Source organism: Rhodococcus sp. D-6 (genome assembly GCF_040256695.1).
GTDB classification, from domain to species: domain Bacteria; phylum Actinomycetota; class Actinomycetes; order Mycobacteriales; family Mycobacteriaceae; genus Rhodococcus; species Rhodococcus pyridinivorans.
Genome location: NZ_CP132970.1, coordinates 2,466,918 through 2,523,376, shown reverse-complemented (window position 1 = coordinate 2,523,376; position 56,459 = coordinate 2,466,918). Strand labels below are relative to the sequence as shown.

Annotated in this window: 58 protein-coding genes and 1 pseudogene (2 of these 59 cut by a window edge); 28 read left to right on the top strand and 31 right to left on the bottom strand. The window is 67.7% G+C overall.

Annotated elements, in window-relative coordinates; all coding sequences use genetic code 11:
* A protein-coding gene (locus tag RBB84_RS11920; protein WP_006553276.1) for an Nramp family divalent metal transporter crosses the window boundary here: on the top strand, positions 1-631 show its 3' portion. The gene continues 605 nt to the left of window position 1, outside the view; the window shows 631 of its 1,236 coding nt (coding positions 606-1,236); the start codon falls outside the window, past its left edge; it ends in the stop codon at positions 629-631.
* Positions 632-665: 34 nt separating this feature from the next.
* Here RBB84_RS11920 and RBB84_RS11915 read toward each other — a convergent pair whose 3' ends face one another.
* The 10 genes from RBB84_RS11915 to RBB84_RS11870 form a co-directional block, all read right to left on the bottom strand.
* On the bottom strand, positions 666-938 hold the full coding sequence (locus RBB84_RS11915; protein WP_006553277.1) for a DUF4229 domain-containing protein: 273 nt from the start codon (positions 936-938) through the stop codon (positions 666-668).
* Between the two features lie 60 nt (positions 939-998).
* Complete coding sequence (locus tag RBB84_RS11910; RefSeq protein ID WP_033098562.1) at positions 999-1,736, bottom strand: DUF305 domain-containing protein; 738 nt, start codon at positions 1,734-1,736, stop codon at positions 999-1,001.
* On the bottom strand, positions 1,729-2,436 hold the full coding sequence (locus tag RBB84_RS11905; protein ID WP_033098563.1) for a DUF3105 domain-containing protein: 708 nt from the start codon (positions 2,434-2,436) through the stop codon (positions 1,729-1,731). The genes RBB84_RS11910 and RBB84_RS11905 overlap by 8 nt, the downstream gene beginning before the upstream one ends.
* 202 nt (positions 2,437-2,638) lie before the next feature.
* A complete protein-coding gene (locus RBB84_RS11900) occupies positions 2,639-3,478 on the bottom strand; it encodes a M23 family metallopeptidase (protein ID WP_033098564.1) in 840 nt (279 codons plus the stop codon).
* An 84-nt stretch (positions 3,479-3,562) separates the two neighbouring features.
* A complete protein-coding gene (gene lnt, locus RBB84_RS11895) occupies positions 3,563-5,035 on the bottom strand; it encodes an apolipoprotein N-acyltransferase (protein ID WP_226950135.1) in 1,473 nt (490 codons plus the stop codon).
* Positions 5,036-5,209: 174 nt separating this feature from the next.
* Complete coding sequence (gene ccsB, locus RBB84_RS11890; protein WP_006554179.1) at positions 5,210-6,187, bottom strand: c-type cytochrome biogenesis protein CcsB; 978 nt, start codon at positions 6,185-6,187, stop codon at positions 5,210-5,212.
* 3 nt (positions 6,188-6,190) lie between these two features.
* Positions 6,191-7,807: a cytochrome c biogenesis protein ResB gene (locus RBB84_RS11885; RefSeq protein ID WP_006554180.1), complete on the bottom strand. Its 1,617-nt coding sequence runs from the start codon at positions 7,805-7,807 to the stop codon at positions 6,191-6,193.
* The gene (locus RBB84_RS11880) at positions 7,804-8,619 is read right to left on the bottom strand and encodes a cytochrome c biogenesis CcdA family protein (RefSeq protein ID WP_033098587.1); all 816 of its coding nucleotides are present in this window, start codon (positions 8,617-8,619) and stop codon (positions 7,804-7,806) included. Before RBB84_RS11880 ends, RBB84_RS11885 begins: the two co-directional genes overlap by 4 nt.
* 2 nt (positions 8,620-8,621) lie before the next feature.
* The gene (locus RBB84_RS11875) at positions 8,622-9,245 is read right to left on the bottom strand and encodes a TlpA disulfide reductase family protein (protein ID WP_051121670.1); all 624 of its coding nucleotides are present in this window, start codon (positions 9,243-9,245) and stop codon (positions 8,622-8,624) included.
* On the bottom strand, positions 9,242-9,874 hold the full coding sequence (locus RBB84_RS11870) for a TlpA disulfide reductase family protein (RefSeq protein WP_006554183.1): 633 nt from the start codon (positions 9,872-9,874) through the stop codon (positions 9,242-9,244). Before RBB84_RS11870 ends, RBB84_RS11875 begins: the two co-directional genes overlap by 4 nt.
* A 571-nt stretch (positions 9,875-10,445) precedes the next feature.
* Between RBB84_RS11870 and RBB84_RS11865 the strand changes: the two genes are divergently transcribed.
* The 9 genes from RBB84_RS11865 to RBB84_RS11825 all read left to right on the top strand — a co-directional run bounded on the left by RBB84_RS11865 (position 10,446) and on the right by RBB84_RS11825 (position 16,264).
* A complete protein-coding gene (locus RBB84_RS11865) occupies positions 10,446-10,631 on the top strand; it encodes an iron dependent repressor, metal binding and dimerization domain protein (RefSeq protein WP_231912143.1) in 186 nt (61 codons plus the stop codon).
* A gap of 69 nt (positions 10,632-10,700) precedes the next feature.
* Positions 10,701-10,862, top strand: coding sequence for a hypothetical protein (locus RBB84_RS11860; RefSeq protein WP_153811628.1), 162 nt, complete (start codon positions 10,701-10,703; stop codon positions 10,860-10,862).
* Between the two features lie 88 nt (positions 10,863-10,950).
* Entirely contained in the window at positions 10,951-11,328 is a 378-nt protein-coding gene (locus RBB84_RS11855) for a BlaI/MecI/CopY family transcriptional regulator (protein ID WP_033098566.1), read from the top strand.
* A 266-nt stretch (positions 11,329-11,594) separates the two neighbouring features.
* Entirely contained in the window at positions 11,595-12,356 is a 762-nt protein-coding gene (locus RBB84_RS11850) for a M48 family metalloprotease (RefSeq protein ID WP_350247658.1), read from the top strand.
* A 76-nt stretch (positions 12,357-12,432) separates the two neighbouring features.
* Entirely contained in the window at positions 12,433-13,032 is a 600-nt protein-coding gene (locus RBB84_RS11845; protein ID WP_039586125.1) for a cadmium resistance transporter, read from the top strand.
* Between the two features lie 58 nt (positions 13,033-13,090).
* Positions 13,091-13,453 (top strand): metalloregulator ArsR/SmtB family transcription factor, encoded by a 363-nt coding sequence (locus tag RBB84_RS11840; RefSeq protein ID WP_081263498.1) that lies wholly within the window; start codon positions 13,091-13,093, stop codon positions 13,451-13,453.
* A complete protein-coding gene (locus RBB84_RS11835; RefSeq protein WP_350247502.1) occupies positions 13,450-15,408 on the top strand; it encodes a cation-translocating P-type ATPase in 1,959 nt (652 codons plus the stop codon). The genes RBB84_RS11840 and RBB84_RS11835 overlap by 4 nt, the downstream gene beginning before the upstream one ends.
* A complete protein-coding gene (gene lspA, locus RBB84_RS11830; protein WP_051121673.1) occupies positions 15,405-15,920 on the top strand; it encodes a signal peptidase II in 516 nt (171 codons plus the stop codon). Before RBB84_RS11835 ends, lspA begins: the two co-directional genes overlap by 4 nt.
* On the top strand, positions 15,917-16,264 hold the full coding sequence (locus RBB84_RS11825) for a DUF3703 domain-containing protein (protein ID WP_033098568.1): 348 nt from the start codon (positions 15,917-15,919) through the stop codon (positions 16,262-16,264). The genes lspA and RBB84_RS11825 overlap by 4 nt, the downstream gene beginning before the upstream one ends.
* A 447-nt stretch (positions 16,265-16,711) precedes the next feature.
* Here RBB84_RS11825 and RBB84_RS11820 read toward each other — a convergent pair whose 3' ends face one another.
* The 6 genes from RBB84_RS11820 to RBB84_RS11795 all read right to left on the bottom strand — a co-directional run bounded on the left by RBB84_RS11820 (position 16,712) and on the right by RBB84_RS11795 (position 21,916).
* On the bottom strand, positions 16,712-17,524 hold the full coding sequence (locus RBB84_RS11820) for an SURF1 family protein (RefSeq protein ID WP_039958570.1): 813 nt from the start codon (positions 17,522-17,524) through the stop codon (positions 16,712-16,714).
* A complete protein-coding gene (locus RBB84_RS11815) occupies positions 17,512-18,066 on the bottom strand; it encodes a DUF6308 family protein (protein ID WP_350247500.1) in 555 nt (184 codons plus the stop codon). Before RBB84_RS11815 ends, RBB84_RS11820 begins: the two co-directional genes overlap by 13 nt.
* The gene (locus RBB84_RS11810) at positions 18,063-19,115 is read right to left on the bottom strand and encodes a hypothetical protein (protein ID WP_006554194.1); all 1,053 of its coding nucleotides are present in this window, start codon (positions 19,113-19,115) and stop codon (positions 18,063-18,065) included. Before RBB84_RS11810 ends, RBB84_RS11815 begins: the two co-directional genes overlap by 4 nt.
* 162 nt (positions 19,116-19,277) lie before the next feature.
* Positions 19,278-21,074, bottom strand: a complete 1,797-nt coding sequence (gene arsA, locus RBB84_RS11805) for an arsenical pump-driving ATPase (RefSeq protein WP_006554195.1) — start codon at positions 21,072-21,074, stop codon at positions 19,278-19,280.
* Positions 21,075-21,128: 54 nt separating this feature from the next.
* Positions 21,129-21,524, bottom strand: a complete 396-nt coding sequence (arsD, locus tag RBB84_RS11800; RefSeq protein WP_006554196.1) for an arsenite efflux transporter metallochaperone ArsD — start codon at positions 21,522-21,524, stop codon at positions 21,129-21,131.
* A gap of 29 nt (positions 21,525-21,553) precedes the next feature.
* Complete coding sequence (locus RBB84_RS11795) at positions 21,554-21,916, bottom strand: low molecular weight phosphatase family protein (RefSeq protein ID WP_231414144.1); 363 nt, start codon at positions 21,914-21,916, stop codon at positions 21,554-21,556.
* A 118-nt stretch (positions 21,917-22,034) separates the two neighbouring features.
* On the opposite strand from RBB84_RS11795, the gene RBB84_RS11790 reads away from it, so the two are divergent.
* Genes RBB84_RS11790 through RBB84_RS11775 form a run of 4 tightly spaced genes read left to right on the top strand, consistent with a single transcriptional unit; the run spans position 22,035 to position 24,695 of the window.
* A complete protein-coding gene (locus RBB84_RS11790; protein WP_006554198.1) occupies positions 22,035-22,442 on the top strand; it encodes a metalloregulator ArsR/SmtB family transcription factor in 408 nt (135 codons plus the stop codon).
* 35 nt (positions 22,443-22,477) lie between these two features.
* Positions 22,478-23,518: an ACR3 family arsenite efflux transporter gene (arsB, locus tag RBB84_RS11785; protein WP_006554199.1), complete on the top strand. Its 1,041-nt coding sequence runs from the start codon at positions 22,478-22,480 to the stop codon at positions 23,516-23,518.
* Between the two features lie 25 nt (positions 23,519-23,543).
* On the top strand, positions 23,544-24,194 hold the full coding sequence (locus RBB84_RS11780) for an arsenate reductase ArsC (protein ID WP_006554200.1): 651 nt from the start codon (positions 23,544-23,546) through the stop codon (positions 24,192-24,194).
* A 45-nt stretch (positions 24,195-24,239) separates the two neighbouring features.
* Complete coding sequence (locus RBB84_RS11775) at positions 24,240-24,695, top strand: arsenate reductase ArsC (RefSeq protein ID WP_033098575.1); 456 nt, start codon at positions 24,240-24,242, stop codon at positions 24,693-24,695.
* 28 nt (positions 24,696-24,723) lie between these two features.
* On the opposite strand, the gene RBB84_RS11770 is transcribed toward RBB84_RS11775, so the two are convergent.
* From RBB84_RS11770 to RBB84_RS11755, 4 genes are all read right to left on the bottom strand, one after another.
* The gene (locus RBB84_RS11770; RefSeq protein ID WP_064061720.1) at positions 24,724-25,701 is read right to left on the bottom strand and encodes a bile acid:sodium symporter; all 978 of its coding nucleotides are present in this window, start codon (positions 25,699-25,701) and stop codon (positions 24,724-24,726) included.
* 83 nt (positions 25,702-25,784) lie between these two features.
* Positions 25,785-26,552 carry a MerR family transcriptional regulator gene (locus tag RBB84_RS11765; RefSeq protein ID WP_039586197.1) on the bottom strand — a complete coding sequence of 256 codons (768 nt, stop codon included), beginning with the start codon at positions 26,550-26,552 and terminating at the stop codon, positions 25,785-25,787.
* Positions 26,553-26,612: 60 nt separating this feature from the next.
* The gene (locus RBB84_RS11760) at positions 26,613-26,930 is read right to left on the bottom strand and encodes a hypothetical protein (RefSeq protein ID WP_006554203.1); all 318 of its coding nucleotides are present in this window, start codon (positions 26,928-26,930) and stop codon (positions 26,613-26,615) included.
* Positions 26,931-26,948: 18 nt separating this feature from the next.
* Positions 26,949-27,836, bottom strand: coding sequence for a metalloregulator ArsR/SmtB family transcription factor (locus RBB84_RS11755; protein WP_064061719.1), 888 nt, complete (start codon positions 27,834-27,836; stop codon positions 26,949-26,951).
* A 100-nt stretch (positions 27,837-27,936) separates the two neighbouring features.
* Between RBB84_RS11755 and RBB84_RS11750 the strand changes: the two are divergent.
* Positions 27,937-29,150, top strand: a pseudogene (locus tag RBB84_RS11750) (NAD(P)-binding domain-containing protein).
* Between the two features lie 176 nt (positions 29,151-29,326).
* The gene (locus RBB84_RS11745) at positions 29,327-29,710 is read left to right on the top strand and encodes a hypothetical protein (RefSeq protein WP_065996612.1); all 384 of its coding nucleotides are present in this window, start codon (positions 29,327-29,329) and stop codon (positions 29,708-29,710) included.
* A gap of 920 nt (positions 29,711-30,630) precedes the next feature.
* Here the strand turns inward: RBB84_RS11745 and RBB84_RS11740 are convergent.
* The 8 genes from RBB84_RS11740 to RBB84_RS11705 form a co-directional block, all read right to left on the bottom strand.
* Positions 30,631-31,608, bottom strand: a complete 978-nt coding sequence (locus tag RBB84_RS11740) for a hypothetical protein (protein WP_052040179.1) — start codon at positions 31,606-31,608, stop codon at positions 30,631-30,633.
* On the bottom strand, positions 31,605-32,594 hold the full coding sequence (locus RBB84_RS11735; RefSeq protein ID WP_006554208.1) for a hypothetical protein: 990 nt from the start codon (positions 32,592-32,594) through the stop codon (positions 31,605-31,607). The genes RBB84_RS11740 and RBB84_RS11735 overlap by 4 nt, the downstream gene beginning before the upstream one ends.
* A 911-nt stretch (positions 32,595-33,505) precedes the next feature.
* Positions 33,506-34,591, bottom strand: a complete 1,086-nt coding sequence (locus RBB84_RS11730; protein WP_268966357.1) for a hypothetical protein — start codon at positions 34,589-34,591, stop codon at positions 33,506-33,508.
* 371 nt (positions 34,592-34,962) lie between these two features.
* Complete coding sequence (locus tag RBB84_RS11725) at positions 34,963-35,307, bottom strand: helix-turn-helix transcriptional regulator (RefSeq protein WP_039583914.1); 345 nt, start codon at positions 35,305-35,307, stop codon at positions 34,963-34,965.
* Complete coding sequence (locus RBB84_RS11720) at positions 35,291-36,442, bottom strand: tyrosine-type recombinase/integrase (protein WP_037217518.1); 1,152 nt, start codon at positions 36,440-36,442, stop codon at positions 35,291-35,293. Before RBB84_RS11720 ends, RBB84_RS11725 begins: the two co-directional genes overlap by 17 nt.
* A 1,022-nt stretch (positions 36,443-37,464) precedes the next feature.
* Positions 37,465-39,264 (bottom strand): acetyl/propionyl/methylcrotonyl-CoA carboxylase subunit alpha, encoded by a 1,800-nt coding sequence (locus tag RBB84_RS11715; RefSeq protein ID WP_350247497.1) that lies wholly within the window; start codon positions 39,262-39,264, stop codon positions 37,465-37,467.
* Positions 39,265-39,274: 10 nt separating this feature from the next.
* Complete coding sequence (locus tag RBB84_RS11710) at positions 39,275-39,550, bottom strand: acyl-CoA carboxylase epsilon subunit (RefSeq protein WP_350247496.1); 276 nt, start codon at positions 39,548-39,550, stop codon at positions 39,275-39,277.
* Positions 39,547-41,187: an acyl-CoA carboxylase subunit beta gene (locus RBB84_RS11705; RefSeq protein ID WP_019288520.1), complete on the bottom strand. Its 1,641-nt coding sequence runs from the start codon at positions 41,185-41,187 to the stop codon at positions 39,547-39,549. Before RBB84_RS11705 ends, RBB84_RS11710 begins: the two co-directional genes overlap by 4 nt.
* A gap of 116 nt (positions 41,188-41,303) precedes the next feature.
* Here RBB84_RS11705 and RBB84_RS11700 point away from each other — a divergent pair, with 116 nt between their 5' ends.
* The 4 genes from RBB84_RS11700 (at position 41,304) to RBB84_RS11685 (ending at position 44,893) form a co-directional block, all read left to right on the top strand.
* On the top strand, positions 41,304-42,149 hold the full coding sequence (locus RBB84_RS11700; RefSeq protein ID WP_033097197.1) for a biotin--[acetyl-CoA-carboxylase] ligase: 846 nt from the start codon (positions 41,304-41,306) through the stop codon (positions 42,147-42,149).
* A 55-nt stretch (positions 42,150-42,204) separates the two neighbouring features.
* Complete coding sequence (locus tag RBB84_RS11695) at positions 42,205-42,774, top strand: PH domain-containing protein (protein ID WP_033097086.1); 570 nt, start codon at positions 42,205-42,207, stop codon at positions 42,772-42,774.
* Positions 42,775-42,891: 117 nt separating this feature from the next.
* Positions 42,892-43,575, top strand: coding sequence for a response regulator transcription factor (locus RBB84_RS11690; RefSeq protein WP_024101522.1), 684 nt, complete (start codon positions 42,892-42,894; stop codon positions 43,573-43,575).
* Positions 43,576-43,585: 10 nt separating this feature from the next.
* A complete protein-coding gene (locus RBB84_RS11685; protein ID WP_006550186.1) occupies positions 43,586-44,893 on the top strand; it encodes a HAMP domain-containing sensor histidine kinase in 1,308 nt (435 codons plus the stop codon).
* A gap of 12 nt (positions 44,894-44,905) precedes the next feature.
* Here RBB84_RS11685 and RBB84_RS11680 read toward each other — a convergent pair whose 3' ends face one another.
* Positions 44,906-45,439, bottom strand: a complete 534-nt coding sequence (locus tag RBB84_RS11680; RefSeq protein ID WP_024101520.1) for a GtrA family protein — start codon at positions 45,437-45,439, stop codon at positions 44,906-44,908.
* A gap of 156 nt (positions 45,440-45,595) precedes the next feature.
* Between RBB84_RS11680 and RBB84_RS11675 the strand changes: the two genes are divergently transcribed.
* The 7 genes from RBB84_RS11675 (at position 45,596) to RBB84_RS11645 (ending at position 53,255) form a co-directional block, all read left to right on the top strand.
* Positions 45,596-46,870 (top strand): 5-(carboxyamino)imidazole ribonucleotide synthase, encoded by a 1,275-nt coding sequence (locus RBB84_RS11675; RefSeq protein ID WP_033097087.1) that lies wholly within the window; start codon positions 45,596-45,598, stop codon positions 46,868-46,870.
* Positions 46,871-46,901: 31 nt separating this feature from the next.
* Positions 46,902-47,375, top strand: a complete 474-nt coding sequence (gene purE / locus RBB84_RS11670; protein WP_050993434.1) for a 5-(carboxyamino)imidazole ribonucleotide mutase — start codon at positions 46,902-46,904, stop codon at positions 47,373-47,375.
* Positions 47,376-47,387: 12 nt separating this feature from the next.
* Complete coding sequence (locus RBB84_RS11665) at positions 47,388-48,578, top strand: histidine kinase (RefSeq protein WP_350247493.1); 1,191 nt, start codon at positions 47,388-47,390, stop codon at positions 48,576-48,578.
* Between the two features lie 100 nt (positions 48,579-48,678).
* Positions 48,679-49,308, top strand: coding sequence for a response regulator transcription factor (locus tag RBB84_RS11660; RefSeq protein ID WP_231911951.1), 630 nt, complete (start codon positions 48,679-48,681; stop codon positions 49,306-49,308).
* A 112-nt stretch (positions 49,309-49,420) separates the two neighbouring features.
* Entirely contained in the window at positions 49,421-50,206 is a 786-nt protein-coding gene (locus RBB84_RS11655; protein WP_019288512.1) for an ABC transporter ATP-binding protein, read from the top strand.
* Entirely contained in the window at positions 50,203-52,647 is a 2,445-nt protein-coding gene (locus RBB84_RS11650; RefSeq protein ID WP_033097088.1) for an FtsX-like permease family protein, read from the top strand. Before RBB84_RS11655 ends, RBB84_RS11650 begins: the two co-directional genes overlap by 4 nt.
* A 194-nt stretch (positions 52,648-52,841) precedes the next feature.
* The gene (locus tag RBB84_RS11645) at positions 52,842-53,255 is read left to right on the top strand and encodes a hypothetical protein (protein WP_228044581.1); all 414 of its coding nucleotides are present in this window, start codon (positions 52,842-52,844) and stop codon (positions 53,253-53,255) included.
* On the opposite strand, the gene RBB84_RS11640 is transcribed toward RBB84_RS11645, so the two are convergent.
* Positions 53,233-53,943, bottom strand: coding sequence for a TIGR03089 family protein (locus tag RBB84_RS11640; protein ID WP_006550195.1), 711 nt, complete (start codon positions 53,941-53,943; stop codon positions 53,233-53,235). The genes RBB84_RS11645 and RBB84_RS11640 overlap by 23 nt on opposite strands.
* Positions 53,944-53,994: 51 nt before the next feature.
* The gene (locus RBB84_RS11635) at positions 53,995-55,488 is read right to left on the bottom strand and encodes an LCP family protein (protein ID WP_006550196.1); all 1,494 of its coding nucleotides are present in this window, start codon (positions 55,486-55,488) and stop codon (positions 53,995-53,997) included.
* Positions 55,489-55,784: 296 nt separating this feature from the next.
* Here RBB84_RS11635 and rfbD point away from each other — a divergent pair, with 296 nt between their 5' ends.
* Positions 55,785-56,459 carry the 5' portion of a dTDP-4-dehydrorhamnose reductase gene (gene rfbD, locus RBB84_RS11630; protein ID WP_006550197.1) on the top strand. The gene runs 195 nt beyond the window's last position, so the window shows 675 of its 870 coding nt (coding positions 1-675); it begins with the start codon at positions 55,785-55,787; its stop codon lies beyond the right edge, outside the window.

Below are 56,459 nucleotides of genomic sequence, written 5' to 3'. Positions count from 1 at the left end.
TGCGACCGTGATGCCGCATGCGGTGTACCTGCACTCGGGACTGGTCCGGGATCGTCACGGTCATCCCGAGCCCGGTCCGCGACGGGCCGTGCTGCTGCGGGTCACACGCTGGGATGTCGGACTGGCCATGGTGGTGGCGGGCACGGTGAATCTGGCCATGTTGCTCACGGCCGCGACAACGTTGCAGGGCCGGGAGGGGGTCGATTCGATCGAGGAGGCGCACACGGCGCTGGGCCTAGAACTCGGCTCGACGGTAGCGCTGCTGTTCGCGCTGGGCCTGTTGGCCTCCGGGTTCGCGTCGACCTCGGTGGGTGCCTACGCTGGGTCCTTGATCATGGACGGGCTGCTGCGCAGACGGATACCGCTGCTGGCGCGGCGCTTGATCACCCTGGTGCCGGCGTTGGTGGTGGTCGCGCTCGGGACGGATCCGACCCGGGCCCTGGTGCTCTCGCAGGTGGTGCTGTCGTTCGGTATTCCTTTTGCGTTGATCCCTCTGGTGCGTCTGACCAGCGATCGGGCGCTGATGGGCATCGACGTCAACCATCGGCTCACCACCATGGTGGCGTGGGTTATTGCTGCCACGATCACGGCGCTCAATTTGGTGTTGATCTATTTGACGGCGCGGCCTTGACTGCGTCCGTTCCGAAACATCGGATTGATGAGGATCAGGGCCGGGGCCGTTTCGGTGGGTATTTTCGCTGGTTATCGATGATGCGGATCTCGTCGTTGATCCGGGTGCGCAGCCGATGCAGGGCTACCAGCGACACTGCTATCCCGGCGAGTACACCGACAAGGAGCGTCCACGTCAGCGACACCTCGAGTCCGAGAAGGTGGACGCCGGCCACCGCGGCGCCGGCGCAGCCGGCGACCACCGCCAGACGGACTGCGGTGTAGAGGAACACCAGGCGGGACACCCGCATGGTCGACGACTGTTTCATGATCGCTCCTGAGCGCCCGACCCGGGACGGTGCCGGTCCGGGTCCTGGCAGTTTCGCCGGTCAGTTCATCGGTAAGGGTGCGGCGCCGTGGGCCGTAAGTAGTTGCTGCATCGTCGTCGATTCGGCTTGCTGGGTGTCGGCGATCTGTCGGGCCAGCGTCGTGACCACTTGTTCGGTGGCGTTGGCCGCGGCGTAGCGTGCCATCGGCAGGCCGCCTTGATGGTGCCGAAGCAGCAGTTGCAGGTACAGGGTGTCGAATGCGGGGCCGGTGGTGCGTCGTAGCGTGTCGAGTTCGGAGGTGGTGGCCATCCCGGGCATCCGTGGTCCTTGGATGGCCGATCCGGGCGGCATCGCCGCGTGCTCGGTCATACCTGCCGCCGTCCCGGCGCTGTCCTCGGTAGCGCGCATCCAGGTCATCGGTTCCCCGGCCGCCTGCAGCGGTCGGTCCCATACGGCCAACCAGCCCTGCATCGTGCCCCATTGGCCCTGCTGGGTGGTGAGCACGTCGTAGGCGAGGGTGCGGACCGCCGGGTCGGTCGCGTTGGTCAGCGCCATGGCCGACATTTCTACCGCCTGGCTGTGGTGCACCGACATGTCCTGGGCGAAGCCAACCTCGACCGAGTCCTGTGCAGGTGGCTCGGGATGACCGCCTCTCAGTCCCGAGGCACCGATACCCAGATAGAGACCGACGACGAGCGCGAACACACCCACGGCGAGCGTGCGGCCGAGCCTGGCCCATCCACCGGCAGCGGGAGCGGCGGGGGCAGTGAGGACGGGAGTGTCGTCGGACTCAGCCATTGCCGGGTCCGAGGTTCGAGCCTGTCGCCGGGGCGGCGGGGGCAGACTGCTGGCCCACGGTCATGGGGACGGCGTCCGGCCCCGGCGCGGACGCATCGAACGGCGGCGGAGCGCTCGGATCGAAACTGCCTGGAGTGGTGGAGCAGGTGGCACCTGCCTCGGGGTGGGTGTTGGGGTTTCGGCGCAAGGCAGTGATGAACTGGGCGAGTCGATCGTCTTCGGAGTCATCGAGCGCGAGGCGGTGGCCCCAGGACTGCACCGAGATCGGGGATGGCAAGCCCGGATAGGGCGACATCAGGGTGTAGGGCTGGCCGTCGACCTTCGCCTCCAATGTTGACACCTCGTCCCCGGTGACCTTCTGCGGGTCGTACGTAATCCACACCGCGCCGTGTTCGAGCGAATGCACCGCGTTCTCGCTGCGGATCGGTTCGGAATAAACCGTGCCGGTACAGGTGGCCCAGTACTGATCGTGTGGGCCCCCCATCGGGGGAGTCTGGTCGTAGGCCACCCGTTGCGGTGCCTGCACATGCGTTCCGGCCGGGTAGTCGATCTTCTCCACCCCGTCGATCACCGCAGACGGATCGGGGTTGTCCGCACTGGGCACGTACTTCTGGGCCTCGGTGCGTTCGGAGATCTTCGGGACGAGGTTGTACGCGATGGCCCCGATCAGGGCGATGATCACCACGGCAGCGCCGATCATCGGCCACGGCACCCGGTGCGAGTCGGCTAGGAGGAGCGGTCCCGGTCGCTTTCGGGGCGTCTGCGACTTCGGTTTGTCTGAGCTGTTCACCGCGTTTGCCTTCCTCGGCACCGATAGGCCGTCGCCCTACCGTAAATACTATAAATCATAGTTTTCCACGTGGGGGCCGTCGGAGGCTGCCATCGCCGAGCCGACGCGGCGGCTATGCCATCCGCGACAGGTCTGTCGGGGGTACACCCCGTTGCTGCAGCCACTGGGTCGGATCTACCTTCGTACCGGCCGGATCGGTGGTTTCGAAGTGCAGGTGCGGACCGGTGGACTGACCACGATTGCCGACGGTGGCGATCTGCTCACCGGCTTGCACACGCTGATCTACCTCAACCAGCGTTTCGTTGATGTGGCCATAGGTGCTGGTGGACCCGTCATCGTGCCGGACCTGGACCCACAGACCGAACCCGGAGGCCGGGCCGGAGTCGATCACGGTGCCCGAGGCGGCAGCATAGACCGGGGTGCCGATGCTGTTGGCGATGTCCAGACCGGCGTGGGACGAACCCCATCGCGGTCCGAACGCGGAGGTCAAGGTGCCCGAGACCGGAGCGACGGCGAGGGGCTGCAGTGTCGGTGTCGCCCAGGAGGCTGCGTTTGTCGGCACCGCTGAGCTCGACGGCAGGGCCGGAACAGTGGCGGCAGGGGACACTACCGCGGGAAAACCCGGAACCGCGGCGAGTTGGTCGAGCGCCGCCTCGACCTCCGGCAGAGCGGCCAGTGCTGCGAGTTCGGCTGGCAACGGGACCGGTGCAGGCGCGGCGGCATGCACACCACCCGAGGTCGGCTGGGCAGCCGCGGTGCCCGGAGCGAGAATCTGAGATCCCACGATCAGCAGTGCGCCGGTCGCGACCGACGATGCACATGCCCCGGTCGTGGCGCGGTTCGTCGGCGCCCGGTGCCGCCCCCGGCGTCCTTCGGATCCTGGCGCGGAACCCGGTTCTATATCGGTAAGGTAACGGATTTGGTTCCGGGTTGATGCATGGTGCCGTCCCACAATAACGCTCCTGACATGCTCTTTCGATGTAGATCCGCCGTTGCCGCGACGGGTAAGATAACGAAACGATATACTAAGAAGGCGCTAAAAACTACCTGTCTTAGTAATTGGGTGGGTGTGGGCCTTCTGGCGACCGATGAGCAGGATCCACATCACGGCCGCGGCGGCGAGCACCTCAGGGCCCGAACCGAGCCGGGTCGCCCAGGTCAGTCGGGTACCCAGGGGCAGCTCACCGACGAGGACGTCGGCGGTGAACATCGCACTGCGGTTGGTGACCGCGCCGTCGGGAGTGATCAGAGCGCTGACGCCGCTGGTAGCCGCGACCACCACGGACCGCCCGTGCTCTACCGCCCGTAGCCGAGACATGGCCAGCTGCTGGTAGGTCATCTCGGTGCGGCCGAAGGTCGCGTTGTTGGTGGGCACTACCAGCAACTGGGCGCCTGCCCGCACCGACTCGGCAACCGCATCGTCGAAGGCAACCTCGTAACAGGTCGCCACCCCCACCGGTACGCCGTTGAGCTCGACCCGGCCGGTACCGTCTCCGGGGATGAACCGGCCTGCCTGCGCGGCCGCCGGCCACAGGCGCTCGATCACCGGGCGCAGCGGCAGATATTCCCCGAATGGCACCAGGCGCCGCTTGAGGTGCCGGGCCCCGGGACCTGTCACCGGATCCCACACCAGCGCACTGTTACCGCTGGTGCCGTCCCCGTTGTCGAGCACGGCACCGACGAGGATGGGCACGCCGATGGCGGCAGCGGCCTCATCGAGCTCGGCGTGGGCATCGGCCTGACGCAGCGGATCGATGTCCGAGGAGTTCTCCGGCCACACCACCAGCTGCGGCCGGGGCGCGCGACCCGACGCCACGTCGACGGCAAGTCGTTCGGTCGCCGCGACGTGATTGTCGAGCACGGCCCGACGCTGGGCGTTGAAATCGAGCCCCATTCGCGGCACGTTGCCTTGCACGGCCGCGACCGTGACCGTCGATGCCGGGAAGCGGGCGGAGTCGCGCATCCCGACGAGCGGTGCCGCCGCAAATGCGACCGCTGCCAGCAGCATCGAACCCATCGCGACCGCAGGCCGCCGCTCGCGCGCAGCGATCACGGTTGTGACCACCGCGGTGCCGATCACCGCGACGGCGAAGCCCACACCGGCAGGCCCAGCAAGGGAAGCCAGCTGCAGAAGTGGCCCCTCGGCTTGCCCGAAGGCCAGCCGTCCCCACGGAAATCCTCCGAACGGAATCCGTGCGCGTATTGCTTCGGTGACCACCCAGGCGGCGGCAATCGATACCGGGGCCGCCGGGCGGCGGCTGAGCGCCGCGGCCAGGGCGCCGAATATCCCGACCGCGAGCGCCTCGATCGCTGCAAGCGCCAACCAGGGCACTGGTCCGACGTAGACACCGACCCAGGGCAGCAAGGGCAGAAAGAACCCCAACCCGGCCAGGTAGCCGTAGCCGAAGCCGGCGCGCCTGCGTCGGCCGTGCAGTACGGCGGTGAGCACGGCAATGGCGAGCGGGGCCAACCACCATCCCGTGCGGGGTGGGAAACTGGCATAGAGCATCAGCCCGGCCAGAATCGATGCCGCACTACGCACCGGCACCGACAACTCCGGTCCGCGGCGGCGCACCGAGGTAGGGAGCGCCACGGTGGTGGCCCCCTCACTCATCGACGAGTTCCCTCCTATTAGGCGGACGCGCAGACCCCTGTACACACAGGTACACATGCCCAGGGTGTGTCAGTTCAGTCCGGCATAGGAGTGCAGCCCCGAGACCACCATGTTGATGATGAACAGGTTGAACAGCATAGATACGAACCCGGCAATGTTGATCCAGGCCGCGCGGGTTTCCCGCCAGCCGGCGGTGGCCCGGGCGTGCAGGTAGGCGGCGTAGATCACCCATGCGATGAACGAGACGGTTTCTTTCGGGTCCCAGCCCCAGAACCGGCCCCAGGCGGCTTCGGCCCAGATCGCGCCGAGGACGACCCCGGCACCGAACAAGGGGAACGCGAAGATCGTCGTGCGGTAGGCGAGACGGTCGAGGGCGCGGGCGTCGGGGAGCCGTTGCATGAGTCGGGCCAGCCGGGTATCCGGGCGTTTTTCGGCGTTCAACGCCAGCAGAAACAGCGTGCTGGCCACCCCGGAGACGAGGAAAACTCCGCTCGAGACGGACACGACCGAGACGTGGATCGGCAGCCAGAAAGACTGTAGCGCCGGCACCACCGGGGCGGCATCGGCGTAGAGCACGGTGCCAGCGACGAACAGCAGGATCAGCACCGGGATCAGCGCGAATGCCCACAGCACGCGCAGCGCCGGGCGGCGCAGCACGATCAGCCCGGCAAGTACGCCCACCGCGCAGGTGACGGTGACGAACTCGTACATGTTGCCCCAGGGGAAACGCGCGGTGGCCAGCCCGCGCAGCACCATCGAACCAACGTGCAAGATCAGGGCGATCACGAGGACGCTGACGCCCATGCGGCCGAGCCGGTCCGAAAGGTCCCGCCGGGGTGGCTCGGCGACCCGGCCCGGCCTGTCGGCGGGGACCGCAGAGGTGGTAGAAGTGGCAGAGGTGGTGGCGGCCGCGAGGATGGGTGCGGTACGGCGCACCCGCACGGCCGCGAATTCGGCGATGAACAGCACCAGCGCCAGTAAGTAGATGGCGAAGGCTGTTTCGAAGCTCAGGTCGGAGTAGCGGGCGAGGGTGTCGTCAATCGGCATACGCTATCGGTCTTCCTTCGGAGCAGAGGGCACATCGGGTAGCAGGCGCTGACAGATGTCGGTGAACTCCGAACCCCACCCGGCCTGGTCGGTACGGGCCAATCCCCCCAGTTCGAGGGCGGTGCCGGCGCCGTCAGGGCGCAACCGCACCCAGATCCGGCGGCGCTTGATCACCAGCGAGGCCAGAAGTCCGCCCATCATGGTGATTGCGAAGACCAGCACCCAGTTCTGCGCGGGATCATGAGAGACCTGCAGGTAGGCGAATTCCTCGGCGCCGTCGAACCGTACCGCGGTACCGTCGGCCAGGGTCGTGGACTCGCCGGGCTTCAGGTTGACGCGGTCCTGTTTGACCAACCGGCCCTGATTGATCATTTCGGAGTTCAGCTTGAAGATCGACTGCGGAATGCCGGTATCCAGGCCGGTATCGCCCTTGTAGATGTCGATGGCCACGGCCGGATCCAACATGTCGGGGAACACCGAGGTCAGCAAGGTGCCGTCGAACGCTGCGGTGGGCGCGAACAGCCCTTCGAGCGCGATCTGGTTGCGGCGGCGCTCGTCCGGATCCGGGTAGGTGCCGCCGGGCGGATCGAAACGCAGGGCGCCGCTGCTGAGGAACGTGGTGGCGTCCTCGGGGGCGAACTGCAATGTTTCGGTGCGCGATTGTCCGTCGGGGAAGGTCACGGTGAACCGGGGCGCGTAGCCGTGGCCGGTGAGGTAGACCCGTTCGTTGCCCAGGCGCAGCGGTTCGTTGACCCGCAGTCGGTGCTGCTGCCAGCGGTCGGTGCCCAAGTCCTCTCCGTTTTGGTAGGAGATGTTCGAGGTGAACATCTTCGCTTGGCCGTTGTCGAGGTAGTCGGCGGAAAAGTCCTCGACCCTGACGCAGAAGGGCTCGAGTCCGGTGCCGTCGGTGGCGGTACCGGCTCGGAACGAGTCGTACACCGCCGGGGAGGTGTTGCAGAACCCGGGACCGCCGTCGGCGATGACGATCACCGCGCCCTCGTACCCGAACAACCGGCCGGTGGCCACCGCCACCAACAACCCCACCAGGGAGAAGTGGAAGACCAGGTTGCCGGCCTCGCGCAGGTAGCCCTTTTCGGCGGAGATCGACCGGTGCCCGTCGTCGCCGGTGCGGGTGACCGTTCGCCACCGGCGCAGCACGGTCTGTACCTGCTCGAGAGTGTCGTCGATGGGAGTGTCGAGTTTTCCCTGGTGGTGGTGCGGCAGCCGGGACAGATTGCGCGGTACCGCGACCGGCTCACTGCGCAGCGCCCGCAGATGCTCGCGCAGGCGCGGGAGCAGACATCCGATGAGCGAGATCATCAGCAGCGCGTAAATGGCGGTGAACCAGAAGCTGGCGAACACGTCGAACATTTCGAGTCGGTCCAGGAGCGGGCCGAGAACCGGGCGGGCGGCGATGTACTCGTCGACCTTGCCGACGTTGAGGTTGCGTTGCGGGAGCAGCGCCCCGGGGATCGCGGCGACCGCGAGCAGGAACAGCAGCACCAGGGCGGTGCGCATCGAGGTGAGCTGACGCCACAGGTTCCGGGCCTGGGCGAGGGCGCGGCGCCACGGAGGAGGACTCGGTAGCGGTGGTGCCGGATTCCGGTCGGTGAGGGTCATATCGGTAGCACCACGCTGGTGACGAACTCATCCCGGATCCACGCGATGAACAACTCCCATGCCCCGGTCAGCAGAGCGATGCCGACCGCGAGGAGCATCACGCCGCCGACGATTTGAATGGTGCGAGAGTGGCGGCGCAGCCATCCGACACCGCGCAGGGCCGAGGACGAACCGAACGCCAAGGCGATGAACGGCAGTCCCAGTCCCAGGCAGTACGCGACGATCAACAGCACTCCGCGGGCGGCGGTGGTGCCTTCGGTGCCGGCCGCCACAGACAGCACCCCGGCCAACGTCGGGCCCAGGCACGGTGTCCACCCCAGCGCGAAGACCCCACCGAGCAGCGGGGCGCCGGCGAGTGAGGAGATGCGCCGGGGCGCAAAACGGGTGTCCTTCTGCAATGCCGGAATCAGGCCGATGAAGGCCAGGCCCATCACGATGGTGATCACCCCGCCGAGGCGTTGGAGCAGTTCCTGGTTGATCCGCAGTGCCCCGATCACCCCGAATACCGAGGCGGTGGCCAGCACGAACACCACGGTGAAACCGGCGACGAACAGGCCGGCGGCGCCGGTGACCCGCCACCGGCCCGTGGTGTGTACCCCGGCGGTGCCTACACCGGCAGGGGTCAGGGCCGGTGCTTCGGCGCCGGAGACGCCGGCCAGATACGACAGGTAGCCGGGCACCAAGGGCACCACGCACGGAGAGGCGAACGAGATCAACCCGGCCAACAGACAGGCGCCCACCGCCAACAGCAGCGGCCCGGACGCGGCCGCGGTCTGGAAACTCGCCCCGATTCCCTGCGCGAGCACAGTCACGGTCACTGTTCGGCCGCCACGCGTTCGATGACCGGTTGCAGGTCCTCGGTCAGCAGGGCCCGCAGGAACACCGCCGCGACGCGATGCTGCCGGTCGAGGACGAGCGTGGACGGGATGACGCTGGTGGGAAAGGCGCCACCGAGGGCGGTCAAGGTCGCCATCGGCGGGTCGTAGATCGATGGGTAGGACACATTGTTGTCGATCACGAAGTCCTGGGCCTTGTCGCGCTGGGGATCGCGGACGTTGATACCGAGAAACTGCACTCCCAGATCCTGGGTGGCTGCGTAGGCGCGCTCGAGATCGTCGGCTTCGCTGCGGCACGGGGCGCACCACTGTCCCCACAGGTTGAGCACGACCACCTGGTCGGCGTAATCGGCCAGGTCGACGGTGACGCCGTCGGTCATCAGGTCCGGGCCGGAGAGCGCGCCGAGGGTGCCGCGGTCGGCCGGCGGATCGTAGAAAATGTCGGTCTGTCCACCGGGGGCGACGAAATCGAAGGTGCCACCCTGGGCGACGGCGTCGGAGCCGGTGCCGCAGCCGCTCACCCCCACCAGCACCACCACGGCCAGGACCACTCGGCCCAGCAGTCGAGACGGCCGGCCGCCTGTCGGCTTTACGCCGGTCATCGCAGCAGCCCGTTCACCGCGGCACGGACCTGGTCCGGGCCTGTGAACACCGCGGGCTCGGCGATCCGGTCCACCGAACCGTCGCGCTGCAGAAGGAAGGTCAGCGGCAACACGGGTGGGCCGGCCAGTGCCTGCTGTGCCCGGTCGTCGGTGTCGACGAACGAGGGGTAGCCGATGCGCAGGTCGGTCATCAGCGTCGCGGCGGAGCCCGCGGTGTCCTGCACGTTGATCCCGATCACCCGCACCGCGCCGGGCTCGCGGGCGTAGGCATCGAGCACGGGCATTTCTTCCCGGCACGGTCCGCACCACGAGGCCCACACGTTGAGCAGGGCCGGTTCCCCGGCCAGGGCGCCGCCGAGATCGACGGGGCGGTCCGAACCCAGGCACCGCACCGTCACCTCCGCCAGGGGACCTGCAGCCCCGATGCCCGTGCCGGTCGGGCAGGGCGGGGTCGCGCCCGGGTCGGGCAGAGCGTTGCGTGCCGGGGCGGGGCGGGCGGATACCGCGGTCGGCTGTAGCCCGGAATCGGCTGGGGTCACGGTGTCGTCCTCCCGTTGGGGCCACAGCGCCACCACGAACGCGACGATCACGAATAGACACGTGATCGACCATGCAGCTCTGGTAGACATGTGGCCCCTCTCCGTTGTCGTCCGACCGAAATACTACGCGAGATAGTATTTCGATCGGACGACCGGTCGGGATCAGCAGCACATCATCGACGCACACATCTGGCATGCGCCGCTGAGCATCATCACGTGGCAGTCCCACAGCGCCTGCAAATTCGCAATCATTTCCTGCATGTTTCACCTCCTCCTCGATCGCGATGCGCCACTTTCACGCATCTACTATCTCCGTACGTAGATAGTAGATGTAGACGGGAACGCTGGTCCTGGACTCGTCCAGCAAGGAAGCGTTCACGCCGAAAACGACCGGTTCACCTCCGCTGCGGCGCCCGTGGCGGGTTCACCACCTCGAGGCGGTGGAGGACTACCTTGCGAGCCTCTACCGCCGGAGCGGTCGCCGCGAAGAAACCTCGACCACGGCGCGGGCAGCCCGTCTGGGCTGGAGGCTGTCAGCAGTGTCAACCATGCACCGACGCCAGGGGCCGCCGATCTGATCCTCCGCCCCACGGCGCACCGAGCGGAGTTGACCGGCCACGGCCGACAACACGCGAGAAACGTGGTGCGGCGGAACTGCCCGGTGAAGACCTTCAGGGCACCGGAGTTGTCCCTGCCGCGGATCGAACTCCCGGGAGAGGCCGACCGGCTCGAGCATGTCGTCGGCATACTGTTCGAGGTCCGACTCGTCCGAGTCCTGGGATATCCGCGGTCGAACCCGTTCGGCAGTCCCATCCCGCTCCCGACCGAAGACCGCGCCGAGTCGTGACCCGATCTTCTGACCGCCGTCCTGCCCTGTCGACGATTCACCGTTCGGCGCATCGCCGATCACGACTCGGTGGCGCTCGGACTGCTGACCGGAGTCCACATCGGCCTGCACACCGTCCTGACCGACGTGGTGCTCGATCCGGTCACCGACCTGGTGCACTTCGACACCGCCGGCCACCGGCACATCCATCCGCTCGGTTGCGCTCAGCAGGTGCACGGTCGATCCGGGTGATCGGAAGAGTCAACGGCGGTGACCGGCCGCGGACGCATCCGGCCCGCCTTACCCTGGGAGAACGGCAGACACGAAAGCGGAGGCAACGGTGCGGGTGAAGGGGTTCGGTGAACTCGAGGCCGTGGTGATGGACCGGATCTGGGAGCGCGAGGGCACCACCACGGTCCGGCAGATCTTCGACGCTCTCGCCGCGCACCGCGACATCGCCTACACCACGGTGATGTCGACGATGGACAACCTGTACCGCAAAGGGTGGCTGGCACGGGTCCGCACCGGCAAGGCATTCACCTACTGGCCGACACTGAGCCGGGAACAACACACGGCTCGGCTGATGCGCGAAGTGTTCGACGCGGGTGGACAGACCGATCTGGTCTTGACCCACTTCGTCGAGCAGATGAGCGCGGAGGAATCGGCGAGCCTGCGCCAAGCACTGCGTCGACTGTCCGGCGGCGAGGACACCGCGTGATCCCCGTCCTTTGCCTGCTGCTCTACGCAGCCGCCGTCGCGGTGTTCGGTCCCGTGGTCCTGGCACGGCTGACCGCCGCCGGGATCGCCCCGCGCCTGGGCGTGGCCGCCTGGCTGAGCGCAATCACAGGTGTGTCCGTCGCCGCAACCGCTGCCGTGGCGATTGCCCTCGTCGACGTGCTCGGCAGAGGTGGTGACGCCGCTCGATGGATCGTCGACTGTGTCGGCGCGCTCTCGACAAGCGTCGGCGAGCACTCCGGCGCAGACATGCGTCTGCTGTCGGGAATCGTATTGTCCGGGGGAGCGGCCGTGGGGGTCGTCAGGGCGTGGCGGATCTGCCGGGGTGTGCAGCGCCGCCGAGCCCGCACCCATGAGCACGCCCACCTGGCCCGGATGGTCGGACGTCGCATCCCCGATCTCGACGCAGTGGTGATCGACTCCGAGGAACGAGTGGCGTACTGCATAGCCGGACGCGAAAGATCGGTGGTGATCACCCGTGGCGCGTTGGCGGTGCTCGATCCCCGGCAGCTCGCCGCCGTCCTCGCGCACGAGCGAGCCCACCTCGGCGGCCGCCTACTCGCTGGTGCTCGATGTCGTCCACAGTGTGGCAGCGGCACTGCCCGGGGTTTCCCTGTTCCGGGTCGGCGCCACCGAGATCGGGCGTCTGTTCGAGATGTGCGCCGACGACGTGTCGGTCCGCGGACAGGGAAGGCGGGCCCTCCTCGGCGGTTTGCTCGCCTTGGGTGGGCATCCGGCCCCGGAAGGTACCCTCGGCGGCGGCGGTGGGCTCACCGCCCGCGCCGCGCGGCTGGTCAGCCCGCCTCCGCCGCTCGTTCGTCTCGGCGTCACCGTCCTGCTCGGGGCCGTCATCGTCACTGTCCTTGCGGGGCCGTTGATGTGCACCTTGATGGATTGAGGCGTTGGGCGGCACCCGAGGTCCCGGGGGCCGGCGTGGCCGAGGGCGATCCCACCAGGGCGGCGACTCTGTCATCGTCGAAACCCGATATAATCCCCTTCAATCGATTATAGGTGTGCGCCGAAGCATTGCTGCCTTCCCGGATCGCTCGTAAGCGGACGGGTTCGGGCGCCGGGTCGAAAGGTGCTCATGAATCTGCTCGCGTCCGTCCTGCAGGCGGTCGGCCTGTTTCTCGTGACCAATATCGACGACATCATCGTGCTGTCGCTGTTCTTCGCTCGAGGAGCCGGGGTTGGGGGCACCACCACAGCGATTTTGGTGGGACAGTATCTGGGATTCGGCGCCATCCTCGCCGCCTCCGTTCTGGTCGCAGTGGGGGCGACGACCTTCTTGCCGGAGGAGGCGATCGCCTACTTCGGTCTGATCCCTCTGCTTCTGGGTGCGTACGCCGCATGGCGGGCATGGCGGGGGCGAGGGGAGGACGACGAACAGAAAACCGCCGGTAAGAAGGTCGCGGTAGGGACGGTCGCCGCGGTTACGTTCGCCAATGGAGGCGACAACATCGGGGTCTACGTCCCGGTGTTCGTCACTGTCGGAGCCCCCGCGGTGGTGGCCTACTCGATCGTCTTTTTGGCCTTGGTTGCAGTTCTGGTCATCGCGGCGCGCTACCTCGCCACCCGCAAGCCGATCGCCGAGGTTCTCGAGCGCTGGGAACACGTGCTGTTTCCGATCGTGTTGATCGGTCTCGGCGTGTTCATTCTCGCCGAGGGTGATGCATTCGGGCTGTGAGGATGCCCGCCGGTGACCCGACCTATTCATATCGTTGAGTGCCGGTTATTATCGTCATATGACGATCAATGATGTGGGTTGCCACGCCCGCGAATCCGTGGATTCGGCAGTGGCGTTGTTCCACAGCCTCTCCGACGGCACCCGCCTAGCCATCGTGCGCCGGCTCGCCGGCGGTGAAGCCCGCGTGGCGGATCTGGTCGGCGCGCTCGACTTGGCGCAGTCGACGATTTCCGCGCATGTGGCGTGCCTGCGGGACTGCGGTCTGGTGCAGGGCCGACCCGAGGGCCGGCAGGTGTTCTACTCGCTGACCCGACCGGAACTGCTCGATCTGCTCGCCGCGGCCGAAACCCTCTTGGCCGCGACGGGCAACGCCGTCGCGCTGTGCCCGAACTACAGCACCGACACCGGGGAGAAGTCGTGAGTGACGCGTGCGGTTGCGGCCACGACGAACCCCGCGTCGAGGGTGAGGAAGAGCACGAGCCCGACAAGTGGTGGCAGGTCACCGAGATTCGGGCGGCCGCCGTCGCCGGGCTGCTGCTGGTTGCCGCCCTGGTCGTGGGGTGGACCGACGGCCCCCACCCGGTGAAGCTGACCCTCGAAGCCCTGGCGCTGATCGTCGCCGGCTACACCTTCGTCCCCTCCACGCTCACACGCCTGGCCCGCGGCAAGATCGGGGTCGGCACTCTGATGACGATCGCCGCCGTCGGCGCCGTGCTGCTCGGCGAGGTCGGCGAGGCCGCGATGCTCGCCTTTCTGTTCGCCATCAGCGAGGGCCTCGAAGAATATGCGGTCACCCGCACCCGCCGCGGCCTACGCGCCCTGCTGAATCTGGTGCCGGACACCGCCACCGTCCTGCGTGGCGGTCGTGAACAGACCGTCGCCCCCGCAGAGTTGGTGCTCGGGGAGATCATGATCGTCAAACCCGGGGAGCGGCTCGCCACCGACGGCACCATCCGCACCGGCCGCACCGCCCTGGACACCTCCGCGATCACCGGCGAATCCGTCCCGGTCGAGGCCGCACCGGGCTCCGAGGTGTTCGCCGGCTCGATCAACGGCACCGGCGTTCTCGAGGTCGAGGTCACCGCCGGTGCGCAAGACAACTCGCTGGCCAAGATCGTGCGGATCGTCGAGGCCGAGCAGTCCCGCAAGGGCGAGGCCCAGCGTCTGGCCGACAAGATCGCCAAGCCCCTGGTTCCGGGAGTGATGGTTGCCGCGGCGCTGATCGCCGCGATCGGCAGCGTGTTCGGCGATCCGCTGGTGTGGATCGAACGCGCCCTGGTGGTGCTGGTCGCCGCGTCCCCGTGCGCGCTGGCCATCGCGATCCCGGTCACGGTGGTCGCCGCGATCGGCGCCGCTTCCAAGCTCGGTGTCTTGGTCAAGGGCGGTGCCGCCCTCGAAGCGTTGGGCCGGATCCGCACCGTCGCGCTGGACAAGACCGGCACCCTGACCCGCAACCGCCCCGAGGTCATCGACGTCGCCACCACCGGCGGCGCCACCCGCGGCGACGTCCTGAACGTCGCCGCCGCCCTCGAGGCCCGCAGCGAACACCCCCTCGCCGCAGCGATCCTCGCCGCCGTCGACGACTACACCCCGGCCGAGAACGTCGATGCGGTCCCCGGGGCCGGACTGATCGGACACGTCGGCGGCATCCCCGCCCGGCTCGGCCGGCCCGGCTGGATCGATCCTGGCCCCCTGGCCGCGAATATCGAGTGGATGCAGCACGCCGGAGCCACCGCGGTGCTCATCGAACGCGACGGCGCCCTGATCGGCGCGGTCGCGGTGCGCGACGAACTGCGCCCCGAAGCCCGCGACGTCGTCGCTGGGCTGCGCCGCGACGGCTACACCGTGGCGATGCTCACCGGCGACAACGAGCGCACCGCACGAGCGTTGGCCGCCGCCGTCGGCATCGACGAGGTCCACGCCGATCTGCGTCCGGAGGACAAGGCCCGCATCATCGACACTCTCCGCGGTACGCGGCCGACGGCGATGGTCGGCGACGGCGTCAACGACGCCCCGGCCCTGGCCACCGCCGACCTCGGGATCGCGATGGGCGCGATGGGCACCGACGTCGCCATCGAAACCGCCGATGTCGCCCTGATGGGTGAGGACTTGCGGCACCTACCCCAAGCCCTGCAGCACGCCCGACGCTCCCGGACGATCATGTTGCAGAACGTCGGCCTCTCGCTCGCGATCATCACCGTCCTGATGCCCCTGGCCCTGTTCGGGATACTCGGGCTGGCCGCCGTCGTCCTGGTCCACGAGATCGCCGAGATCATTGTGATCGCCAACGGGGTGCGCGCCGGACGCGCCCGGAGCCTGACCGCGACAACAGAATCGACAAAGTCATCCGTGCCGGTCGCCGGAGCTCGGTCATGACAGATAAGGACAACTCCGTGTCGTCCGTAGTGCCCGTGGGCAGGCGGCGTTGTGGCCGAGGTATTCTCGTCGTGCTGGTGGGTGCCCTGGCTGCGGTCGCGTTGGCCCTCGATCCGGTGGCGCGCGACGCGCTGTCCGGTGGGCGGGCAATCGATTTCGGGTTGTTGCAACTACGGTTGGCCTACAACACCGGGGTCGCGTTCAGTCTCGGTGACCAGCTCCCCCCTACCGTCGTTCTTGCCGTCACCGCTGCCCTCACCGTGACGATCGGCGTGTTCGCCTGGCGCACTGCACTCGACAGTCCACTGATCCAGACCATCGGCCTGGCCGCGATCGTCGCCGGCGCCACCGCCAACGTCGTCGACCGCTTCCTTGACGGCAAAGTCACCGATTATTTCCACACCGGGTGGTGGCCCACCTTCAACCTCGCCGACACCTACATCACCTGCGGTGTTGTCCTCGTCGTCGGCGCCCTGCTTCTCGCAACCTCCAACAGGGACCACATCTCATGAGTCGAATGCCCGAACAGCTGCGCACCCTCTACACCGCGGAGATGACCGCCGCTCGACATAGCAGCGACGATGTCAGGCGCTGGCGCCACCTCGAACGCGCCCACATCTTGTCCCAGCCCTACCCGTGGCCGCACACCCGCAACCACCTCGCCATGTTCACCTTGGCGCTGCGCCAGCGTGATCGCCGCGAGGCTGTGGGCCAGGTCGTGCGGATTCTGCTCGCCGCTCCCGGCTCGGCGCTGGGCCGCTACCCTCAAGGCAACACCGGGCGTACTTCGGCGGGGCTGATGACCCCGATGCAGGTCCCGGAGGATCTGGTTTCGATGCTCACTCGACCCACCTGACACCGCGCCTCTCGCTGCGATTGAGTCAGACGGAACAACAAGTCCGGTAGTGCACCGTCTTCCTCATCTACTACTTGCTGTCCGAGTTCGAAAGGGGCCAGTCAGGGGCCACCCGCACGTTGTGCTGCGCAGACACGGATTATGTTGAGGGCCGGGCAATCATGTGGCGGCCAGAATCGCAGGACTCGACTTGCCCTCATACCGTCGAACCGAGGTGAACGAGTCCTGCGACCTGACTCTCCCTTCCCTCAGAAGGGAAGAAAACCTTCCGTCTCATTCTACAGCGCAGATCCCGAAACCGGCACGGCACTTTGTGTGCTGGACCTTTTTTGCTCGAAGCATGAGGAACCGCTGGGCGTTGATGCTGAAATGTGCGCGGTCCAAAGATGGCCGTCGCTGCCCGCGTAGCTCGTGGACTGTCGAATCGGAGCACAACGTTGGGCTCGGTTACCGCGGCCGGCCGTACCGGGCGGCGAGACTCTCGCTCGCGGAGAGCGGCGTCTCGTCGTCGGTTCGGGTGGCCTTCACCTTGCGGCGTTCCCTCAACTCCGCCCACACGAAATACCCCAGTCCCATTGGGGCCATGATCCCGAACGCGAGCCACTGCAGCCCGTACGACAGATACGGACCCGCATCAAGTTGGGGAAGTGGGATGACTCCGAGCCCGCCCGGCTGGTGAGCATCGAGTTGTAGGTAGACGTCTTCGAGTTCGAGACCCGTCACAGCCGCGACCTGCGGCGCGTCGATAAAATACACTTGCTGATAGCCCGCGTCAGTGAAGGGCTCCTTGCCGTCCATTGTGCCTTGGGACTTGCGGATCCGAGCATCGAGCGAGACATTTCCGCCCGGTGCGGCGGGGATTGCGGGGACCTCGCTACCGCGTACCGGACGCACATAACCTCGATTGACGAGAATCGTCCGACCATTACCCAGCGCAAACGGCGTGAGCACTTCGTACGCGGGTTGGGATTCGACGCTGCGCAACCGGACGAGCACATCAGAGTCGGGCAGATACGAGCCCTGCGCGACGACCCGCCTCCACTCGTCGTCGATCGTCGCACTGTCACCGCCGAGCAGCTCGGCGACAGGGACCGGGTCCTGCGCCATCGATGCCGAGATCCGCGCATTCCGATCCTCGGTGCTCGTGTTCTTGCTCAGCTGCCACGGGGCGAGCAGGGTGAAGCACCCATACGCGAAACCGACTACCACCACGGCCAGAATGAACCAGCTCGGACGGAGAAGAAACATCACACGGCGCACTTGTTCACGGTAGACCCCAGAGTGGACTCTTCTGCCATCGCATCCCCTCTCGACGCGCTCAACGCCCAGCTGCTGCGGCGCCTCCACCTCGACCTCACCCACCTGACCTTCGAGTCGAGGATGGGGAACAATCCGGGGCGTTTGAGGTGGAGCACCTTGCTGATCTTGGCGACCCCCACGTGCCGGGGCGCGGCGGTGCGGAAATGGTCGTAGAGGGCTTCAGCATGGTCGTAGAGCTCGCCGCTGATGTTCGGATCGGCATCGATCAGTTGTGCTTCGATCGGCGCCGCCGCCCACGGGGCGTCGACGGCGCTGCGGATGAACCAGTCGAGTTGGGCGTGGCTGATGCGGGAGCGCACCTTGTGGGTGCGGGCGATCTCGTCGGCGGTGATCTCCTTGAGTGCTCCGGGTCCGGGCAGGTCGTAGCGGGCCACGGTCACCGCCGGATAGCCGTGGGCCTTGGCGGTCGCGGTGTCGATGTCGATGCTGCGTCCGGCGATCACCAACACGGTGGCCCCGTCCTCGCCGCGGGTGCGGTTCATGGCTTCTGCCGCCCGGCCGGGTCCGGGTCGGTGTCGTTGATGCCTCCCAGATCGGTGTATGGAGTCGCAGCGGACGTGTCTGCGGTCGTCGCAGCGGCGATTTCCGTCGGGTCCGGCCGGCTCGAGATGCGGATCGTGCGAGCGAGTGCCCGCAGGTCCTGGAGCGAGCGGATTCCGTCCGGGACGCTGTCGTCACCGGGTGACCGTAAGGCGTTCGAGTTCAGCGGGTTGGTGGCATGCCGCTCTTCTCCATCCTCGTCCGCGTACGGAGAACGGTCTCCGAGCATCTGGCGGCTCAATTCGCGCATCTGGCGACATTCCTCGATCTTTTCGACGGCCTGCTGTGCTCGGATCTTTTCGGGCTTGAGGTACTCCTCGATCCGTCCGATGTCCGTGGCGAGGTGCGCCATCGCGGGGGCGATCTTCTCCAATGCCTGTATTGAGCGTTTCTGCAGGGAGTGCAGTGAGTCCGAGTGCGTCGAGAATGTTCCCCACCTATGAACGCTCATGTCGAGCACGAACGTGTCGCTGTAGGTATCACGCTCGTTGGGGGCAGATCCGTAGGTGATGGTCACGGTGACTCGATCGGGGATCTGTTCATCGTTGCGGATGGACCGGTCGGGGTCGTCCGGGTCCTCTTTGCCGATGAAATAGATGTTGAACAGTTCGTTACCGGGCATGAAGGTGGGGATGGGGTCGGCGTAGCGCTTGAGGAGGAATGCGATGATGCTCGGCTGGCCGCTGTGGGTAGGTTGCTCAGCCAGTGGTGGGTCGAATTCAACCTTGACGTTGTACGCCACCGAGGGTCCGAAGTTGCGTACGACCAGAGACGCCGTCCGAGCAGATAGTTGAGGATCGATCACCAATTCAGCACCGACCATCGGCCGTGATCGGTCCCGACTGTCACGCTTCGTCGCCCGCAACGTGCGAACAGCCACGAAAGCTGCGGCGACCGCCGCCGCTGCGGCCACGACCGTCGCACCACCACCGACAGCCGCACCCACCGCGGACACAAGATCGGTGGTGTCGGACGCAAGGACAGTCGGCACAGTTCTTCTCCACGGGTATTCAGGCGGCAGGGTGGGCGATAATGTCCGATACATCGTCGCAGCATCGAGTTTCAATACTCGAGCGGCGAGTAGCTCCCGATTCTGGGTAGACCTGTGGACGGACTTCCGCGGGAGAAGTTCCGCTGAATCCTCTACAGGTAGCTACTGCACCGGCGACGGTTCCGGACGCAGTTCGGCCAAGGATCCCACCGCGGTGATTCCGACGGGTTCGGTGGTGGATAGCGGAATCACCGCGTACCGGTCGGCAAGCTCACCCCGGACCTTGTCGATCTGCTCGAGTTCGGCTACGGCCCGCCGGCGGAGCAGCGGTGCGGTGGGCTCCGCTGCGGCAAGAGAGTTGTTGACCACCCACGCCCACGGCTCGATACCGGCGCGTCGCAAATCGCCCTGCAGACCGGCGGCCTCGAGCACCGGAGTGGTCTCGGCGAGCGTGACCAGCACAATCTTGGTCTGTGCCGGGTCCTGCAGCCGCATCAAAGGAGTGGTGAAGCGTCCGCCGTCGCCCATCTGCCGGGCGATCTCACGGTGATACGAGCCGGTCGCATCGAGCAACAGCAAGGTGTGACCCGTGGGGGCGGTGTCGACGACGACAAACTTGCGGCGTGATTCGTGGATGACCTTCGAAAACGCCTGGAACACCGCGACTTCTTCGGTGCAGGGGGACCGCAGATCTTCGGCGAGGGTGGCGCGGCCGGCGTCGTCGAGCCCGGCGCCCTTGGCGGCCAGCACCCGGTTACGGTAGGCCTGACTGGCCTCATGGGGGTCGATGCGGGAGACCTCAAGATGGTCGAGTTCCCCGGCGAGAGTGTCGGTCAGGTGCGCGGCAGGGTCGGTGGTGGTCAGGTGCACGTCATGGCCACGGCGGGCCAGTGCCACCGCGATCGCGGCGGCGACGGTGGTCTTACCGACCCCGCCCTTGCCCATGCACATCACCAAACCGTGCCCGTCGGACTCGATCTCATCGACCAGATCCGCCAGGGAAGCATCGGTGACCGCCGCGACGTCCGGATCGACGCCGACGGCACTCGAGGCCGTGGTGATGTCGAACAGGGTGGCCAGAGCGTCGAGACCGACCATGTTCACCGGCTTGAGGGCGACCAGATCCGTGGGCAGCGCCGCGATCGCGGCGGGAACCGCGGCGAGCGCCGCCTGTTCGCGGTGATGCACGGCGGTGGCCAGCTGATCGGTGTCGTCGACGGGGGCGGGCAGCACGCCGTTGACGACCACATGCTGTCTCGTCATGCCGATCGCGGCGAGTTCGTCGTGGGTGCGGGCGATTTCGGTCAGCGCAGAGCGGTTGGCGCGGGCGACGAGCACCAGGCGGGTGCGACCGGGATCCGACAGCGCCTCGACCGCGCCGGCGTACATGGCCTTCTGCTTGTCGAGGCCGGCGAGCGGCCCGAGGCAGGACGCGTCGCCCTTGCCGTTATCGAGGAATTCGGTCCAGTTGCCGGGCAGCTGCAGCAGCCGGATGGTGTGGCCGGTGGGGGCGGTGTCGAACAGCACGTGATCGAACCCGGCGACCCGGTCGTCGGGATCGGTGAGCAGCGAGGTGAATTCGTCGAACGAGGCCACTTCGGTGGTGCACGAGCCGGACAACTGTTCGGTGATCGACGCGATCTCCGCGTCGGGCAGCAATCCGCGGACCGGGCCGACGATGCGTTCACGGTAGGCGGCGGCGGCCTGTTCGGGATCGATCTCGAGCGCCGACAACCCCGGCACCGCGGGGATCTCGGTGATCGTGTTGCCGATGCTCAGACCGAAGACCTGCCCGACGTTCGACGCGGGGTCGGTCGAGACCAGCAGCACCCTCTTGCCGGCTCGGGCCAGGCGCAGCGCCGACGCGCACGCGATGGAGGTCTTGCCGACCCCGCCTTTGCCGGTGAAGAACACGAACCTGGGTGGGTCGGTCAGGAACGTCGGGTCGGTGGCAGTCATGGCAGCAGATACTCCTCGTCGGACGGATCGGCGGGCGGGTGCGGATCTGGGTGGTCAGCAGCAGGTGGACTCGTCCGGTGTGCAGCACGAGTCGTTGTCGTCGGCGAGCCCGAGCATGGTCACCCCGGACGGCGCTGCGGCGGGAACATCGAGTCCGGCCCACGTGGCGAGCTCGGCGCGGGTCGGGTAACGCCCGGTGGCGACGGTGACGTCGTCGACGAGCACCAGCGGAAGACCGTCCGATCCGGCAAGTTCGAGGAACTTTGTGACGGTCTCGTTGTGCGCGAACGCGAGCGGGTCGTTGGCCAGATTGTGGCGGGTGATGGTGGCGCCCTGCCCGGTCAGCGCGGCCATGTCGGCGGTGAAGGTGACCAGGTTCTGGTCGAGGTCCTCGCCGCACACGCCGGTGTTGCAGCACAGGGCCGGTTCGAAGACTGCGATCGTGCTCATGGTGTTCTGCTCCTGGTTGGGGTAGGTGCTCAGCGGGTCGCGTCGAGTAGCCGGGTGGCGAGTTCGTCGACGCGGGTGGCGATGTCGCCGCGGACCAGACGCATCCGCTCGATACCGTCGACGCCGCGCTCGGACGGCTCGTCGATGTCCCAGTTCTCCACGACTACGCCGGCGGGCGCGTCGACGTGGGCTTCGCCGCCGAGGGTGACGACGAGGTCGACCTCGGACAGCAGCTGCGGATCGATCGGCTTGGGGTACTCGCCCGCGGTGGGTGCCCCGACTTCCTCGAGAACCTGCATCGACAGGGCGTTGAGCGACGAGCCGGGCGTGGTGCCGGCCGAATGGACAACGATCCGGTCGCTTGCGGTCTTGCGCATGAGGGCGGCAGCCATCTGGGATTTGCCGCCGTTTTTCACGCACACGAACAGCACCGAGGGTGTGGGCACGAGGGGTGGTCCTTTCCGACGGACTCGGGTTGACGATTGAATTGATAGAAGTCAATATAGACGTATGTCGAATCAGATGTCGAGCGAGGCCGAGCTGTGCTGCCCTCCACTCTCGCGTGAGCCCCTGACCTCCGATTGGGCCGGCGACCTGGCCCGCATGTTCAAGGCCCTCGGCGATCCGGTGCGCCTGCGCATGCTCAGCATGATCGCCAGCCACCAGGGCGGCGAGAGTTGCGTGTGCGACATCAGTCCCGCCTTCGACCTGTCCCAGCCCACCATCTCGCACCACCTCAAGGTGCTGCGCGAAGCCGGACTGCTCGACTGCGAACGCCGCGGCACCTGGGTGTACTACCGGGTGATCCCTGCCGCGCTCGAGCAGTTGTCCGCAGTGCTGGCCACCGAATCGGGGGTGCTACCCGGATCGACCTGTGCGTGCACCCCGGCCGAACCTCATCAGGAGACCGTTTCGTGACCACCACCACCGAAAACCGTTCTGTGGCAGGAAAAATGTCGACCCTCGACCGCTTCCTGGCCGTGTGGATCGGCATCTCCATGGTCGTCGGCCTGCTGCTCGGCCGGATGATCCCCGGGCTCGGCGACGCTCTGAGCGTCCTCGAGATCGACAACATCTCGCTGCCGATCGCCCTCGGTCTGCTGATCATGATGTATCCGGTGCTCGCGAAGGTGCGCTACGACCGTCTCGACACCGTCACCGGCGACCGCAAACTGCTGATCTCGTCGTTGATTCTGAACTGGGTACTCGGCCCGGCGCTGATGTTCGCCCTTGCGTGGTTGCTGCTGCCGGATCTGCCCGAGTACCGTACGGGTCTGATCATCGTCGGCCTCGCACGCTGCATTGCGATGGTCATCATCTGGAACGACCTCGCGTGCGGCGACCGCGAAGCCGCCGCGGTGCTGGTCGCGATCAACTCGGTGTTCCAGGTGATCATGTTCGCCGTCCTCGGCTGGTTCTATCTCTCGGTGCTGCCGGGATGGCTCGGACTCGAGCAGACCGCTTTCGACGTCTCCCCGTGGCAGATCGCCAAATCGGTGTTGATCTTCCTCGGCATCCCGCTCGTCGCCGGTTTCCTGACCCGGCACTTCGGTGAAAAGGCCAAGGGCCGTGACTGGTACGAAGACACATTCCTGCCGAAGATCGGACCGTGGGCGCTGTACGGGTTGCTGTTCACGATCGTGCTCCTGTTCGCGCTCCAGGGCGAGCAGATCACGTCGCAGCCGTGGGACGTCGCGCGGATCGCGTTGCCGCTGCTCGCCTATTTCGTCCTCATGTGGGGCGGTGGGTTCCTGTTCGGCGCCGCGATCGGTCTGGGTTACGAGCGCACGACCACCTTGGCGTTCACCGCTGCGGGCAACAACTTCGAACTCGCTATTGCCGTGGCGATCGGCACCTTCGGTGTCACCTCGGGTCAAGCTCTGGCCGGTGTCGTCGGTCCGCTGATCGAAGTGCCGATCCTCGTCGCCCTCATCTATGTCTCGTTGGCGCTGCGCAAGCGTTTCAAGAGTTCAAATACCCCTGCTGTGCAGTAAAAGTCGATACGCCAGGAGGCGACCGATGTCTTCACACCCCGCACAACCGGAACTGCTCATGCCTCAGGCGGTGCTGCAGCGTTCCGCCGAGCACCTCGCCGACAAGTACGCCGGGGTGTTCTCCCCGCAGACCGTGGAACGGATGGTGTTCGAGTCGTACGCTGCGCTGCGCCGCACCGCCAAGATCCACACGCACCTGACCGCCCTGGCCACCCGGTTCGCCGGCGAACGCCTCACCGCGCTGGCACAAGCCGACGGTGCGATCACCAAGGACGTACCGGAGGTGCTGTTCGTGTGCGTGCGCAACAGCGGCCGCTCCCAGATGGCGGCGGCGTTGCTCGCCCACCACGGCGTCGGACGCGTGCATGTGCGCTCCGCCGGATCGGCGCCCGCATCGTCGATCCATCCCGTTGTCGTCGAGGCGATGGCCGAGATCGGGCTCGATCTCGGCGCCGAATACCCCAAACCGCTCACTGATGATGTGGTGGCGGCCGCGGACGTGGTGGTCACCATGGGCTGCGGTGACGCCTGCGCGGTGTATCCGGGCAAGCGCTACCTCGATTGGTCGCTGCTCGACCCGGAAGACGAGTCGCTCGAGGCGGTGCGCGGCATCCGCGACGACATCGATGCCCGGGTCCGTGTCCTGCTGACCGAGCTCGGCGCTGTCTCTGTCTGATCTTGTCTCTGCCTGACCTTCCTCTACGAAAGGACGTTCCACTTCATGACCACCCACTCCGCCACCGATCGCACGCCGTCGGTGCTGTTCGTGTGCGTGCACAACGCCGGCCGTTCCCAGATGGCCGCCGGGTTCCTCACCGCCCTGGCCGGGGATCGGATCGAGGTCCGCTCCGCCGGCTCCGCTCCGGCCGCGCAGGTCAACCCCGCTGCGGTCGAGGCGATGGCCGAGGTGGGGATCGATATCTCCACGCAGAATCCGAAGATCCTCACCGTCGACGCAGTGCAGGCCTCCGATGTGGTGATCACCATGGGGTGCGGCGACACCTGCCCGGCATTCCCGGGCAAGTCCTACCGGGACTGGGTGCTCGAGGACCCGGCCGGGCAAGGGGTCGAGGCGGTGCGGCCGATCCGCGACGAGATCAAGGCCCAGGTCGAGGCGCTGATCGCCGAGCTCGTTCCAAACGTCGCCCGCGCATCAGCGTCCCCGCACTGTCGATGACCTGATCATCGACAGTGCGAGCGATGCCTCACGGCAGAGATGCTGTCGGTGTGTCGGGAACCATGCGTGGCACGAGCCGGACGTAGAGGACCATGCCGACGAGCTCGACCAGGGTTTGCGTGACGACGATGACGGGGGTCAGGGCATAGCCGGCCGGTAAGGCGAGCGCGAGCGGAAGTACCACGAGCGAATTGCGGGTGGCACCACTGAAGATCAACGCACGTGAGCGGCCGACGTCGAACCGGAACACTCGTGCCGCGATGAATCCGAGTCCGGCCATGAGAATCAAGAAGGCGGCGTAGACGGGGATGACCGTGCCGACGTGGTGGAGTTCGTCGCGAATTTTCGGGATCTGACCAGCCACGACGACGAACAGGGTTCCGGCCATCAGTGGAACCATCGCCGCGGTGAACGCGGTGGTGAGCACGACACCGACACGGCGCCGTGCAGCCAGGGCCTGCGTGACCCACGCCAGGGCGAGCGGTGCGACGATCAGGATGAGAAACGCCTCGAGGAACGGTGCGACGTCGACGATATCGGTGAGCTCTGATCCCATGAACAGCCACAACAGCAGCGGCAGTGCCGCCATCTGGGCGAACATCAGCAGCGGTGAGGCGGCAAGCAGTCGCCTGCTGTCACCTCCGGCGAGACCGGAGAACACGATGACGTAGTCGATGCAGGGCGTGAGCAGGGTCAGCAGGATGCCCAGCAGCACGGCCTGCGGGAATGTCACCACCAACGTCAGGGCGGCGACGACGAGCGGGACGACGACGAAATTGAGAACCAGGGCCGCGGTGAGGAACCGGCGGTCGCGGACGGCCTCGGCCAGTGTGGTGAACGGCACCTGCAGGAAGGTGGCGTAGAGCAGTGCCCCGAGCAGCGGGTAGATGCTCGCTTCGAACACCGACGAGGAATCCGGCAGGGTCAGTCCCACGACGGCGCCGGTCACCAGGGCACCGAGGTAGACGAGGATCTGGTGGCGTTCGAGCCACTGGGTCGCGGACATGCGCTGGTAGAGGCCTTTCGAGGCGGGTCGAGCGAGGCAGCAGTGGGGACCGGCTGTGAAAGCCAGGGATGTGGGACCGGTGGTCAGCGAGCAGGTGGGGCGCTCGTGCCGTCGCCGAACAACGCGCGCACCATTTCTGCAGCCGCTGCCGGTGCCCCCACGTCGAGGATCACTTCGGTACCGCGCAGATGCAGGTCGAATTCGTAGAACGGGCAGCAGTGCTGCTCGGCGGCGGCGAGTTCGGCGAGTGCACCGACTCGGTCGATGGGCAGGCGCAGTCGCACATCCGCCGGACCGGGTTCGCGGACAACGTCGACGAGTACCTGCTGCCACCGGTGCACACGTTCCCCGTGGTCGGCGGCGTCGAGGGAGCAGGCAATCGGCGGGTCGGCCGGCACGGTGATCGCCGCGCCAGGCGCAGCGAAAGGAGGGTCGACGACCTGGGTGCGGGGCTGCGGCGCAAGGAATCCGCAGCCGGCATCGCACGGCTCGGCGCGATCAGGCAGGTCGTCGAGCTGGGCAAGAGCATGCCGAAGCGTGTCGGTGAAGGCGGCGAGTTCCGCGGTCCGGGTGGCGGCCTCGTCCAGGCGAGCGGCCATCTTCGGGCGTAGCTGCGCACGGACCTCGGCGCAGGGATCGTGCTCCCACACCGCCAGTAGTTCGCGGATCTCACCCAAGGGGAGTCCCACGTGCTTGGCCGCCTGGATGAACGCAACGCGGTCGACATCCCGATCTCCGTAGACGCGATATCCACTGTCGGTGCGCCCCGCCGGGACCAGTCCTGCGGATTCGTAGAACCGCAAGGTGGTGGCCGGGACACCGGTGTGTTCGGCGAACTGGGAGATCAGCATCGTGCTCACTCCTCGACGGTAAACCTTCGAGTCGACTCGAAGGTCAAGCCCGACACCGGCTCAGCCCTGCCGACCTTCGACCCGGCGGAGCACGTCGATCAGCTCCGCGGTGCTCGGGGCGCCGCCGGGTCCGTCGGCGGTGCGGTAGACGCGGCAGGTCAACCCGACACCCTCGGTGGGACCGAACGGGTCGATCCCGTCGATGCGGATCGTCGGGGAGCCCGCGAAGGCGGCGCGCTCAGCAGCCTCCGGGGTCTCGATACGGCGCAGCCGGATCGGGGTGCCGGCGTTGCCGGTTGCGGCCAGGGCCTCGGCGAGGCGGTCGCGGGCGAGCTGCCAGTTCGGGCAGCCGTCGAAGTACAGCAGTTCGATATCCATGGCGGTCGGTCCCGTTCGTCAGTGGTTGTCAGCGGCGGGAACGGACTCGGAGCGGCGTTCGAGCAGTACCGTATCGCGCCACACCCCGGCGAGTTTGCCGATGCGTTCGCGCACACCGACGGTGCGAAACCCCGCCGAATGGTGCAGGGCGAGGCTGGGACGGTTCTCCGGGAAGATGGAGGTCTGCAGCGTCCACAGTCCGGCCTGATCGGCGGCGATGACCTGGGTACGCAGCAGCGCTTTGCCGACCCCGCGTCCGCGCATGCCGTCGCCGACGTACACCGAGTTCTCGGCCACCCCCCGGTAGCACTCGCGCCCCGACACCGGGCTCAACGCTGCCCAGCCGACCACCTGGCCCTCGATCTCGGCGACCCACCGATGCCCGGGCAGCCACTGGTCCTCGAGGACCTCGCGGGTGGGAACCTCGGTGGTGAACGTTGCGGTACCGGTGGCGATGCCCTCTCCGTAGATGCGGCGCACCGCCTCCCAATCGCGGTCGGCGAGCGGGCGCACGCTCACGTCGGCCGGGACGTCCTCGGGGCAGCACGGCCGTGCGGTGAGCACACCCATGACCGCGTCGGCGGCACTGGGTAGGTCGCTGCAGCAACTCGGGTTGACCATCACCACGGTGCTGGTGCCGTGTTTGCCGGTGGTGACGAAGCCGACGTCGGCGAGCTTGCGGACGTGATGGGAGATGGTGGGCTGGCCGATCCCGAGGATCTCGGCGAGTTCCCCGACGGTGATGCCGGCCGGGCGGGCGGCGACGTGGTGCAGCAGCCGCACCCGGGTGGGCTCGGCCAGGCAGGCGAACCACCCGGCGTAGGTGGCCGCGTCCTCGGGGCTCAGGGCGTCGATGTCCACCTCCGCGCCGGGGATGGCCGGGGTCGGCAGGCCGAGTGATGTCATACCCCCACTATATCGATCGGCATCGATGGCTGCATTCATCGATGCCCATCTATATTCTGGCGGCAGCTTAGATCGATACCCATCGATGAAAGGATCTGTTATGAGCGAGTTGCCCGTCGTCGTGGTGGGAGCCGGACCGATCGGCCTGGCCGCCGCCGCTCACCTGCGTGAAGGCGGCCTCGAGCCGCTGGTACTCGAGCGGGGTACCAGCGCCGGAGCCGCCATCACGCAGTGGCACAGCGTCCACACCTTCTCCCGCTGGGCCGAACTGATCGACCCCGCAGCCCGCGTCTCCTCGACACCACCGGCTGGAGCGCCCCCGGCGTCGACTCCTACCCCACCGGCCAGGACTGGGCCGGCCGGTACCTGACCCCGCTGGCCGACGCCCTCGGCGACGCGGTCCGGCTCGACCACCAGGTCATCGGCATCGCCCGCCGCGGCCGCGACCGGATCGTCGACGCCGGACGCGACACCGAACCGTTGTCGGTGCACGTACGCCACCGCGACGGCACCGAATCCCGCCTGCTCGCCCGCGCCGTGATCGACGCCTCGGTCACCTGGGACACCCCCAGCCCCCTCGGCGGTGAAGGACTGCCCGCCCTGGGCGAGCGCGCCGCCGCCGAGAAGATCACCTACCGCGTCCCGGACCTGGGCGAGGACGCGGTGCGCGCCCGCTACGCCGGCCGGCACACCGTCATCGCCGGTAGTGGCCACTCAACGCTCAATGCCATCGTCGCGCTGGCCGAACTCGCCCGCACCACCCCCGGCACCCGGCTGACCTGGGTGCTGCGCCGCGGCGACGTCGGGCTGCGCGCCAAGACGGCCGTCGACGCCGGACTCCTCGAGGTCGTCACCGGCTTCCGCACCGCCGCCGTCGAACCCACCACCGACGGTCAGCTCACGCTGGTCTCTGACACCGGCGCCCGCATCGACGCCGTCGGCGAGGTCATCGCCTCGACCGGGTTCCGCCCCGATCTGTCGTGGCTCTCGGAAATCCGCCTCGACCTCGACCCGGTCCTGCAGGCCCCGACCGCGCTGGCCCCGCTGATCGACCCAAACGTGCACTCCTGCGGCACCGTCTATCCGCACGGAGTCGCCGAGCTCTCCCACCCCGAACCCGGCTTCTACGTCGTCGGCATGAAGAGCTACGGCCGGGCCCCGACGTTCCTGGCGATGACCGGATACGAGCAGGTCCGCAGCATCGCCGCCGCCCTGGCCGGTGACCACGACGCCGCGGCCCGGGTCGAGCTGACCCTGCCCGACACCGGGGTGTGCGGCGGCGCCGGAGTCTTCGACGAATCGACCAATCCCTGATCCCCCGCTCCCAAGGCCATCACTCGTATCGCAGTCAGATGCGGCGCCGACGCATCGATGCCCGCCTCGTACATGTCGGTGACTGATCGAGCGCTGTGCGTGCGCCTGTAGCTTCCACCGCCGACCAGCTGTCCGAAGGAAACCTCCAAGTCCCGGTTCCCGGTTATCCGGAGATAGTGACCGAAAAGCCGGGTGAACTGATCCGGGGAAAGGCTGATCGCTATGTCGTTGTCGGCTACGTCGTGTCGTCCAGCCGTGCGAGCACCCGTGACAATTACATCGGCGCCCAGTGTGCCTGCGGCACTGGCCAACGCAGCCGCTCGATGGCGGTCGGCGATCGACAACTCATCGTGGCCAGCGGCTACCTCACCACGGTGATGGTCGAGCTGCGAGTAGACACCGAAGAAGTGTCCTGTGGCGCCCAGCACCTGGTCAACGCCAACAAACCCCTCCACCCCCACGACCGAGGAGTCACCCCTTCGGGGAGCCTCGTCCACGGTAGTGAAGTGAAAGCGGTACCACCGGTCGATGCCGAGAGCATTCATCCAATCGGATGGTGAATCGTCGTCGTTCTGAACGACAAGGCAGGACTCGATCTCGCTCCTCGTCAAGAGCGCTACCAGCGCCTCCACCGAGGATTGTTCGAGGGTGCCAGTGTCAACGAGAACTCTGATCTGACGAGTCGCCGGTTGTAGGGGATACAGCGGAACGCTCTCGCGTCCAGGAGAACTGACAGGTGGTCGAACGTAGCGGACGAAACGATGATTGGGGAGACCCCGGGGCACAATCAGCGGCACGATATTAGATTCGCATCTCCTGGCCCCGGGACCATCCAGCGACATCGCCGTCGGCGGCACATCACGTGAATAATCTGTGATCACCTGGTGTAAGTCGCTGGACCTGGCACCTGACGTAAGTGTCGATACTGATGGTGACAGTCCGGAGGCACGGGAGTGTCCGAGCGGGCGGGGATGTCGTCCCCATATCGTGCCGCCGCCGGTTGATGTCGGTGTCTGGTTCACCGGCTCCACGACCGTACCGACAAGGCGTTGCAGAAGCTCGCGGTGCCGGCCGGATGCTGCGCGAGGCAGGTGGGCAATGGGCTACGCCGCCGCAGCGTGCTGGCACGAAGTGGACGGGGAAGGGATCGGGTGCATTCGGTCGCCTCTCGGCGAAAGGCGCAACACGGCTCCAGCCGAACGGAACTCCGTGAAGGCAAAGGGTTGAGCCCGGGGGACACGGAAACGCACCCGATCCGGACAGTGCAACGCGCCCCTGCCTCCGGCTATTCCCGGCGCGAGTTGTCGTGGGCACGATAGCGTGAACTGCACCAGTGGCTCGGACCCAGGCTTTCTGATCCGCGTCGATACCGATGCGTGCAGTGCGTGCGATGCGTGCACGCATCGCGAGCCATGCATGCACCGTGGGTCGCGGACAGCGTGCGAGGTCTGGGGCTCCTCTCGAACAAGGAATGCCGGGCTTACAGCTCCAGGTCGGGGCCAGCCTGGGGACTGTGGTCGGGTGGCTCCGGCTGGGCCGGGGTCGTACTACCGCCGGGTGTACCGGGCTTCGAGCGTGGTGGGTGACCGGACACGGCGGCGCGCAGAGCCGACAGCAACGCCTCCTGTCCGCTGGGATCACGAGCGATCTGCTGCGCGGTGCCGGTGTCGCTTGGCGGTCGGGCCGTGTGGGGGTCGACCACGTAGCGGCGAATGAGACCGGACAGACGCGCCGGGGCGATAGTCAGTCCGTCGATGCGCTGGCCGCGGTCGAGCATGGCGACCAGCTCGTGCAGAGCCCGGGCTGCGTCCTTGCGGGCACCGGTACGGGCGGTGTGCAGCTTCCAAGCGGGAAACCGGTCTCGGTGTTCATGGGTGATCGACAACAGGGTGCACAGGTCGGCGACATCCTTGGCGGCGAGGCGGCTGCGCCAGGCGAGCGCCTTGAGCACCACCGCCTGCTCGACGCCGGGCACCGGCACCCCGAAACGCACGGTCTCGCCGGTCGTCAGGCGTGCCCGCACCCGCACCCGAATCGGGTCGGCGGCCAGCGCGAGGGTCAGACCGGGAATGGCGTCGAAGCCGCGCCCGGCGTACTCGACGCGTTCGATCCGGCGACCACCGGTGCCGGGAACCAGGAGATCAACCGACAGGGGAGTGCCGTCCCCGGAGGGTGCCTCGTAGTGGTTGCCGGTCACCAGCCGATAACCACGGGCAAGTAGCGCGGTGTGGAAGGTGGCGTCGGCCGCGGCGACAGGGTCCATGCCTGCATCGGCGTCGGCGGTGACCCGGGCAGCGGTGTCGGTGGGGTAGAGGCGACCGAGCAGGTGCACCATGTGCCCGCCGACGACCCGATAGTTGGCCCCGGCCGTGGCCGCGGCGAGATCGGCCAACGCCCGCAGGCCGCGGTCGGCGGCATTCGACGCGGCGAGGATCTCCACCTCGGTCGTATCAGTCACAGAGCAGCCTTCTGACGGATCGTGGCGAGCACATGATCGGCGGCTTCGGCGGCATCAGCGCCACCGGTGCGCAGCACATCGCCCGCAGTGATCAGCGGATCGGCCAACAGCACTGGCTCGCTGATCTCCGCGGTGCGCCACAGGGTCGGATCGGCGGGGACCTGCACGGCCATGGTGTGTTCGGCCTCGGTGGCGGGACTGAAGCCCGCGGCGGCGAGGTCGACGAACCGATCGGTGTAGAGCATCGCCCGGGTCGGCAGCCGCCATGGGGCGTACACATCGGCCGCGGCATCGCCGCTGACCAACACTGCCACATCCTGCCGGGCGCAGAAGTCAACAACGGCGGTGGCCTGGGCAATCACTGGATCCAGGCCGTACCAGTAGGTCACGGCGCCACCGGGACCGGGATAGCCGGCCAGATAGTCCGCGAGCAACTCCTCGGGGGATGCGGCGAACCAGCCGTGCTCGGTGCGCCGCGCCGCCTGTAGCTGTTTGAGGGCGAATGAGACTGCCTGCTGGGAGACCTCCAGTGTCTCGGCGAGCCGGTGTTGGGTTTGCGCCCTATCCGAGAGCAGCAGGACCCGGGCCAGAGCCCAGCGCACCCAGGGTTTGCGGCCCCGGGCAGCAGATGCGGCAGGGGATGTAGGGGTTGCGTTTTCGGTCACGTCGTAGCGCGCGCCGGCGAATACGAGTAGGTCTTCGTCCACGGCGATGAGATCGATTTCGCCGTTTGTCGCGAGAGTGCGCAGATGCGCCGTGGCGTGTGGGGTTACCACGAGCACGCGCCGGGCTGGGCCCGGTTCGGCGAGCAGCCGGGCGAGGACCGTGGGGGTGGGTGGCCGCCGGGATATGCGCACCCGGGTCGGCAATTCCCGGCCGTCGGGCAGAGTCAGGTCCCAGGCGTCGAGGGAACCGGAGACAAGGCGGATGCCGGCACGACGCAGCAGCGCGATCGCGCCGGAGAGAAGCTGTGATGTTTCGGCCATGCTCGTCCCCTCGACGTGTACAAGCTTAGATGAGAAATCCTACTTTATCTTGTATTAGCTGCTAGAGCGTATAAGAATGTCGAAGTTCGCCCGGTCGCTGGTCGACTGGAGGCACGAGCGGGCACCGAACGGTGGAGCGGCTCGGCGCCGGCGTGCCTAACGTGACGGTGTCCGGTTCTGGTCCACCCTTCCGTGACGATCCAGCGGCGGGGTCGGTATCACCGGTTGTCGGGGTGAGACGGTCGCCGGGTCCCGATCCAGTGAATACCGTCGGGGCCAGGCGAATACGGGTGCGGCAGGTAGCTGGGACAGAACTCGCCGGTGTGCCAGGCGCTCGCGACTGTCTCCGGATCGTCGGGTGCGAAACCTGCTCGGATTGTGGGCAGGTGTTCGCGCCAACCGACCAGGCCGGAGTCATCGCGACCCCATACCCGCACCACCAACGTCATGACCGAATCCGCCCAGCTCAGCCGTTCGATCTCGTACACCCCAGTGTCCCAGGATCGTGCCGACAGATGTCTGGTCAGCGCGGACAAAAAGCGCATATCCTAGTCCGCTTGTTCGAAGTCACCGTGCCGGACGGTCGGCAGTTCCTCACCGACGTCGCTGGTGCTGTAGTACTCGTGGCGACCGTTGTTTCCGGTGCCTCGGTTCCGGTCCATGGCCGAAGTCTGCCAGGCGGAATTGCCAGGATCCCTACCCTGAGTCGCAGTGTCGCACCATCACACACAGTGGTCCAGAACCCGGTTTCCGACCCCACAGAGGATCCCCGGTAGCAACTCGCACGTGCCAGCGGGCTTGACGGCCTCTCGACGTGGCGTCCTTCGGATCGCAGGATGGCGCTGATTGGCGGGGTCACCCTTGCGCAGTTCCGCCACTGCGATATACCGGTGTGATCACGTGTTCGACGATCATGAGTTCTCCCGCCCAGAACGGTGAAGCGCAGGATAGGAAGCCCATGTCATGCCGGCTCGAGCAGCATGCGCCTCCAACGAAGCCGGCTTGAATCCGAGCGTTCGAGCCGCAACAACCGCCGGCATCTCCCGGACCAGATCGCGTATGGCCGCCGCCTTCATCGCACGCAACTCAACTCCATGCTTCCTCATCTGTTTCATCAGATAGTTGGCACTGAGCGGCTGGTCAGGGCAGATTCCGGCGAATAAGTAGGACGAGTCAGCGTTGCCTGCAGTGTTGATGTTAGGCCTGGACTGCACATAAAGTCGTAGTATTTCGTCGAACGGGTGGGGGACCTGCACGGGATGATCGCCGAAAAGAATCTCGATCACATCTTCTTTCACCGTAATGTCGTTGAGGGTGAGGCGAACCAACCGAGTGACGGGTTGACCGTAAAGAAGGAAAAGAATGGCGGCAGTGCGACAGGGCAGCGGAATTTCCGTGTTGTCGAGCAACTCTGCCATGAGGTTCAATCGCTTGTCCTGATCGATATCAGGTGATCGAAATACGGTGCTCCCTGGGAGATCGATTCGGGAAACATAGCCGTTGCGGAGCGACCATTTCATGAAGCTTTTCACACGCGTCCGTGTTGTATTTCCTGTAGCGAACCATTCGTCGATATGGGCCTGGCGGCATCGACTCAGCGAAAGCGACCTCTTCTCGAGCCAGTTCAGGAAATTGATCGCTACGGTTGTGTCCTGTTTCGAGGTTCTGACATGGCCCTCCCTCAAGCTTTTCTTGCCGGAGAGTTCCCGCAGCCTTCTCAGGTGATGCCACCGTGCGTACTGCCGAACCACTGTGGTGTGCTCGTCGTTGAGATCGCACGCGTCCATCGTGCGCTCGAGCCACCGAGTATAAAGTTGCAGGTTCGGATCCCTGTATTCGAGGACGCCTAATTTCGTCAAGAGTTGATGCAGGTGCTTGACCTTCGCGTATTCGCCGTAGCTCTCGAATGTCTCATGCTCGATCGGCGACTCGCCGTGAGCCAGACTGCGGAGAACCTGCCGCACATGCCCGTTACGGAGCCAGATCATCGCGCTCATGGGTCGCGGCTGCGCGATGACCGCCTCGTAGAAGGGAGTGAGCTCCTGGCACAGGCTTCCGGACCCGTCGTCCAGGAGAATCGACAAATCATCTGTCACACAACAGCGGACACACATCTGGTGACGAAACAGATGGTCCTCGTTCCCACATCGAGTGCAGTAGAAGCTTCGAGGTATCTCTGCGCAATCCGAACAGATCGGCCGATTATCCGGGTCCAGGCCCGGCAGGAGTCGTTCACGGGAGCATCCCGGGCACATTCCACGTTTCCCGATTGCACGGTGGTAACACCGGCTGCACACCACGCCCTCCGGCCACCGCCAGTAGACCCGAACATGACGATCGCACCGGGCGCATGGAGTAGCTGACATGTCTACTCCGCCGGACGGATCCGTGCCCGCTTCGGTCTGATCGTGCTGTTCAAATCCACTACGCCGCCACCACCACCGCCGCCGGCTGCCGTGGCTCTGCGGCTCGGGGTCGCCTCGATGCGGAACTGGCACAGATCTTCCACCGAGCAGTCGAGCGCATCGCATAGTGCGCCCAGCAGGGCCAGAGACATTCGATCCGGTCGATGGCCGAGCATTCGATACAGCTGAGACGGGGAGAGGTCGATTCCGCGCTCGACCAACAGCGGTATGAGTTCCGAGATATTGTTCAAACCCCGCGCTGCCATAATTTCCCGGAGGCGCCACGAATATTCAACTCGTCGATTCACGGTTCCTCCTTTCGTGCGAGCCCTGTCGGACCGCTCGTCCCGCAATGCGCTCGAAGGCGTTCTGGACAACACGTGTGCGGTAGTCGGATGATACGTGCGTGTAGATCGATGTGGTGCTTGCGTGTTCGTGCCCGACTTGCTCCTGCACGAACCGGGCCTCATAACCGTATTCGATGAGATGGCTGACGTAGGATCGGCGGAGCGAATGAAAGTCGATGCCCGAGGCGAGACCGAGCTCCTTGCGGAATTGGTTGAACGTGTTGGATACCGAGCCCAGTGCGATACGGCTGCTGCGTTCCGTGCACCACAGGGCAGGGTTGTCCTCGTGTGATACTCGGGGTCGAATATCCTCGATCCATTGGACCAGACTCTCGACCGCCCAGTCCATCTCGGGAACGGTCAGGACACTTCGACGCTTCGGTGGGGAGCCTTTCATCGCCTTCCCGTACCGCACGTACAGAACGCCGTATCGGCCGAACGAGGGAGCTTTCGGATTGAATCCGAAGTCGATCGTGTCGAGCATACGAAGTTCGTTTCTGCGAAGTCCCCAGGCGTACGCCACCTTGAGCAGCACCGCGTCCCGAAACGCTGGGATGGCTCCTTTCCTTCCTTGGGTCAGGATGCGTTCGACACGATTGTCGGCGTGGTCGAAAAGGTCCTGAACTTCCTCCCAGGTCAGGGCTCGTTTCTTCGGTCGAGCGATCGCGTCCTGGGTGTGGCGGGCGGTGTTCCATTCGTGGCAGACCTGGGTGGGGTGAGTTCCGAATCGTTCCTCGCATGCTTCGGACCATCCATATGCAGGATCGACGAGATACGCCAAGAACGCCCGCAGTGCCAGTTGATAGCCCAAAAGTGTGCTCTGCGCCAAGCCGTGGATCGCCCGACGCTGCATGAAGAATTCGTCGACATCGGCAGCGGACCATTCCCACGGCTCACTGCCTGCAAAGGCGTGAAAGCGGCGGACGATCGCCTCTCGTGCGTTGACGGTACCGAAGCCCAGATTGCGACTGAGTTGCTGGTTTCGCCATCCGTCGAGCATGGCCTGAAAGACCTGCTCTTCGGGTCGGAGCAGTGCCACACCGTCGGCAAGGTGCAGCGACGCATCCCCAGGTCCACGGCGATCCGAACGACCCATGGAAACCCCCTCGCATTGTGCGCGAAATATTCGCACATAATGCGAATGCGGGTCAAGGTCGCCAGGTCAGAAGGGTGGGGAGGATCCACTGACCGGGTGATATGCCCTCGTGCGAGCATGTGACATCCGGATTCGGCGAGGAGGCGGAGCGCGGCAGACGGGTGGGGAACCCGCAGCTCAGCGCCTGCGTGAGTCGGTCGACACGGAGAGGCTGTCGCGTCCCGCCATGTGGACGTCACGGGTTCGCGTGCCGCGCAACTCGTGACGGTTAATCATGGATAACCCCGATTATCCATCAAGTTTCGGTGGGTAAATGCGGTCTACGAGGAGGGGCCGTCGCTGATGCGCTTCGACGAGTACTGCGGGCCGGCCGGCGCGTCCTCGGTGGCATACCGCCACCCAGATGGTTCTGTCGTCGCCGCGAATCAGGGGCCACCTGCGAGGCACACGTCCGCCCGACTGCGGCGCCAGTCGACGTCCGCCCAGGGCGCAGACATCCGGTAGCTGGGGAGCCCTGGCGCGCCGACAGGCTGTGCGATCGGATCGGTCGCTGGAGCACCGTCATCCGCAGTAAGAGGGCGAGCAAAGTTGCTAGTTAACATAAGAGCGTCCTATCGGCGGGGGAGCGGTGCACGCAGGGCATGCATCGCACGCATGTCACGCACAGCGTGCATTACGAGCATCGCGTGCATCGCCGTTTCGCGGTTTGGCAGATGGCTCCTCGCTGGGGCTCCTCGCTGGGGTTCCTCACCCCGAACAGTGATCGCCTCCACGGAGGCATCCCCGCCGCAAGAGGTACGGCGAGATGGGAGGACCGCAGCTCTCGCAGCCGACAGCAGCAATGCGGATTCAGCGGCCGTCTCCTTGGTGGCTGGTCAACCTCGTGGCGTGCCCACCTGCCGTGCGACATCCTTTGAGCAAGTACCGAGATCCGACCCACCACAACTCCTGTGGGAACCGAGGTGCCCAGGTGCAGGCACCTCGGTCCCGCAGGCACGTCATCACGTTGCTCGGGCGTGGTCCTACTTGATCTCGGTGAGCACGGTGCCCTGGGTGACCGCGGCACCCGGCTCGACCGCCAGGCCGGTGACGACGCCCGCCTTGTGGGCGTTGACCGGGTTCTCCATCTTCATGGCCTCGAGCACGGCGATGAGCTCGCCCTCGGCGACCTCCTGACCCTCGGCAACCGCGACCTTGACGACCGTGCCCTGCATGGGTGCGGTCACCGCGTCGCCCGACGCCTTGCCCGCGCCGCCGCCACCGCGCTTGCGGGGCTTCGGCTTCTTGCGGATCACGCCGGCACCGCCGCCGTTACCGCCGAGCGAGAACTGGCCGGGCAGCGACACCTCGACGCGACGTCCGCCGACCTCGACGACGACGGTCTGACGCGGCAGCGCCTCGTCCTCGTCCTCGATCGGGGCACCACCGGTGTACGGCTCGATGGTGTTGTCCCACTCGTTCTCGATCCACTTGGTGTAGACGTCGAACTTCTCGCCGTCGCCCACGAACGCCGGGTTCTCGACGATGTGGCGGTGGAACGGGATGACCGTGGCCAGGCCCTCGACCTCGAACTCGGCCAGCGCGCGGGCAGCACGCTGCAGCGCCTGCTCGCGGGTCTCACCGGTGACGATCAGCTTGGCGAGCATCGAGTCGAACTGGCCGCCGATGACGTCGCCGGCGACGACACCCGAGTCGACACGCACGCCGGGGCCCGTGGGCTCCTTGTAGACGGTGATCGGGCCGGGAGCGGGGAGGAAGCCGCGACCGGCGTCCTCCCCGTTGATGCGGAACTCGAAGGAGTGGCCGCGCGGGGTCGGGTCCTCGGTGAGCTCGAGCTTCTCGCCGTTGGCGATGCGGAACTGCTGACGCACGAGGTCGATGCCGGCGGTCTCCTCGGTGACCGGGTGCTCGACCTGCAGGCGGGTGTTGACCTCGAGGAAGGAAACGGTGTCGCCCTGCACGAGGTACTCGACCGTGCCGGCGCCGTAGTAACCGGCCTCGCGGCAGATGGCCTTGGCGGAGTCGTGGATGCGCTTGCGCTGCTCGTCGGTCAGGAACGGCGCGGGCGCCTCCTCGACGAGCTTCTGGAAGCGACGCTGCAGCGAGCAGTCGCGGGTGCCGGCGACGATGACGTTGCCGTGCTGGTCGGCGATGACCTGGGCCTCGACGTGGCGGGCCTTGTCGAGGTACTGCTCGACGAAGCACTCGCCGCGACCGAAGGCAGCGACGGCCTCACGGGTGGCCGACTCGAACAGCTCGGGGATCTCCTCGATGGTCTGCGCGACCTTCATGCCGCGTCCACCACCGCCGAAGGCGGCCTTGATCGCGACCGGCACGCCGTACTTCTCGGCGAACTCGACGACCTCGTCGGCGTTCTTGACCGGGTCCTTGGTGCCGGCCGCCATCGGAGCCTTGGCGCGCTCGGCGATGTGGCGGGCGGTGACCTTGTCGCCGAGGTCGCGGATGGACTGCGGCGAGGGGCCGATCCAGATGAGGCCGGCGTCGATCACGGCCTGGGCGAAGTCGGCGTTCTCGGAGAGGAAGCCGTAGCCGGGGTGGATGGCGTCGGCGCCGGACTTGGCCGCGGCGTCGAGGATCTTGTCGAACACCAGGTAGGACTCGGCCGAGGTGGTGCCGCCCAGTGCGAACGCCTCGTCGGCGAGCTTCACGAACTGTGCGTCTGCGTCCGGTTCGGCGTAGACGGCGACACTGCCGTAGCCCGCGTCCTTGGCGGCTCGGATGACCCGCACAGCGATTTCGCCGCGGTTCGCGACGAGCACCTTCGTGATCTGACTATAAGAATGCTTGTGAGAGTGAGTCATCGATCTTCCTTCATCGAGCACAGCGAGCATTGACGAAAGTGACGGGCGTTAGGGACAGCCCGTACCGCATCATCTGGGAGGGAGCGCCCCACGCCTCATCGTCGGCGGGTGCCGCGGTGGCGGGGGGAGCGCCGGCCGCGGCGAACACGATGAGCACTGCCGCGATCTCCTCGGCGGAGAGGTTGCCGGAGAACACGATCGGATCTTGGTGCGGCTCAGGTGCGCCGAGCAGTATGGCCTCATCCAACTGGGCGTCGACGTCGGCCCGTTCCAGCACCGCGGTCACAGCGGAATGTTTCCATGCTTCTTCGGCGGGAGCGAAACCATCTTCCGCTCGAGCAGGCGCAGCGCGGAGACGATCTGACCGCGCGTGTGCGACGGCGGGATCACCGCGTCGACGTAACCGCGCTCGGCGGCGACGTACGGGTTCACCAGGGTGTCCTCGTACTCGTTCTGCAGCTCGAGGCGCAGTGCGTCGACGTCCTGACCGTTCTTGGCGGCCTCGAGCAGGCGCTTGCGGTAGACGAAGCCGACGGCGCCGGAGGCACCCATGACGGCGATCTGCGCGGTGGGCCATGCGAGGTTGACGTCGGCACCCATGTGCTTGGAACCCATGACGTCGTACGCGCCGCCGTAGGCCTTGCGGGTGATGACCGTGATCTTGCCGACGGTCGCCTCGCCGTAGGCGTAGAGCAGCTTGGCGCCGCGGCGGATGATGCCGTTGTACTCCTGCTCGGTGCCGGGCAGGAAGCCGGGAACGTCGACGAGCGTGATGATCGGCACGTTGAACGCGTCGCAGGTGCGGACGAAGCGCGCGGCCTTCTCGGACGCGTCGATGTCGAGGCAGCCGGCGAACTGCGTGGGCTGGTTGGCGACGATGCCGACGCTGCGGCCGTCGACGCGACCGAAGCCGACGATGATGTTCTTGGCGCGCTCGGCCTGGACCTCGAGGAACTCGTCGTCGTCGAGCAGGCGACGGATGACCTCGTGCATGTCGTACGGCTGGTTCGGTGAATCCGGGATGAGCGTGTCGAGCTCGATGTCCTCGGCGGTGAGGGAGTCCTCGATCGCACCCTCGATCGGGTCGCTCGGCGCGAGGCGCGGTGCAGCGGCCTGGTTGTTGCTCGGCAGGTAGGACAGCAGGTCCTTGACGTAGTCCAGGGCGTCCTGCTCGCCGTCGGCGACGTAGTGCGCGACACCCGACTTGACCATGTGGGTGTGGGCGCCGCCGAGGTCCTCCATCGTGACGTCCTCGCCGGTGACGGTCTTGATGACGTCCGGGCCGGTGACGAACATCTGGCTGGTCTGGTCGACCATCACGACGAAGTCGGTGAGAGCGGGGGAGTAGACGTGACCACCGGCCGCGGGGCCCATGATCAGCGAGATCTGCGGGATGACACCGGAGGCCTGCACGTTTCGGTGGAAGATCTCACCGTAGAGACCGAGGGAAACGACACCTTCCTGGATGCGCGCGCCGGCGCCTTCGTTGATGCCGATCAGCGGACGGCCGGTCTTGAGGGCCAGGTCCATGACCTTGACGATCTTCTCGCCGTAGACCTCGCCGAGGCTGCCGCCGAAGACGGTGGCGTCCTGCGAGAAGACGCAGACGTCGCGGCCGTCGATCGTGCCGTAGCCGGTGACGACGCCGTCGCCGAGCGGACGGTTGTCGGCCAGGCCGAAGTTGGTGCTGCGGTGGCGAGCGAGGGCGTCGAGTTCGACGAACGATCCTTCGTCGAGGAGCGCCTGGATGCGCTCGCGAGCGGTCAGCTTGCCCTTGGCGTGAACCTTCTCGACTGCGGCCTCACCGACCGGGACCTTGGCCTGTGCTTGACGGTTGCGCAGGTCGGCCAGCTTGCCGGCGGTGGTGTGGATATCGGGCGTACTCGCCGCCTCGGGCGCGGACGGCTCCTGGACAGTGGTCATGGCCAGTCAGCTTAGCGATCGTCATACAAGGCCGCTGCATCGAGGTCCCGAAGGCCGGACCACCGCTCCGGACCTACCGGCGGGTAGGTGGCGAAGGCCCACTTTAGGCTGTGTACATGGCATCCGACCGGCCCACGACCGATCTCCTCGCCCTCCGCACACCGCTCGACGAGGCGGCGTTGCGCGATGCCCTCGTCGGCGTCGAGCGCGAAGGTTTCTACACACGTCTCGACGTCGTCGCCGACACGGCCTCGACGAACGCGGATCTGCTCGCCGTCGCCGCGACCGGCGACGACCGTCGCGTGCTGCTCGCCGAGTTCCAGCACGGCGGCCGCGGTCGCCACTCCCGCACCTGGAACGGTGTGCCCGGCGCGCAGGTCATCGTGTCGGTCCTGCTGCGGCTGCCCGAGTGCCCCCTGCAGAACCTCGGTTGGCTCCCGCTGTTGTGCGGCATCGCCGCCGTCGACGCTGTGCGATCCGTGACCGGCGTTGCGGCACAACTGAAGTGGCCCAACGACGTCCTCGTCGACGGACGCAAGCTCGCCGGGATCCTCGTGGAGGTCGCGGCCACCTCGCCGGTGCCCACGGTCGTCGCTGGCATCGGCATCAACGCCACCCTCGGACGCGACGAACTGCCCGTCCCCACCGCCACCTCGCTGCTGCTCGAGGACGCCACCGAACTCGATCGCACGCCGCTCGCGCAGGCGCTGCTCGCCGGCTTAGGCGAGCGGATCCGGGCGTGGGCCCGGGCGGGATGGGACACCACCGAACTCGCCGCGGCCTACCGCGAACGATGCGGCACGGTCGGGCAGCGCGTCCGTGCGATCCTGCCCGGCGACACCGAACTGCACGGCGTCGCGACCGACGTCGACGATCAGGGACGGATCGTGATCCGCCCCGACGGCGGGGAAGAGTCCGTGGCGGTCGCTGCGGGCGACATCACACATCTGCGACCGGTCTGAGCACCCTGCGACTGCTCGCATCGGTACAAGACCGACATATGCCATCGTGGGCGGTATGGGATACCCGGAGGACGCCCTCGCACCCGAGGAAGAGTTGCTGCTGCACCGGCATCCGCACTGGAAGTCTCTCGTACTGCCGACGGCCACCTTCCTCGTGTCGACGATGGTCGCCGGTTTCCTGGTGGGACTCGTCCAGGCGCGGCTCGACGGTGCCGCCGCGACCTGGTGTGGCCTCGCCGTGGCCGCGGCGTGGATCGGCCTCGTCGGCTGGCGGTGCGTCCCTCCCTTCGTCGGGTGGCTCACCACGCACTTCATCGTCACCGACCGGCGCGTCCTCGTCCGCACCGGTGTGCTCACCCACACGGGTATCGACATCCCGATGGGCCGGATCAGCAACGTCCAGTTCCGGCACGGCCTCGCCGACCGGATGCTCCGGACCGGCACGCTCGTCGTGGTGTCCGCCGCCGACGATCCCATCGAGTTCGACGACATCCCTGACGTCCAGCAGGTGCACGCCCTGCTCTACCGGCAGGCCTTCGACGCGCAGAACCAGCGCCCCGGTGACCGTCACACCACCCGCTACCGGCGCGACGAGCACGGGCATGAGCACCGCAAGGGGTGGTGACCGCGAGTCGTAGGTGCGCCGACGCGAGTCGTAGGTGCGCCGACGCGAGTCGCAGGTGCGCCGACACGACCCGCCGGTAATCCCGACGAAGCGAACCGCGATCCGTACGCTGGCGTGGTGACTGCCGTTCTACTCGCCGAAGACGACGACGCAATCGCTGCACCGCTGTCCCGCGCGCTGGGACGCGAAGGGTACGACGTGACCGTCGAGGACAACGGTCCGGCCGCGCTCGAACAGGCACTGTCGGGCAGGTTCGAACTGCTCATCCTCGACCTCGGTCTACCTGGGATGGACGGACTCGAAGTGTGTCGCCAGATCCGGGCGAGCCGCTCCGATCTGGCCGTGCTCATGCTCACCGCCCGCACCGACGAGGTCGACTTCGTCGTCGGTCTCGATGCCGGCGCCGACGACTACGTCGGCAAACCGTTCCGTCTCGCTGAGCTCATGGCGCGTGTGCGCGCGCTGTTGCGCCGGCGCGGCGGCCCGGAGAACGACGACATCGTGGACGTCGCCGGGATCCGGCTCGAACGTGCCGCGCGCCGTGTCCTCGTGGACGGCTCCGAGGTGACGCTCGCCAACAAGGAGTACGAGCTCCTGCGTGTGCTGCTCGAGCACGCGGGGCAGGTCGTCTCCCGCGACGCGATCCTCGAGGAGGTGTGGGGCGACGCCGACCTGCGCGGTTCGAAGACGCTCGACATGCACATGTCGTGGTTGCGCCGCAAGATCGGCGACGAGGGGCCGGCCGGGGAACGTCGCATCGCCACGGTGCGCGGTGTCGGTTTCCGGCTGAACACCGACTAGCGTCTCCGGCGTGCGCAGCCGCATCCTCAACGCCGTCCTGGCGACCGTGCTGCTCGTCGCGCTGTTGCTCGGCATTCCGCTGGCCTACACGGCGTTCCTGTTCGTCGAGGACACCGCCCGCCGCGACCTGCAGAACCGGCTCGAACGCATGGCCGACGAGATCATCGCCCAGGAGGGCACCGACGGATTCGTCGTCGGTGGTCTCGACACGAGTTCCCTGCGTCTGCTCGTCCCCACCGACGGGCGGGCTGTCGTGGTCTACCCGACACCCGAGAACGTCGCGGCGCGGCTGGACATCGGCACGCCGGTGCTCGGGGCGTCGATCGTCGAGTCGTTGTCGATGGGGACGTCCGGCTCGCTGCTCATCGAGGTGCCCTCGGAGAGCATGCGAACTCTGCAGCAGCAGGTGCTCGCCGCGGTGAGCCTGCTGGTGCTGCTGTCCGTGGCGGCCGGGGCGCTGGTCGCGGTGGCGACCGCCCGAAGACTCGCCGACCCGCTGCGCGACGTGGCGAACCGGGCGGCCCGTCTCGCCGAGGGCGACTTCCGCCCGGTGGCCCGGCGGCACGGTATCCCCGAACTCGATCGCGTCTCCGACGTGCTGGATTCGGCCGCCGTCGAGATTTCGCACCGCCTGCAGCGCGAGCACGCGCTCGTCGGCGACGTCTCGCATCAGCTCCGCTCCCGGATGACCGCGATCCGGCTGCGGCTCGACGAGTTGTCCACCCACGAGGATCCTGCCGTGGTGGAGGAGGCCGAGGCGGCCATGGCACAGGTGGACCGGCTGACCACCGCGATCGACGGTCTCGTGCGCCAGTCCCGCGACAGCAGTGCCGACCAGCGCACCGACGTCTCGGTGGTCGGCGAACTCACCGGTGTCGTCGCCGACTGGCGCGGTCCCTACGAGGAGGCGGGACGGGAGCTGGTGTTGCGCGGCGATCCGTCGTTGCGGGCGGCGGTGACCGGTTCGCGGTTGCGTGAGGCGGTGGCGGTGCTGGTCGACAACGCGCTCGTGCACGGAGGAGGCACGTGCACGGTCTCGGTGCGGCAGGTCGCGACCCGCGGCGACGTCACGGTGTGTGTCGAGGTGGCCGACGAGGGAGAGGGTGTCAGCGACGAGGTCGCGCCGTACGTCTTCGACCGCGGCTTCTCCGGGGGCGGGTCGACCGGGGTGGGACTGGCGCTCGCACGTGCCCTCGCGGAGGCCGACGGCGGTCGCCTCGAACTGCAGCGACGCCGGCCGGCACTGTTTGCGCTGTTCCTCGGCGCGCCCCGCGATCGGGACACCTGTACGCCGACCGGCACGCGCGAACCCCGCTAGACCGTCTTCCCGTCAGGAGCGGTCGAGCTGCTCGCTGGGCTCGCCCAGGGGAGCGTCCGGGACCATCTCCTCCGGAAAGACGAACTTCTTGAAGCAGTAGAAGCGGAAGATCATCTGCAGCAGGTTGCCGATGATGTACGCGCTGACGAAGTCGGCGATGTTCTCCGTCGCGAGGCTCACCTCGGGTACGCGCAGGTCGAAGACGTAACTCGAGATCCATAGCGGGATGAACGAGAGCACGACGCCGATACCGCTGACGAAGAAGAACAGGAACGCCTCGTGGGCGCGCTCGCGACCGCCGCGATTACGGAAAGACCATTCGCGGTTGAGGATGTACGAGCAGATCACCGCGACGACACCGGCGATGATCTTGGCGGTCACCGGCTTCTCGGACAGAACTGTGAGCTTGAGCGTGTAGAAGATCGCCGAGTCGATCACGAAGGTGGTGCCGCCGACGATAGCGAATTTGATCAATTCGCGATGCCGGAGCAACAGCCCCCGGAAAGGCTGGGGAACTCTGCTCAACGCTTCATCGACGATTGTCACTTGGAGAAGTGTACGAAACGAAGAGGTGAATTTCCGAAACCCGACCGCACATGTCGGCGTTCCCACACCGCTGGGCGGGCCGGTGGGAGGTCCCTCGACGCTCGGCGGGGGAGCAGCGGAACGACGTCACGACATGCTGTGACACCATGGACAGCCGTGACAGGCAGACCTGAATCGTCCCCCAGATCCGATACGCCCCGCACCCTGACGACGGGCATGCCGGTCGTCACGATGATCGGTGGTGGACAGCTCGCGCGGATGACCCATCAGGCGGCGATCGCGCTCGGCCAGACGCTCCGCGTGCTCGCCGGGAGCGCCGACGAACCCGCCGCGCAGGTCAGCCCGAATGTGGTGCTCGGCAGCCATGACGACCTCGACGCCCTCCGCCGCGCCGCGACCGGCGCGCACGCGCTGACCTTCGATCACGAGGGTGTCCCGACCGAACATCTCGAGGTCCTGCAGCGCGAAGGCGTCGCGGTGCTGCCGCCCCCGCAGGCCCTGATCTACGCCCAGGACAAGATCGCGATGCGCAAGCGGCTCGGTGAGCTCGGCGCACCGATGCCGAAGTTCGCGGAGATCACCTCCGTCGAGGATGCCCGCGCCGCCCTCGACGCGCTCGGCGATCCGTACGTGCTCAAGGCCGCACGCGGTGGCTACGACGGCCGTGGCGTGTGGATTCTCGACGACCACGCCGAACTCGAGCGGGTCGTCGCCGACCAGCTCGCTGCCGGTGTCCCGCTCCTCGCCGAGGAGAAGGTCGAGTGGACGCGCGAGCTGTCGGCGATGGTCGCGCGGTCCCCGTTCGGCCAGGGCGCGTCGTGGCCGGTCGTCGAGACCGTCCAGCGCGACGGCCAGTGCGCCGTCGTCATCGCACCCGCCCCGAACCTGCCCGAGGACGTCGCCACCGCCGCCGAGCAGCTCGCGCTGCGCATCGCCGGTGAGCTCGGCGTCGTCGGTGTCATGGCGGTCGAGCTGTTCGAGACGCGCTCCGGTGAGCTGATCGTCAACGAACTGGCGATGCGTCCGCACAACTCCGGTCACTGGGGCATGGACGGTGCCCGCACCGGCCAGTTCGAACAGCACCTGCGCGCCGTGCTCGACTACCCGCTCGGCGACACGAGCCCGATCGCGCCGGTGACGGTGATGGCGAACGTGCTCGGCGCGCCCGAGGCGCCGGCGATGAGCATGGACGAGCGACTGCACCACCTGTTCGCCCGGATGCCCGACGTGCACGTGCACCTCTACGGCAAGGGTGAGCGCAAGGACCGCAAGATCGGCCACGTCAACGTGCTCGGCGCGCCGTCCGGGTCGATCGACGATCCCGAGTACGTCGCCGCCGTGCGCGAACGCGCGGAACGCGCGGCGCACTGGCTCTCGCACGCGGTGTGGACCGACGGTTGGAACGAACACACGGGAGAAATCGGTGAGTGACGTGGCACAGGGTGCACAGGTCGGCCTGATCATGGGCAGCGACTCGGACTGGCCGACCATGCAGGCCGCGGCCGAGGCGCTGGTCGAGTTCGGGATCCGCTTCGAGGTGGGTGTCGTCTCGGCGCACCGCACGCCGCAGCGGATGCTCGACTACGCCAAGGACGCCGCCGGCCGCGGGATCAAGGTCATCATCGCGGGCGCCGGCGGCGCCGCCCACCTACCCGGCATGGTCGCCTCGGCGACCCCGCTGCCGGTGATCGGCGTTCCGGTGCCGCTGAAGTACCTCGACGGTATGGACTCGCTCCTGTCGATCGTGCAGATGCCCGCCGGTGTCCCCGTCGCCACCGTCTCGATCGGCGGCGCCCGCAACGCGGGTCTGCTCGCCGCGCGCATCCTCGGTGCCTCCGATCCGGCGCTGCGCGAGCAGATGGAGAAGTTCCAGGCGGGTCTCGAGCAGATGGTGCTCGAGAAGGACGAGGCGCTGCGGCAGAAGCTGCTCGGCTGACGGAGCGTCGCCGTGCAGACGACCCCGCTGCTCGAACGCTGGAACCGGTGGGCCCGCGGGCACACCGGAGTGATCGACGGGGCGTTGGCCGCGGTGCTCGCGCTGTTCGGGGTCGCCCTGCACGTGGCGGACGCGCGATCGGTGGCGGGTCTGTTCGTCACCCTCGCGCTCACGCTGCCGCTGACCTGGCGCAGGACCCGCCCGGTGGTGGCGGGTTCGCTCGTCGCGCTCGCCGCCTACGCGCACCTGCTCGTCCTGCCGGAGGTCCTGCCGATCGCGGCGATCGCGGTACCGATCGCGGTGTACGCGCTCGCCGCCTACGCTCCGCGGTGGGCCGCCAACACCGCGCTGCCCGTCGCGGTGGTTGGGGGCGCACTCGCCGGAGTGCTCTATTTCGGCTACGACGGCCGCACCGCGCTCGAAGCGTTCGTGACGGCCACCTTCGTCGCGGTCTTCCTCGCTGGTGTGTGGGCGTTCGGGCGGGTCCGCGGGTTGCGTTTGCGCGAGATGGATTCGCTCACCGAGCGCAACCGGTTGCTCGAACTCGAACGCCTCAAGGAGGCCGAACTGGCCGCCACCCAGGAGCGCACCCGCATCGCCCGGGAGATGCACGACATCGTCGCGCACTCGCTCACGGCGATCATCGCGCAGGCCGACGGTGGTCGCTACGCCGCCGCGACGAACCCGGAGGCGGCCGCAGGGGCGTTGACCACCATCGCCGAGACCGGGCGTCGCGCGTTGACCGACATGCGCGGGTTGCTGTCGGTGCTCCGTGAGGACACGCCGCGCGAGTTCACCACCACACCAGGCGTCGGCGACGTGCCGGCGCTCGTCGAGCAGATGCGCACGAGCGGGCTCGAGGTCGAGTTCTCGGTCGACGGGCAGAGCCGCGAGGTGCCCGAGGGACTGGGGCTGTCGGTTTACCGGATCGTGCAGGAATCGCTCACCAATGTCCTCAAGCACGCGGGTCCCCGCGCCCGCACCCACGTCCGTCTCGACTGGCGGCCCGACACGCTCGTCGTCGAGATCGTCGACGACGGCAGGGGAGCGGCGGCGCTCGTCGAGGCCCGCCCGGGTGGGCAGGGGCTGACCGGTATCGAGGAGCGGGCCCGGCTGCACGGCGGTCGCGCGGCGGCCGGTCCGAGAGACGGTGGCGGCTACCGGGTCCGTGCCGAACTGCCCGCACCGGCGGTCTCCCCCTAGGGTGGCGTCCGTGACCGAACCCGCCCGCGACACCCGATCCGACACGACCATCCGTATCGGGCTCGTCGACGACCAGCAACTCGTGCGCGCCGGTTTCCGCATGGTGCTCGAATCGCAGCCGGACATCGAGGTCGTCGTCGAGGCGTCCGACGGCGAGGCCGCCGTCGCCGAACTCGAACGGGTCCGCGCCGACGTCGTGCTGATGGACGTGCAGATGCCGCGGGTCGACGGGATCTCGGCGACGCGGTCGTTGCTGCGCTCGGCCGACGCGCCGAAGGTCGTGGTGCTCACAACCTTCGACAACGACGACTACATCGTCCAGGCGATCGCCGCCGGTGCGAGCGGCTTCCTGCTCAAGGACGCGCCGCCCGAGGACCTGCTGGCCGCGGTACGGACGGTGCACCGCGGTGACGCCGTGATGGCCCCGCGCGCCACCCGCTCACTGCTGCACCATGTCTCGCCGTTGCTCGACGGTGCGGAGCGGCGCGCGGTGCCGGTCGCGGTGCCCGAGGATCTGACTCCACGCGAACTCGAGGTGCTCGTCGCGATGGCACACGGCCTGACCAACGGGGAGATCGCCGAGCGGTTCGTGCTCTCCGAGACGACCGTCAAGACCCACGTGGGCCGGGTGCTGGCGAAGACGGGATCGCGCGACCGCGTGCAGGCGGTGCTGTTCGCCTTCCGCGCCGGTCTCGTGCATCCCGACGATCTGCTCGGCTCGGAGGAGTAGGACCGTGGTGCCATCCCGGAGACGACCGGTCCTCCCGGGGTAGGACACCGGGGCGGCGAAGATCGACTCGCGGGTCGATGTGCGTGCGCCGCATCGTTTCTAGCGTCGAAGCATGACTTCGATCAGCTCTTTCGTACCGGCATGTTCGGCTCAGGGGGTCGCCCGCGTCTACGGGCGCGGCGACGCCGAGGTGCGTGCCCTCGACGGGGTGTCCGTCGCCTTCGCGCGGGGACGCTTCACCGCGATCATGGGACCGTCCGGATCCGGCAAGTCGACACTCATGCACACCCTCGCCGGTCTCGACGGTGTCGATTCCGGGCGCGTGATCCTCCACGGCGACGGCCGCCGCGCCGACGTCGAGATCAGCACCGCCCCCGATGCGGTGCTCACCGAACTGCGCCGCGACCGCATCGGATTCGTCTTCCAAGCGTTCAATCTGCTGCCCGTGCTCACCGCCCGCGACAACATCCTGCTGCCGATGCGGCTGGCCGGCTCGCGCCCGACGCCCGAGTGGTTCGACGAGGTGACCGGCCGGCTCGGTCTGACCGACCGGCTCGACCACCTTCCCCACGAGATGTCCGGCGGTCAGCAGCAACGCGTCGCCGTCGCGCGGGCGCTCCTGCCGCAGCCCGACGTGATCTTCGCCGACGAACCCACCGGAAACCTCGACTCGCAGTCCGGCGGGGAGGTGCTCTCGATGCTCCGGTCGAGCGTGCGGGAGACCGGTCAGACCGTGGTGATGGTGACGCACGATCCGGTCGCGGCCTCCTACTCCGATCGGGTGGTGCTGCTCGCCGACGGCCGGCTCGCCGGTGAGATCGCGCAACCCACAGCGGATTCGGTGATCGATGCGATGCGCGACCTGCGCACCTCCCGAACGGTGGTGCCGGTCCGATGAGGCATCTCGTCCTGGCCCAGGCCCGCGCCCATCGGGGGCGGTACGTCGCGTCCGTGCTGGCGGTCTTCGTCGCGGTCGCGTTCGTCGTCACCACCCTCGTGCTCGGCGACACGGTGAGTGCGTCGGTCTCGAAATCCACGGCGGCCCGGTATGAGGGGGTCGCGGCAGTCGCTCTTCCCGCCGACTCCACTGTCGCACCCGACGAGGTGCTCACGCTGGTCGCTACGACACCGGGCGTCGAGGCGGCGGCGCTCGACGTCAGCGGTCCCGTCCGGCTGATCGGAGCCGACGGGTCGTCCTCGAACGGCACCGCGACGAGCATCGCACCCGAGGGCGCCCTGCGGTGGCAGCAGCTCGGGGACGGACGCTGGCCGTCGAACCCGGCTGAGGTCGCCGTCGGCTCGTCGTCCGGCCGGGCGATCGGTGACGAGATCACCGTCGCCGGCCCGACGGGTTCCGTCCCCCCGACCACCGTGGAGGTCGTCGGTGTCGTCGATCTCGACGGATCACCGCTCGCCCTGAGCCCGGGATCGGTCTTCGGCGACGCCGCGCAGGTGCGGTCGTGGTCCGGGGACACGACGGACTGGGAGGTCCGTGCAGTCGGTGACGCCGACGCCGTGCGAGCGGCACTCGCGCCGGTGCCGGGCGTCGACGTCGTGCCGGGTGCCGATCGCGCCACGGCGGTCGCCGACGACTACGTCGGGGACGTCGCCCTGCTGCGCAACGTCCTGTTGTGCTTCGCGGCGATCTCGGTGGTCGTGGCCGGCCTGGTCATCGCCAACACCTTCTCCGTCCTGCTCGCCGCGCGCACCCGCGAACTGGCCCTGATGCGCTGCGTGGGCGTGACGTCCACCCAGGTCCGCCGCAGTGTCCGCGGCGAGGCGTTCGTCGTCGGCCTCGTCGCGGCCGTCCTCGGCGTGCTCGGCGGGTCCGGACTCGCCGCGGCCGTGGTGTCCGCGGCGCGGGCCGTGGACGCCCCGATCCCGCTCACGTCGGTCTCGGTGACGGCCACCACGGTGATCGCGGGTCTGATCGTGGGAACGGGCATGACGGTGGTCGCCGCGAACGGTGCCGCGCGGGCGGCGACCCGCGTGCGGGCGCTCGCGGCCCTGCAGCCCCTCGAGACCCGCCCCGAACCGGTGCGCGATTCGTGGGTGCGCCGCATCTGTGCCGCGCTGGCGATCGTCGGGGGCACGGCCCTGCTCGGTCTCGGGGTCGTCATGGCGAACGTGCTCGTCGCGTGCCCTGGTGGACTGCTGCTGTTCGTCGGTGTGGTGCTCGCCTCCCGCCGTCTCGTGCCCGCCGCGGTCGGTGCGGTGGGGGACGTGCTCGCCCGTGCCGGTGGCCCGCTCGCGGTGCTCGCCGCCGGCAACGCCCGGCGCAATCCGCGCCGCACCGCGTCGACGGCCACCGCGCTGTTCATCGGCGTGACGTTGACCTCGACCCTCGTCGTGGGGATCGGCACGCTCGAGGCTGGGGCGCCGGACGTGATCGACGAGCAGTTCCCCGTCGACATGGCCGTGACCGCGCCCGAACGCGACGGGCTCGCACCGGAGGTGACCGAGCGGCTGACGGCGGTCGACCGGGTGAGCAGCGGCGCCGAACTCGCGGCGGTCGACCTCACGATCGGCGGCACGGAGGCGTCGGTCCTCGGCGTCGATCCCGCGGCGATGGCCTCGACCGTCCGGACCGACGTGCGCCTGCCCGAGGCCGGGACGATCGTGCTCGAACGCTCTCTGGCGAGGTCGGTGGGCGTGGACGACGGAGCCGTCATCACCGTCGGCGGCCCGGTGGGCACCCGCGAGCTGACCGTCGCCACGACCGAGCCGGGGATGCCCGACATGATCGAGTGGAGCGACCTGACCGCCGTCGCCGGCCCCGTCACGGCGGACACCGTGTGGCTGAAACTCGATCGAGGAATGTCGGACGAGGACCTCGTCGCCGTTTCCGACGACCTGTCTCGGGTCGCCGCGGCCGAGGTTCCGGGCAGCGAGGTGGTCGGTGCGGTGCAGATGCGGCAGATGCTCGAGAAGATCCTCGACACGATGCTGCTGATCGTCGGCGGGCTGCTGTCCGTGGCCGTGGTGATCGCCCTGATCGGCGTGGGCAACACGATGGCGTTGTCCGTGCTCGAGCGGCGACGGGAGACCGCGATGCTGCGCTCGGTGGGTCTCTCGCGGGCCGGTGTGCGGAGTCTGCTCGTGCGGGAGGCGTCGATCATAGCCGGCGTGGCGTCGCTGCTCGGCGTGGTGCTCGGCCTGCTGCTCGGGGCGGCCGGCACGGCCTCGGTAATCGGCCCGGGCCACATCGCACCAGGTTCGGTGCCGTGGTGGCAGCTCGCGGCGATCGTCCTGGTGGGCGGTGTGGCGGGCGTCGTCGCCTCGCTCGTCCCCGCCCAGCGCGCGAGCCGGGTGTCGCCGGTCGCGGCGATGGCGGGGTGACGGTCGGTCCTCCTCCCGACGGTGCTCCCCGTCGACCGGAACGCGCCCGAGTCCTTCCGCGGCTCGGGGGCGTTCGTCGTCGAATCGGCGGTTCGAGACGACCGGCCGAGAACTAGGCCGACGAAGTCGGCAGAGAATCAGGCCGACGAAGTCGGCAGAGGATCGGACCGATCGAGTCGGCGTAGGCTCGAGCCGTGTCGGGACGGGACCGGAAGCGTGCCAGGGCGATACGGGTGTCGCGCGGGGTCCCGTCGGTGCGGTTCGTCACCGCGCTCGCGACGGTGTGGGGCAGGGCCTGGGGCGGCTCGGTGTCCTTCGACGACGAGTTCGGCTTGTTCGTCTGCAGCGGTATGCGCGGTGGCTTCGCGCGCGGCGGCACCACCGTCGGCGGTGTCTTCCTCACCCGTAGGCCACCGACGCGGGCGCTGCTGCGCCACGAATCCGTGCACGCGGACCAGTGGGCCCGTTACGGCATCGGCTTCGCGGTGCGTTATCTGTGGGAGGAACTCCGCAACCCGGGGTCCCGCAACAGGTTCGAGATCGAGGCGGGACTCGCCGATGGCGGCTACCGCGCGGAGCGCGGGATCACCCGTCCAGACGAACCGTGATCTTCTCGCTCGCGACGCGGCGTTCGGTGGCCTCCGGGTCGGGATTGCTCACCTGTACCAGCGACGCCCGGGCCGCGAGCACCGCGAGCAGTCCGGCGACGAGAGCGTCGGGCTGCGACCAGGACCGGGACGACAACACGCGGTCGCCGCTGCCGATACCCGCCGCCGACGCCGACTCCGTGGCGGCAGCGAGCACGTCCGACTGCGAACGTCCGGCGAGCACCGCGTCGCCCGCACCGGAGGATCGGAACTGGTCGCCGTGCATCCGCACGTCCGTCGCATAGTCCGTGATCCCTGGCGGCAGGTCGCGCACGGGGGCACCGAAGGCGTCGAGCGACAACGCCGCGACCTCGGCAACCGTGTCGACCTCGTCCAACCGGTCGGGGGTGACGAGAGCGAGATCGGCATCCGGGTCGGCGTCGAGGACGACCTCGGCCCCTGCCCACCACACGCCCAGCAGGACCGCGGCGCTCTGCCAGTGGGCGGGAAGCAGCACCGCCACCCGACCTCCCGGAAGGACTCCGAACTGGTCGCGAATCATATTGGCCGTCTTGGCAGCCCAGTTGGCGAGGGTGAGCGCCGACAGTTCGATCCGCGCGCCGGTCGCGTCGTCGTACCAGGTGATCCGCGGACCCGCCGGATCTTCGGCGAGGATCGGGTCGAGCAGTGCGTCGGTCAGGGTGGTCACGATGTCCTTCTTCTCGGATTCTGTTCGCGCGACTGTCGGTTCACACAGGTGTCAGTTCACGCAGCGCGGGCCGTCGGAGCCCGCATCGATGGGCGGTGCGGCGGGAGCCGGGGTGGCGGTGCCACCGGCCGGGCTCACGCCGATGTCGGAGGCGGATGCGGCGGTGGACGAACCGGAGTACGACGACGAGCCGGGGCCGGTGTAGTCGCCGGCGAGCACGACCCGCACGGTGCCGGCCGGGAGCGAGGGATCGGACTCGGTGGCGAGACCACCGAGCGCCGCGGCCACCGCGCGGGTCTCGTCGGAGTCCTCGTCGGCACCGAAGACCGTCGACGTGCCCACACCGGAACCGGTGTAGTTGCCCACCTCGCCCTCGACGTAGCCCTCCTCGGACAGAGCCGTGGAGACCTGGGAGGCCAGGCCGGACACGGATCCGGCGTTCGCGACGTCGACCGTAACGGTCGACGCGTCGATGTCGGGAGCGGGCACCGGGGTCGAGGTGGTCTCGCTGCCGTCCGGTTCGCGGCCGATCAACTCGGCGACGAAGGAGCGCACCTCGTCCGGATCGACCTGCACGACCGACTCGCCGTAGTCGGTCATCGCGTTGATGTCCTGCACCGGGATCGTCGAGAAGGTCACGTCGCCACCGGCGAGGCCCTGCAACTGCGTCGCGAGCGCCATGATGTCCCAATCGGAGTCGAGCACCACCGAGCGCTGCACTGCGGCGGTCAGCTGACTCACCTTCGACGGGTTGGACAACGTCTTGGCGCTGAGCACCTTCTGTGCCAGCGACGCCATGAACACCTGCTGCCGCACGATCCGGTCGAGATCGCCGCGCGGCAGGTCGTGACGCTGGCGGACGAAGCTCAGTGCGTCCGAACCCTGCAGGGTCTGCTCACCGGCATCGAAACGGGCACCCGACAGTGGCTCGTCGACCGGTGCGTTCAGGCACACCTCGACACCGCCGACGGCGTCGGTGAGCAGCACGAAGCCGAGGAGTCCGACCTCGGCGTAGTGGTCCACCGTCACACCCGTCAGGTCGGCGACCGACTCGATGAGCGCCTCCCGGCCTGCCTGGGTCGATTCCTTCTCGAGTTCGGCCTCGGTCGCGTCGGCGTCCGCTTCGACGAGCTCGGCGCGCCGGTTCGCCTTCGTGGCGCCGTAGGCCGCGTTGATCTTCGACATCCCGATCTCGGGCACCTCGACGTAGGTGTCGCGGGGGATCGACATCGCAGTGGCCGACCGGCCGTCGTTCGGCACGCGGATCAGGATGATCGTGTCGGTGTTGTTCGCTACTTCTTCGCCGGCGCGCAACGCGTCGAGCTCGCGCTGGGAGAGAGGATTGCCGTGCGCGTCGGTGCGGCTGTCCGTGCCCACCAGCAGGATGTCGACGGCGCCGTCCTCGCCGTCGCCGAGGGCCAGGCCGCGGACCGAGGCCAGCGACGACTGCAGCGCGTCGACGCTGCGCCACGCCGCACCGGTGACGACCAGCACGAGGCACGCCGCGATCGCGACGGCGATCTGCCACGGCCTTCCGCTGTACACCCGTGCCTCCGCCGGTGCTCCGGGGCTGTGTGAGGGGGGCTCGCGACGCGCGGAACGCCGGGACTGCCGGGGACCGGGATCCGACCCGTACCTGCCGTCGGCAGCTGTCGGATCGCCCGCGCGGGTGCGACGTCCCGTGGGGGCGGGACGTCGGCCGGTGCGGCGACGCGGCTCTGGCGGCACCTGGTACTCCTCCTGTGGGTGGTACGGGGTCTGTGGATGTAGCTCTCGGTTGAAGGCTACTGGTGGGGACGCTCGCCCGGCGCGCACCACTCCGGCGTGCCAGACTTCTCCGAGTGCGTAGCGTTCTCGTCACCGGAGCCCGTGGCCAGCTCGGCCGTCATCTCGTGAACCGCGGCACCGCGGCGGGGATACCGATCCGCGGTGTCGGATCGTCCGAGGTGGACATCACCGATCCGCAGGCCGTGGCCGCCGCGGTCGAACCGGGATCCGTGGTGATCAACGCCGCCGCGTACACCGCCGTCGACGCGGCCGAGACCGACGAGGACCGGGCCGCTGTGGTGAACGGCACGGGCCCGGGCGTGTTGGCCGCCGTCTGTGCCGACAAAGGTGCCCGTCTCGTCCATGTCTCCACCGACTACGTCTTCGCCGGCGACGCGACCGAGCCCTACTGCGTGGACGCGCCGACCGGCCCGCGCACGGCCTACGGCCGCACCAAACTCGCCGGTGAACGGGCGGTGCTGGAGGTGCTTCCCACCGCGCACGTCGTGCGCACCGCCTGGGTGTACACCGGCGACGGCAACGACTTCGTCGCGACCATGCGGCGGCTCGAAGGCGAGCGGGAGACCCTGCGCGTCGTCGACGACCAACGCGGTTGCCCCACCTACGCGCGCGACCTGGCCGACGGACTGATCGAACTCGCCGAGCACGGTGACCGGATCCCCGGTGGGATTCTGCATGCCACGAACGCCGGAGAAGCGACGTGGTTCGACCTCGCCCGGGCGGTCTTC

Bases quoted from the DNA above. Each gene is read 5' to 3' on its own strand.
- RBB84_RS11915 (WP_006553277.1), bottom strand. From the start codon at position 938: ATGAAACAGTCGTCGACCATGCGGGTGTCCCGCCTGGTGTTCCTCTAC.
- RBB84_RS11910 (WP_033098562.1), bottom strand. From the start codon at position 1,736: ATGGCTGAGTCCGACGACACTCCCGTCCTCACTGCCCCCGCCGCTCCC.
- RBB84_RS11905 (WP_033098563.1), bottom strand. From the start codon at position 2,436: ATGATCGGCGCTGCCGTGGTGATCATCGCCCTGATCGGGGCCATCGCG.
- lnt (WP_226950135.1), bottom strand. From the start codon at position 5,035: ATGCTCTATGCCAGTTTCCCACCCCGCACGGGATGGTGGTTGGCCCCG.
- ccsB (WP_006554179.1), bottom strand. From the start codon at position 6,187: ATGCCGATTGACGACACCCTCGCCCGCTACTCCGACCTGAGCTTCGAA.
- RBB84_RS11885 (WP_006554180.1), bottom strand. From the start codon at position 7,807: ATGACCCTCACCGACCGGAATCCGGCACCACCGCTACCGAGTCCTCCT.
- RBB84_RS11875 (WP_051121670.1), bottom strand. From the start codon at position 9,245: ATGACCGGCGTAAAGCCGACAGGCGGCCGGCCGTCTCGACTGCTGGGC.
- RBB84_RS11870 (WP_006554183.1), bottom strand. From the start codon at position 9,874: ATGTCTACCAGAGCTGCATGGTCGATCACGTGTCTATTCGTGATCGTC.
- RBB84_RS11850 (WP_350247658.1), top strand. From the start codon at position 11,595: ATGCGTCTGCTGTCGGGAATCGTATTGTCCGGGGGAGCGGCCGTGGGG.
- RBB84_RS11845 (WP_039586125.1), top strand. From the start codon at position 12,433: ATGAATCTGCTCGCGTCCGTCCTGCAGGCGGTCGGCCTGTTTCTCGTG.
- RBB84_RS11840 (WP_081263498.1), top strand. From the start codon at position 13,091: ATGACGATCAATGATGTGGGTTGCCACGCCCGCGAATCCGTGGATTCG.
- lspA (WP_051121673.1), top strand. From the start codon at position 15,405: ATGACAGATAAGGACAACTCCGTGTCGTCCGTAGTGCCCGTGGGCAGG.
- RBB84_RS11825 (WP_033098568.1), top strand. From the start codon at position 15,917: ATGAGTCGAATGCCCGAACAGCTGCGCACCCTCTACACCGCGGAGATG.
- RBB84_RS11815 (WP_350247500.1), bottom strand. From the start codon at position 18,066: ATGAACCGCACCCGCGGCGAGGACGGGGCCACCGTGTTGGTGATCGCC.
- arsA (WP_006554195.1), bottom strand. From the start codon at position 21,074: ATGACTGCCACCGACCCGACGTTCCTGACCGACCCACCCAGGTTCGTG.
- arsD (WP_006554196.1), bottom strand. From the start codon at position 21,524: ATGAGCACGATCGCAGTCTTCGAACCGGCCCTGTGCTGCAACACCGGC.
- RBB84_RS11795 (WP_231414144.1), bottom strand. From the start codon at position 21,916: ATGGCTGCCGCCCTCATGCGCAAGACCGCAAGCGACCGGATCGTTGTC.
- RBB84_RS11790 (WP_006554198.1), top strand. From the start codon at position 22,035: ATGTCGAATCAGATGTCGAGCGAGGCCGAGCTGTGCTGCCCTCCACTC.
- arsB (WP_006554199.1), top strand. From the start codon at position 22,478: ATGTCGACCCTCGACCGCTTCCTGGCCGTGTGGATCGGCATCTCCATG.
- RBB84_RS11780 (WP_006554200.1), top strand. From the start codon at position 23,544: ATGTCTTCACACCCCGCACAACCGGAACTGCTCATGCCTCAGGCGGTG.
- RBB84_RS11775 (WP_033098575.1), top strand. From the start codon at position 24,240: ATGACCACCCACTCCGCCACCGATCGCACGCCGTCGGTGCTGTTCGTG.
- RBB84_RS11770 (WP_064061720.1), bottom strand. From the start codon at position 25,701: ATGTCCGCGACCCAGTGGCTCGAACGCCACCAGATCCTCGTCTACCTC.
- RBB84_RS11765 (WP_039586197.1), bottom strand. From the start codon at position 26,552: ATGCTGATCTCCCAGTTCGCCGAACACACCGGTGTCCCGGCCACCACC.
- RBB84_RS11760 (WP_006554203.1), bottom strand. From the start codon at position 26,930: ATGGATATCGAACTGCTGTACTTCGACGGCTGCCCGAACTGGCAGCTC.
- RBB84_RS11755 (WP_064061719.1), bottom strand. From the start codon at position 27,836: ATGACATCACTCGGCCTGCCGACCCCGGCCATCCCCGGCGCGGAGGTG.
- RBB84_RS11735 (WP_006554208.1), bottom strand. From the start codon at position 32,594: ATGGCCGAAACATCACAGCTTCTCTCCGGCGCGATCGCGCTGCTGCGT.
- RBB84_RS11730 (WP_268966357.1), bottom strand. From the start codon at position 34,591: ATGAGCGCGATGATCTGGCTCCGTAACGGGCATGTGCGGCAGGTTCTC.
- RBB84_RS11720 (WP_037217518.1), bottom strand. From the start codon at position 36,442: ATGGGTCGTTCGGATCGCCGTGGACCTGGGGATGCGTCGCTGCACCTT.
- RBB84_RS11715 (WP_350247497.1), bottom strand. From the start codon at position 39,264: ATGACTCACTCTCACAAGCATTCTTATAGTCAGATCACGAAGGTGCTC.
- RBB84_RS11705 (WP_019288520.1), bottom strand. From the start codon at position 41,187: ATGACCACTGTCCAGGAGCCGTCCGCGCCCGAGGCGGCGAGTACGCCC.
- RBB84_RS11700 (WP_033097197.1), top strand. From the start codon at position 41,304: ATGGCATCCGACCGGCCCACGACCGATCTCCTCGCCCTCCGCACACCG.
- RBB84_RS11695 (WP_033097086.1), top strand. From the start codon at position 42,205: ATGGGATACCCGGAGGACGCCCTCGCACCCGAGGAAGAGTTGCTGCTG.
- purE (WP_050993434.1), top strand. From the start codon at position 46,902: ATGGGCAGCGACTCGGACTGGCCGACCATGCAGGCCGCGGCCGAGGCG.
- RBB84_RS11660 (WP_231911951.1), top strand. From the start codon at position 48,679: ATGGTGCTCGAATCGCAGCCGGACATCGAGGTCGTCGTCGAGGCGTCC.
- RBB84_RS11655 (WP_019288512.1), top strand. From the start codon at position 49,421: ATGACTTCGATCAGCTCTTTCGTACCGGCATGTTCGGCTCAGGGGGTC.
- RBB84_RS11650 (WP_033097088.1), top strand. From the start codon at position 50,203: ATGAGGCATCTCGTCCTGGCCCAGGCCCGCGCCCATCGGGGGCGGTAC.